The sequence below is a fragment of the Desulfobacter vibrioformis DSM 8776 genome, from assembly GCF_000745975.1.
Taxonomy (GTDB): Bacteria; Desulfobacterota; Desulfobacteria; order Desulfobacterales; family Desulfobacteraceae; genus Desulfobacter; species Desulfobacter vibrioformis.
On record NZ_JQKJ01000019.1, the window covers coordinates 57,672 to 103,721 of the forward strand.

General features: G+C 49.3%; 53 protein-coding genes and 1 riboswitch. Of the genes, 16 read left to right on the forward strand and 37 right to left on the reverse strand.

Annotated elements, in window-relative coordinates; genetic code table 11:
* Nucleotides 1–22: 22 nt before the first annotated feature.
* From Q366_RS12905 to Q366_RS12955, 12 genes are all read right to left on the reverse strand, one after another.
* On the reverse strand, nt 23–1,927 hold the full coding sequence (locus Q366_RS12905; RefSeq protein WP_035239582.1) for a GmrSD restriction endonuclease domain-containing protein: 1,905 nt from the start codon (nt 1,925–1,927) through the stop codon (nt 23–25).
* Between the two features lie 48 nt (nt 1,928–1,975).
* Complete coding sequence (locus Q366_RS12910; protein ID WP_051958036.1) at nt 1,976–2,968, reverse strand: alpha/beta hydrolase; 993 nt, start codon at nt 2,966–2,968, stop codon at nt 1,976–1,978.
* Between the two features lie 81 nt (nt 2,969–3,049).
* Entirely contained in the window at nt 3,050–3,313 is a 264-nt protein-coding gene (locus tag Q366_RS12915; RefSeq protein ID WP_035239584.1) for a Txe/YoeB family addiction module toxin, read from the reverse strand.
* The gene (locus Q366_RS12920; RefSeq protein WP_035239586.1) at nt 3,310–3,552 is read right to left on the reverse strand and encodes a type II toxin-antitoxin system Phd/YefM family antitoxin; all 243 of its coding nucleotides are present in this window, start codon (nt 3,550–3,552) and stop codon (nt 3,310–3,312) included. The genes Q366_RS12915 and Q366_RS12920 overlap by 4 nt, the downstream gene beginning before the upstream one ends.
* A 250-nt stretch (nt 3,553–3,802) precedes the next feature.
* Nucleotides 3,803–4,294 (reverse strand): type II toxin-antitoxin system RelE/ParE family toxin, encoded by a 492-nt coding sequence (locus Q366_RS20920; RefSeq protein ID WP_084691824.1) that lies wholly within the window; start codon nt 4,292–4,294, stop codon nt 3,803–3,805.
* 200 nt (nt 4,295–4,494) lie between these two features.
* Nucleotides 4,495–5,664 carry an aminotransferase class III-fold pyridoxal phosphate-dependent enzyme gene (locus Q366_RS12930; RefSeq protein ID WP_035239588.1) on the reverse strand — a complete coding sequence of 390 codons (1,170 nt, stop codon included), beginning with the start codon at nt 5,662–5,664 and terminating at the stop codon, nt 4,495–4,497.
* Entirely contained in the window at nt 5,633–5,887 is a 255-nt protein-coding gene (locus Q366_RS22380; RefSeq protein ID WP_084691825.1) for a hypothetical protein, read from the reverse strand. Before Q366_RS22380 ends, Q366_RS12930 begins: the two co-directional genes overlap by 32 nt.
* Nucleotides 5,888–6,003: 116 nt before the next feature.
* Nucleotides 6,004–7,113 carry a 2-aminoethylphosphonate--pyruvate transaminase gene (gene phnW, locus Q366_RS12935; protein ID WP_035239590.1) on the reverse strand — a complete coding sequence of 370 codons (1,110 nt, stop codon included), beginning with the start codon at nt 7,111–7,113 and terminating at the stop codon, nt 6,004–6,006.
* A gap of 4 nt (nt 7,114–7,117) precedes the next feature.
* The gene (phnX, locus tag Q366_RS12940) at nt 7,118–7,960 is read right to left on the reverse strand and encodes a phosphonoacetaldehyde hydrolase (protein WP_035239593.1); all 843 of its coding nucleotides are present in this window, start codon (nt 7,958–7,960) and stop codon (nt 7,118–7,120) included.
* A gap of 69 nt (nt 7,961–8,029) precedes the next feature.
* Nucleotides 8,030–9,868, reverse strand: coding sequence for a putative 2-aminoethylphosphonate ABC transporter permease subunit (locus Q366_RS12945; RefSeq protein ID WP_211251894.1), 1,839 nt, complete (start codon nt 9,866–9,868; stop codon nt 8,030–8,032).
* The gene (locus Q366_RS12950) at nt 9,810–10,955 is read right to left on the reverse strand and encodes an ABC transporter ATP-binding protein (RefSeq protein WP_084691826.1); all 1,146 of its coding nucleotides are present in this window, start codon (nt 10,953–10,955) and stop codon (nt 9,810–9,812) included. The genes Q366_RS12945 and Q366_RS12950 overlap by 59 nt, the downstream gene beginning before the upstream one ends.
* 13 nt (nt 10,956–10,968) lie before the next feature.
* Entirely contained in the window at nt 10,969–11,994 is a 1,026-nt protein-coding gene (locus Q366_RS12955) for a putative 2-aminoethylphosphonate ABC transporter substrate-binding protein (RefSeq protein WP_035239595.1), read from the reverse strand.
* A 213-nt stretch (nt 11,995–12,207) separates the two neighbouring features.
* Here Q366_RS12955 and Q366_RS12960 point away from each other — a divergent pair, with 213 nt between their 5' ends.
* A complete protein-coding gene (locus Q366_RS12960) occupies nt 12,208–12,411 on the forward strand; it encodes a type II toxin-antitoxin system HicA family toxin (RefSeq protein WP_035239705.1) in 204 nt (67 codons plus the stop codon).
* Nucleotides 12,412–12,420: 9 nt separating this feature from the next.
* Nucleotides 12,421–12,858, forward strand: coding sequence for a type II toxin-antitoxin system HicB family antitoxin (locus Q366_RS12965; protein ID WP_035239597.1), 438 nt, complete (start codon nt 12,421–12,423; stop codon nt 12,856–12,858).
* A 158-nt stretch (nt 12,859–13,016) separates the two neighbouring features.
* On the opposite strand, the gene Q366_RS12970 is transcribed toward Q366_RS12965, so the two are convergent.
* From Q366_RS12970 to Q366_RS13035, 14 genes are all read right to left on the reverse strand, one after another.
* Complete coding sequence (locus Q366_RS12970) at nt 13,017–13,787, reverse strand: tRNA threonylcarbamoyladenosine dehydratase (RefSeq protein WP_051958037.1); 771 nt, start codon at nt 13,785–13,787, stop codon at nt 13,017–13,019.
* The gene (locus tag Q366_RS12975; protein WP_035239599.1) at nt 13,784–14,596 is read right to left on the reverse strand and encodes a TatD family hydrolase; all 813 of its coding nucleotides are present in this window, start codon (nt 14,594–14,596) and stop codon (nt 13,784–13,786) included. Before Q366_RS12975 ends, Q366_RS12970 begins: the two co-directional genes overlap by 4 nt.
* 2 nt (nt 14,597–14,598) lie before the next feature.
* Nucleotides 14,599–15,060 carry a type II 3-dehydroquinate dehydratase gene (gene aroQ / locus Q366_RS12980; RefSeq protein WP_051958038.1) on the reverse strand — a complete coding sequence of 154 codons (462 nt, stop codon included), beginning with the start codon at nt 15,058–15,060 and terminating at the stop codon, nt 14,599–14,601.
* Between the two features lie 66 nt (nt 15,061–15,126).
* Complete coding sequence (locus Q366_RS12985) at nt 15,127–15,726, reverse strand: indolepyruvate oxidoreductase subunit beta (protein ID WP_035239601.1); 600 nt, start codon at nt 15,724–15,726, stop codon at nt 15,127–15,129.
* A gap of 19 nt (nt 15,727–15,745) precedes the next feature.
* The gene (gene iorA / locus Q366_RS12990) at nt 15,746–17,593 is read right to left on the reverse strand and encodes an indolepyruvate ferredoxin oxidoreductase subunit alpha (RefSeq protein ID WP_035239604.1); all 1,848 of its coding nucleotides are present in this window, start codon (nt 17,591–17,593) and stop codon (nt 15,746–15,748) included.
* Between the two features lie 86 nt (nt 17,594–17,679).
* Nucleotides 17,680–17,991 (reverse strand): hypothetical protein, encoded by a 312-nt coding sequence (locus Q366_RS12995; RefSeq protein WP_035239711.1) that lies wholly within the window; start codon nt 17,989–17,991, stop codon nt 17,680–17,682.
* Between the two features lie 166 nt (nt 17,992–18,157).
* The gene (locus Q366_RS13000; RefSeq protein WP_245619960.1) at nt 18,158–19,270 is read right to left on the reverse strand and encodes an AMP-binding protein; all 1,113 of its coding nucleotides are present in this window, start codon (nt 19,268–19,270) and stop codon (nt 18,158–18,160) included.
* Nucleotides 19,218–20,243 carry an o-succinylbenzoate synthase gene (locus Q366_RS13005; RefSeq protein WP_035239716.1) on the reverse strand — a complete coding sequence of 342 codons (1,026 nt, stop codon included), beginning with the start codon at nt 20,241–20,243 and terminating at the stop codon, nt 19,218–19,220. Before Q366_RS13005 ends, Q366_RS13000 begins: the two co-directional genes overlap by 53 nt.
* A 161-nt stretch (nt 20,244–20,404) precedes the next feature.
* A complete protein-coding gene (gene menB / locus Q366_RS13010; RefSeq protein WP_035239607.1) occupies nt 20,405–21,229 on the reverse strand; it encodes a 1,4-dihydroxy-2-naphthoyl-CoA synthase in 825 nt (274 codons plus the stop codon).
* Between the two features lie 13 nt (nt 21,230–21,242).
* Nucleotides 21,243–22,970, reverse strand: coding sequence for a 2-succinyl-5-enolpyruvyl-6-hydroxy-3-cyclohexene-1-carboxylic-acid synthase (gene menD / locus Q366_RS13015; RefSeq protein ID WP_035239609.1), 1,728 nt, complete (start codon nt 22,968–22,970; stop codon nt 21,243–21,245).
* Nucleotides 22,970–24,091, reverse strand: a complete 1,122-nt coding sequence (locus tag Q366_RS13020) for a chorismate-binding protein (RefSeq protein WP_035239610.1) — start codon at nt 24,089–24,091, stop codon at nt 22,970–22,972. The genes menD and Q366_RS13020 overlap by 1 nt, the downstream gene beginning before the upstream one ends.
* Nucleotides 24,092–24,252: 161 nt before the next feature.
* Nucleotides 24,253–24,999: a phosphorylase family protein gene (locus tag Q366_RS13025; RefSeq protein ID WP_035239612.1), complete on the reverse strand. Its 747-nt coding sequence runs from the start codon at nt 24,997–24,999 to the stop codon at nt 24,253–24,255.
* A 322-nt stretch (nt 25,000–25,321) separates the two neighbouring features.
* A riboswitch (TPP riboswitch) is annotated at nt 25,322–25,426 on the reverse strand.
* Nucleotides 25,427–25,543: 117 nt separating this feature from the next.
* Nucleotides 25,544–25,735 (reverse strand): hypothetical protein, encoded by a 192-nt coding sequence (locus tag Q366_RS13030; protein ID WP_035239614.1) that lies wholly within the window; start codon nt 25,733–25,735, stop codon nt 25,544–25,546.
* A 152-nt stretch (nt 25,736–25,887) separates the two neighbouring features.
* The gene (locus tag Q366_RS13035) at nt 25,888–26,439 is read right to left on the reverse strand and encodes an AAA family ATPase (protein WP_035239617.1); all 552 of its coding nucleotides are present in this window, start codon (nt 26,437–26,439) and stop codon (nt 25,888–25,890) included.
* Nucleotides 26,440–27,020: 581 nt separating this feature from the next.
* Between Q366_RS13035 and Q366_RS13040 the strand changes: the two genes are divergently transcribed.
* Nucleotides 27,021–27,455, forward strand: a complete 435-nt coding sequence (locus Q366_RS13040) for an arsenate reductase ArsC (protein WP_035239619.1) — start codon at nt 27,021–27,023, stop codon at nt 27,453–27,455.
* Between the two features lie 282 nt (nt 27,456–27,737).
* Here the strand turns inward: Q366_RS13040 and Q366_RS13050 are convergent, their stop codons facing one another.
* Entirely contained in the window at nt 27,738–28,139 is a 402-nt protein-coding gene (locus Q366_RS13050; protein WP_169742966.1) for a DUF4405 domain-containing protein, read from the reverse strand.
* Nucleotides 28,140–28,191: 52 nt separating this feature from the next.
* Complete coding sequence (ybaK, locus tag Q366_RS13055; RefSeq protein WP_035239624.1) at nt 28,192–28,671, reverse strand: Cys-tRNA(Pro) deacylase; 480 nt, start codon at nt 28,669–28,671, stop codon at nt 28,192–28,194.
* A 190-nt stretch (nt 28,672–28,861) separates the two neighbouring features.
* Between ybaK and Q366_RS13065 the strand changes: the two genes are divergently transcribed.
* The 6 genes from Q366_RS13065 to Q366_RS13090 all read left to right on the forward strand — a co-directional run bounded on the left by Q366_RS13065 (nt 28,862) and on the right by Q366_RS13090 (nt 33,921).
* Nucleotides 28,862–29,356: an asparaginase domain-containing protein gene (locus Q366_RS13065; RefSeq protein ID WP_035239628.1), complete on the forward strand. Its 495-nt coding sequence runs from the start codon at nt 28,862–28,864 to the stop codon at nt 29,354–29,356.
* A 202-nt stretch (nt 29,357–29,558) separates the two neighbouring features.
* Nucleotides 29,559–30,683 (forward strand): carboxynorspermidine decarboxylase, encoded by a 1,125-nt coding sequence (gene nspC / locus Q366_RS13070; RefSeq protein ID WP_035239630.1) that lies wholly within the window; start codon nt 29,559–29,561, stop codon nt 30,681–30,683.
* 70 nt (nt 30,684–30,753) lie between these two features.
* Entirely contained in the window at nt 30,754–31,998 is a 1,245-nt protein-coding gene (locus Q366_RS13075; protein WP_245619961.1) for a saccharopine dehydrogenase family protein, read from the forward strand.
* 80 nt (nt 31,999–32,078) lie between these two features.
* Nucleotides 32,079–32,915, forward strand: a complete 837-nt coding sequence (gene thiM, locus Q366_RS13080; RefSeq protein ID WP_035239635.1) for a hydroxyethylthiazole kinase — start codon at nt 32,079–32,081, stop codon at nt 32,913–32,915.
* A gap of 3 nt (nt 32,916–32,918) precedes the next feature.
* A complete protein-coding gene (locus tag Q366_RS13085; protein ID WP_035239637.1) occupies nt 32,919–33,236 on the forward strand; it encodes a thiamine-binding protein in 318 nt (105 codons plus the stop codon).
* Entirely contained in the window at nt 33,220–33,921 is a 702-nt protein-coding gene (locus Q366_RS13090) for a thiamine phosphate synthase (protein ID WP_035239638.1), read from the forward strand. The genes Q366_RS13085 and Q366_RS13090 overlap by 17 nt, the downstream gene beginning before the upstream one ends.
* On the opposite strand, the gene Q366_RS13095 is transcribed toward Q366_RS13090, so the two are convergent.
* Nucleotides 33,893–34,291, reverse strand: a complete 399-nt coding sequence (locus tag Q366_RS13095) for an ATP-binding protein (protein ID WP_035239640.1) — start codon at nt 34,289–34,291, stop codon at nt 33,893–33,895. The genes Q366_RS13090 and Q366_RS13095 overlap by 29 nt on opposite strands.
* Nucleotides 34,292–34,492: 201 nt before the next feature.
* On the opposite strand from Q366_RS13095, the gene Q366_RS13100 reads away from it, so the two are divergent.
* Together Q366_RS13100 and trxC are read left to right on the forward strand one after the other, a co-directional pair.
* A complete protein-coding gene (locus Q366_RS13100; protein ID WP_035239641.1) occupies nt 34,493–35,221 on the forward strand; it encodes a Rossmann-like domain-containing protein in 729 nt (242 codons plus the stop codon).
* A gap of 77 nt (nt 35,222–35,298) precedes the next feature.
* Nucleotides 35,299–35,745, forward strand: a complete 447-nt coding sequence (gene trxC, locus Q366_RS13105) for a thioredoxin TrxC (RefSeq protein WP_035239644.1) — start codon at nt 35,299–35,301, stop codon at nt 35,743–35,745.
* A gap of 37 nt (nt 35,746–35,782) precedes the next feature.
* Here the strand turns inward: trxC and Q366_RS13110 are convergent, their stop codons facing one another.
* The 4 genes from Q366_RS13110 to Q366_RS13125 all read right to left on the reverse strand — a co-directional run bounded on the left by Q366_RS13110 (nt 35,783) and on the right by Q366_RS13125 (nt 37,132).
* Complete coding sequence (locus Q366_RS13110) at nt 35,783–36,001, reverse strand: type II toxin-antitoxin system Phd/YefM family antitoxin (protein ID WP_035239646.1); 219 nt, start codon at nt 35,999–36,001, stop codon at nt 35,783–35,785.
* 1 nt (nt 36,002) lies between these two features.
* On the reverse strand, nt 36,003–36,227 hold the full coding sequence (locus Q366_RS21985) for a type II toxin-antitoxin system VapC family toxin (protein ID WP_156968174.1): 225 nt from the start codon (nt 36,225–36,227) through the stop codon (nt 36,003–36,005).
* Nucleotides 36,228–36,539: 312 nt separating this feature from the next.
* A complete protein-coding gene (locus Q366_RS13120) occupies nt 36,540–36,836 on the reverse strand; it encodes a HigA family addiction module antitoxin (protein WP_035239648.1) in 297 nt (98 codons plus the stop codon).
* Between the two features lie 14 nt (nt 36,837–36,850).
* Complete coding sequence (locus tag Q366_RS13125; RefSeq protein WP_035239650.1) at nt 36,851–37,132, reverse strand: type II toxin-antitoxin system RelE/ParE family toxin; 282 nt, start codon at nt 37,130–37,132, stop codon at nt 36,851–36,853.
* Nucleotides 37,133–37,679: 547 nt separating this feature from the next.
* On the opposite strand from Q366_RS13125, the gene Q366_RS21740 reads away from it, so the two are divergent.
* Complete coding sequence (locus Q366_RS21740; protein ID WP_245619962.1) at nt 37,680–37,811, forward strand: DUF2442 domain-containing protein; 132 nt, start codon at nt 37,680–37,682, stop codon at nt 37,809–37,811.
* A gap of 30 nt (nt 37,812–37,841) precedes the next feature.
* Here Q366_RS21740 and Q366_RS13135 read toward each other — a convergent pair whose 3' ends face one another.
* The 4 genes from Q366_RS13135 to Q366_RS13150 are packed head-to-tail and all read right to left on the reverse strand — an operon-like array spanning nt 37,842 to nt 40,873.
* A complete protein-coding gene (locus Q366_RS13135) occupies nt 37,842–38,321 on the reverse strand; it encodes a type II secretion system protein (RefSeq protein WP_035239652.1) in 480 nt (159 codons plus the stop codon).
* Entirely contained in the window at nt 38,311–39,927 is a 1,617-nt protein-coding gene (locus Q366_RS20395; RefSeq protein ID WP_051958039.1) for a polymer-forming cytoskeletal protein, read from the reverse strand. Before Q366_RS20395 ends, Q366_RS13135 begins: the two co-directional genes overlap by 11 nt.
* Nucleotides 39,924–40,382 (reverse strand): PulJ/GspJ family protein, encoded by a 459-nt coding sequence (locus tag Q366_RS13145; RefSeq protein ID WP_035239655.1) that lies wholly within the window; start codon nt 40,380–40,382, stop codon nt 39,924–39,926. The genes Q366_RS20395 and Q366_RS13145 overlap by 4 nt, the downstream gene beginning before the upstream one ends.
* Nucleotides 40,379–40,873, reverse strand: a complete 495-nt coding sequence (locus Q366_RS13150) for a pilus assembly FimT family protein (protein WP_156968175.1) — start codon at nt 40,871–40,873, stop codon at nt 40,379–40,381. Before Q366_RS13150 ends, Q366_RS13145 begins: the two co-directional genes overlap by 4 nt.
* 278 nt (nt 40,874–41,151) lie before the next feature.
* On the opposite strand from Q366_RS13150, the gene Q366_RS13155 reads away from it, so the two are divergent.
* The 4 genes from Q366_RS13155 to Q366_RS13170 all read left to right on the forward strand — a co-directional run bounded on the left by Q366_RS13155 (nt 41,152) and on the right by Q366_RS13170 (nt 45,800).
* A complete protein-coding gene (locus Q366_RS13155; RefSeq protein ID WP_035239660.1) occupies nt 41,152–41,391 on the forward strand; it encodes an addiction module protein in 240 nt (79 codons plus the stop codon).
* Between the two features lie 40 nt (nt 41,392–41,431).
* Nucleotides 41,432–43,333 (forward strand): cache domain-containing protein, encoded by a 1,902-nt coding sequence (locus Q366_RS13160; protein WP_035239661.1) that lies wholly within the window; start codon nt 41,432–41,434, stop codon nt 43,331–43,333.
* Nucleotides 43,330–43,995, forward strand: a complete 666-nt coding sequence (locus Q366_RS13165; protein ID WP_035239664.1) for a response regulator transcription factor — start codon at nt 43,330–43,332, stop codon at nt 43,993–43,995. The genes Q366_RS13160 and Q366_RS13165 overlap by 4 nt, the downstream gene beginning before the upstream one ends.
* A 194-nt stretch (nt 43,996–44,189) precedes the next feature.
* On the forward strand, nt 44,190–45,800 hold the full coding sequence (locus tag Q366_RS13170; RefSeq protein WP_035239666.1) for an acyl--CoA ligase family protein: 1,611 nt from the start codon (nt 44,190–44,192) through the stop codon (nt 45,798–45,800).
* Nucleotides 45,801–46,050: the final 250 nt, after the last annotated feature.

The following is a 46,050-nucleotide window of genomic DNA, read 5'->3' on the forward strand; positions in this document are numbered from 1 at the left end:
TTATTGCCGCTGTTTTCATGAATCACGTTGGGATCACCATCCCGGCCTCGACCATATCTGCATCGGCCTCAACATCCACGCCTTCTTCCTGCTCCCCGCCCACGTAGGTTGCCTTACCAGTGGCTTGCCCGATCAGGTCCAGCAGGCGTTTTTGCCGGTCAGCCATAAAGGCTTCAAATTCGTTGCGGCGCAAGATGTCCGGGTCAATCAGGTGCGAACGAAGATAGGAATTGAGCCTCTCCCGTTCAATGGCCGGCGTCTGCTTGTCGCCCTTTTCAAGTTTTGCCAGATATTCAGATGGCGCCACGCCACCGATGATCCGGTTGGTGCGGAATGACAACGGCGTCTTGTTGATGATCGAGTCATAAACGGCTGGCTTGATGCCCTGCTTCTTACACCAGTCCTGGGGGAAGATGTGGTGAATGTCTACGTTTTCACCAAAGAAAACCGTGTGATCGAATTTCTGGCCGGAGCGAAAATCTTGTGCCCCTTCTTTCATCAATAGCGCGTTCATGCCCTTGTAGGCCGCAGACAACCGCATGCGCATTGTCTTAAGCCGGTCGGCGCGGAAAGTGGTCTCACTCACCGTTGTTGGCTCCGGCCCTCCTTGCAGCCAAGCCGGTACTTCGGTAAAATCTTTGGCAATCCGCGATTCGACTGCCGAGCCATATAGCTCGCCGAACACACCGTTCCAGTACCATTGCACAAGCTTGGCCCGATTGGCCTGGTGCTCCCATGCCTCGCCGATGTCGGCGATGATGGCAGCCAGCGGCACGATCTGTGATTGGTAGGGCAAATCAAAAATGCGGTAGATGTGCAGCATGTGGAGAAACTTTGCGGCCTGCATAAAGCCATGCTCGACTTTTTTCTCATAGTGCTTGTAAGCGATTAGCGGCAGGCTCAACAAGGCCTGTCGGTTACCAGTAACGAATGGCAGTTCTTTGCCCTGTTTGCCGGTGCGTTCTGCCTCTCGGCGGCGCTCCCGCGTGTAGAATAGAGAAATAGCCTGCAGAAAATCAGTGTTGCTGACATTAGCGATGATTCCCGTTTCCGAATCAGCCGGTCGCAGCGTATCCACAAAGCGCCGATGCCGGCCTTTTTGCATTTCATCACCGTACCAGTCCTTGCGTAGCTCGTGGCCGTCGGCAGCATACATCGCCGTCACCAGCTCAAAGGCGTCCAGTGGCTTGCCACCGGTGTTGACCTTTTCGAACACCACGCAGACTGCCTCTTTCGATGTGGAGCGATCGAGTGAAATCACCGGCACCCGGTAATACTTGAAATTCTCCAGCACCTCACGCTTGAACTTGCGGAAGGTCTCACGCACGGTTTCATTAGCGTCACCCTTCCAGTATTGAGCGAAGCCGTCCTGCCAGCGGTCCCAGTCGAACACCTGGGTCACCGGGAACGTCAGCTCAGCATATTCCTGCTCGGGCGTGGACAGGTTGGTCACCACCTCGCGGCCGAAATTGGTTCGGATGATCCGATCCTCCGGCACGCCCAGGATTGCCTCTTCGCGGTCGATATTCGGGTCCAGCGCCTTCCGGATATCAATGTAGAACCAGCGTTTCACCTTCTTTTTTTTCGGCGTCACCGTCTCGACGACCTTCCTGCGCAGCGTCACCTGATACAGCGATGTCATGCGCTGCTGGCCATCCAGCAACAGCGAATGCGGTGAAACCTGATTTGCCGCCGCAGGCGCGCCCTCAACCGGTCGGGGTTTGAAATTCACCTCCCCGCCCGAATCCAGCGACATCAGCGCACCCACCGGAAAGGCACGCGACACTGAGGCAATCAGACTTTTGATCCGATCTTCGTCCCACACCCAGCTGCGCTGAAAATCCGGCAGTTGCAGTTCTCCGCGATGGCAGTCCTCCAGCAATTTATATAGATCGTAAGGATTAGTCTGAAAGGTTGATCCGGCCATGAATTTGTTCCTCTCTATATAGTGGTGGCATGATTATCTCTAACGTTGCTAATAAGCCGCGCGTTTTTTTTTCGGCGGCTGAATTAGCCGATTATGCTTATTATCTTTCATGATAAAATCAGTGATTGTTTCAGCCAGATCAGTGTTTATTGGTAGATCTGGTTGATTATAGGTTGCGATATTATGCATTCGATCTGATTCAGAGTTTTTGAAAATATGATTCATTCCTTTGATAAATTTCAATTGTGAGTTCGGATTTGCCTTGGCAAGTATTTTTGCATCATCTTCACATACTTGGATGTCGGTTGAACCTTGGATAATCAACACAGGCATTTTTAGATTGGCAATTTCCTCGGCTGGATCATATTTGAACCAAGAAATCATATATGGCTGCACACTGGGCCTTAACAGAGAATATAATAGCGGATTAACACCATCAACTGTCTCCCCTTGCCTAAGTTTATCAATAATGGGCAGTGCGATATTCAAGACCTCGGGTGGTTGGGACTTGAGCTGTTCAATTATGGTCTTATCTGCCGAAAGGCCAGGGCCTGCAATTGAGATGAATTTATCAATGCCGTTCTTTCGAGCTGAAATCATTCCAATTAATGAACCCTCGCTATGTCCGATTATTATTACCCTATTAAACCTCTCATCTTTCTTTAGTAATTCAGCCCAATCTTGCGCATCTGATATGTAATGCTCGAATCGCAATTCATCTTCTTTTTCACCGGCTTTCTGACTTTTTCCGATGCCTCTTTTGTCATATCTCAATGTTGCAATGCCGTTTTTTGACAAAGCCTCTGCCAGCATCTTTAAAGAATTATTCTTCATTGCAGGATTATTGCCGTCTCTGTCTGTCGGTCCCGATCCGGCGATAATCAACGCGACTGTAACTGAGTTCTTTTCATTGGGAACAATAAGAGAGCCTTCCAATGTCCCTGTTTCGGTTTCAAGTTTAATGATAGTTTCTGATTGGTCAGCAAATAAACCGCTTGTCATAAAAAGAGAGAGCAGCACAGTAAAGAAACATATTTTCATATTCTGTCCTTTTTAGAGCATAGTAAACGGTTCAGATTTTGGCTCGTTGCGCTCACACAATCTAACCTTATTGGTTATGTGTTACTCGTAATGGGTCCACATACGAAGAATTTTTACCGTATGCTCTTCATCAAGAACTTGGTAGACTAAACGATGTTGTATATTAATTCTTCGCGAATATGCCCCTGATAAATCTCCAATTAATTTTTCATATGGGGGGGGCACTTGAAAAGGGCTTTGTTTAAGGACTTCAATTAGCGTGATAGTTTTTTTCTTAAGACCAGAGGATGCTATTTTTTTAGCATCTTTTTGGGCCTGTTTAGTGAAAATAATTTTCCATTTCACCAGTCAAGTTCCTCGCTACAGTCTTCTATAGGCGTTTTGAGACCTTCAAGTATAGCCTCTCTCATACCGGGGATATTAACCAGAAACATTGTTTCTTGTATGGCTTTCCAATCACCTTCGGATATAAGAATAGCATTCCCTCTTTTTCCGGTTATTGTAATGGGCTCATGAGTTGATGCTGTTTCATCAATTAGCCTGTATAATTGTTGTCTTGCTTCTGTAGCAGTTAAAGTTGCCATGTTGCACCTCATTGTTTTGTTGCACTTCATTGTTTTTTACAAGGTACGTCATTGCGTACGCTTTGTCAAGTTGTAACACATCTCGCGGTAGGAACGCCAGTCACCCAGCGCCCCCCGCACAGTCCCGGACGTGCGGTTTTCCCGCATCCGGTTCTTCGGTTAGACTCGCTTCCGCGCGGACCTTCACAGTTACCCGTTACAAGATCCAATTGCTATTCCCCGCAGTGAGGTTGGCTCATGTTATCCAGCCCTACATGTCCGGCACGAGTTTCCTTTGTGGGCTGCGTCCTTCCGTCAGGTCCTTTCCCTTGCATGCATGGTTTACGCATACGTGTGGCCGGCTTTCCCGACCTCTGAGTACTATGCCTGATAAGACACCCCATTGGCATATACGGGAAATTGCAGATTTTTTTGTATTCAATAAATTAGCGACATCTTCTTGTGTCAAGCCAGCATCTAAACGAGCCTGTTTAAGAAGAACTCCGATTTTAAAATGCTCATATCCTTTATCAAAATTTTTGGCGAAAATGAGACTTTTCTTTTGAAATGAATTGGTCAAGATGATTAATTCTTGTCCGTCAAAAAATCCAAGGAGACGAAACGTATCTCTCCCGACATCAACCCTCACTTCCCAAATATCATTTGTATTGACCAGTTTCTTAAAGTATTTGGATGGAACCTGATCAATTTCTCGAATCAATTTCAAAACCCAAGCGACTTTTGTAGCCTGAACATCTGTCAAAGAGTCTAAATGCTTTCGAACAGGGCATCTTCCAGCTGTCGTATGGTAAAATGAAATTATTTTTATACCTATGAAGTATACAAATATGTAAACTTCTTCAAGGGTACAAAAATTGGATTGTTTTGGCAGCGAACACTGGTTTCATCTGCGTTGCCCAGAGTGAGGAACGAACAGCGGGTAACGTCAGGTGTAAACACTCGTTATGTGATTAATTTAATACATGATTTTGCTTCTTGTAACGCGTCGATAAATCTATCAATTTCTGTCTCGCTAATTATAAGTGGTGGATCAATCCTTAAAGATGAACCTCGATTTCCTACAATATATCCTCTCTCAATAAGCTTATTATAAAGAAATTTAGTAATTTCTTCGTTTTTGATATCAACAGTGAGCATCAAACCCCTACCCCGAACTTCCGTAATAATTTTTTTATCAACAAGTGCTTCAAGCTGTTTATGTAAAAGTAAACCACTACTCTCTGCTTTAGATATCAGATTTTTTTCTTCGATATACTGGATCACTCCATATACTACTGAAGCTCCCAAAGGATCATTTTGATGGGACTGTGAATAATGAAAAGGTTTTCGGTCTAGTTCCCTTGCCGCGGATTTGTTGATCAAAGCGATACTTACGGGATACCCGTTTCCAATTCCTTTACCGACAGCTATAAAATCGGGATCAATGTCATAATGCTGATAACCAAACCATTTTCCTGTGCGTCCAATACCGGTCGTTACCTCATTAGCGACAATTTTTCCCCCGTTGTTTCGAACAATCTTGGCGATATTACTTATTAACGCCTTTGGTGGAAAACGCACAAAACCAGAAGAGCTACCTGGTTCAAAAATAAATTCAGATATGTCTTTTGGTATTTTTTGAAGAACCTCACATGATTGATCGCACTTTTCTATATTAGGACAGCTTTTGCACCGCTCCCAATTTAATAAATGCCAGTTTTTTGATTTATCGACAATTGAAGAATACGCTCCAAGATATGAATCATGGAGTGTCATCGATACACGTTTTTCAGTCAGATGTTTAGCCATCTGACTTGATATCTCAATCGCCTCACTACCAGAACAAAGAAATACACTTTTCCCGTTTTTAAATCCAGCGGTGTTGAGAATTAACTTTGCTGACTTTTCAAGTATTTCATTTGAATAGCAAAAACCAGCGTGCGTCAATGAGTCAATTTGGTTTTTGATTATTCCGTTTATCTCAGTATTATTATGTCCAAGCGATGTACACCAAACACCTGACTCCATGTCCATATAGCTTTTGCCTTGTTCGTCATATATGTATAGGCCTTCGCTTTTAATAATATTGGGGATTTTAAGTTCATGACCTGTACAAAAAAATACATGTTCCATTTCTTATTCTCTTTCTTCGTTTTTCACATAACATTCGCTTAACCATTGCTGCTACAACAATATCTGCATTTCTTATTATTTCCTCGATATTTTTTGTTTTTGAGTGGCAGATGGTTACTGTAGCATTATCAATGAAAAGACTCTTACCACTATTCGAGATGATTGGTAAAGGGTTCCATTTGAAGTTTTTCGATATAATGCAGACTGTTGCTGATGATATCAATGAATACGTTTTCTGAAATTATCAGGCCTTCATCCCAAAACACCCGCTGCAGCCGACGGCAAAAACGCAGTCAGCCGCAGAAGGCATTAAGTTTCCCACAAACAAATTCTCTTACATTACCAGGTCATGGCATTTTTCACAGCCTTGACAAGTCGTTGCATATCGCCGGCAAACACATGGCCGATATTGCCGATGCGGAAGGTGTCAATTTCCGTCACCTTGCCCGGATAGATCACAAATCCCTGGGATTTGAGCCGTTCGTAGAAGCCTTTAAAATCGTAGCCCCGGGCTTGGGGGCTGTGAAAGGCCGTAATGACCGGGGACTGGAACGCCTCGGGCAGCAGGGGTTTGAACCCAAGGCCTGTCATGCCCTCCGCCAGAATTTTCTGGTTCTCTTTATATCGCTGCCAGCGGGCGGTCACCCCGCCCTCGGCTTCCAGTTCATCCAGGGCTGTTTTAAAGGCGCGCACCACATGGGTCGGGGAGGTAAACCGCCACTTGCCCTGCCCTTTTTCCATGGTTTCCCACTGGTCAAAAAGATCCAGGCTCAGCGAAAGGCTGCGGCCCTTTGTCTTTTCAATCTCGCTTGTTTTTGCAATGACGTAACCAAAGCCGGGCACTCCCTGGATGCACTTGTTGGCCGAGGAGACCAGAAAATCAGCCTTGATGGCCGCCATATCAATGGGGACACCCCCGAAGCTGCTCATGGCATCCACAATAAAGCATTTGCCGTGGCTGTGCACCACAGGACCGATCTTCTCCACCGGGTTAAGCATGCCCGTGGTGGTTTCACAATGGACCATGGCCACATGGGTAATGGCGGGATCATTTTTCAACGCCTGGTCCACCTGGCCGGGGCCGGGGGGGACAAGATCTTTGGTATCAATCATCCCAAAGGCCAGTCCCATGCGCCCGGCAATGGTGGCAATTCTTCGGCCATAGGCACCGTTGGCCAGGACCAGCAGCTTGCCGTTCCCGGGGACGGCGGTGCCGATGCACGCCTCCACGCAAAAAGTGCCGCTGCCCTGCATCAGTACGGCGGTGTACCCGGGAAGAGGGCTGGCCAGGCGGACCAGGCTGCTGCGGATCTTTTGGACAATGTCATTGTAATCCCGGTCCCAGGTGCACCAGTCCCTGAGCATGGCGGCTTTTACGGTGGCAGTGGTGCTTAAGGGTCCGGGGGTCAGCAGTAGATAAAGATTATCAGGCAGGGTGATCTGTGTCATTTAATCACCGCGTCATTGGCTGCTCACCCGCAGCCAGCCGGTCATTGATCTGACGAATCACCCGGGGAAGATCATGGGGCTGTTTTAATACATAATGGGCACCTGCCTGACCAAACGCTTGGGTAATGGCCGCGACCCTGCGCGCCCTTTCGCCGGCAGGCAGCGCTTCCAGGTCTTCGGGGGTCAGACCCATCTCGTTGCCGCTCTCCACAATGCCCACGGTCCACATGCCTGCATTAAGCCCCTCCTGGATATCCACAATGGTGTCCCCCACCTTGACCATGGCTTCCATGGGATAAACGCCTAAAGCAATGGCGTTTTTGTAGCACATCCAGGGGTATGGACGGCCGTTAGGCACATCTGATGAACAAAAAACAGCATCCGGGCTGTAGCCTTTTTTCCCGGCGCCGGGCACCAGCACATCCATCATCTCCCGGACATAACCCGTGCAGGAACCAATCTTAATACCGCTGCTTCGCAGGGTTTCCACGGCATCCATCATGGCGGGGATGGGATCGCAGTGGTTGACGATGGCGGCCACCATCATATCCGCGGTTCTGTTATACAGGGCGTTGATATCAGATTCACCGGGATGCGCCCCAAAGGCGTTTTGCCATGCGCTTTTCACCGTTTCCAGGGCACATATTTTCCGGATATGCTCTTTTTTTTCAATGCCCATGAACTGCCGGGCCTCCTGGACCGTAACATCAATGCCATGCTCCCTGAACACCTCCACAAACACGGCGGCAGGGGCCATGCAGCCGAAATCAACGGCAGTTCCGGCCCAGTCCAGGACAATGGCCTGGACCGGACCTGTATATGCTTCTTTTCTTATAAACAGATTCATACATCACTCCTTTTTAATCCCTGACAGGGAATTGGCGGGTTAAATAAGACCCGAAATCATATTCAGGCCCTACCCCTCTTTCCAGGCCTGGGTTCTTGCCTTGAGTTTTTTTGTACACAACAAAAAGAGCAGGCGCACCACAATATTGGTGAAAACGACCAGAACGGACATGGCACAGGCAGATGCAGTATCCCCGGCATCATCCATGTTGGCAATGGCCACCGAGGCCAGGGGGATATCTGCGGAATAGAGAAAAATCACCGCCGATACCGTGGCCATGGAATTGACAAAGTAGTAGGAAGCCACCTCCAGCACCGCCGGCAGCGACACCGGCAAGGTGATCCTGAACAGCGTTTTGTAAAACGGCACCCCCATGGCGTCCGAGACATGTTCGAATTCAATGTCCATCTGTTTGAGCGCCGTGGAGGCCGTTAAAAACCCCATGGTGTAGAAATGGACAATATTGGACAGCACTAAAATGGCCATGGTGCCGTACAGAAAATTAAAGGGATTGGGAACAAACATCCCGAAAAAATCCCAGCCCCGGGCATTGTAGAAAAAGATATAGGCCAGGCCGATGACAAGCCCGGGAAGCGCCAGGGGCAGAATGGACAGAAAATAAACGGTATGGCGGCAGCGGTCCCAGACCCTGACCTTTTCCACCAGAAAGGCGGTGAAAAAGGTGACCGCCGTTCCCAGAACCGCCGAATACAGGCCCATGCGCATGGAGTTGAAAAAGGCGGCATACCCGCCCCCGCCCATGCCGGTGAACCGGTAATGGGACAACCCCAGGGAAAGCTTATAAGGCCACACCTTAACCAGAGAGGCGTAAAGCGCTGTGCCGTAAAAGGCCAGGATTGAAAAGACCACAAGTCCGCAGCAGGCCAGGGCCAGATTATCCCGCAACGCATCGGGTTTGTTGACCAGGGGCACGGATTTGGCCGCAATCATGGCCACCTGGCGCTGCTGGATGATCCGGTCGATGATAAATGCCATGCAGGTGGGAATGAGCAGCACCATGGAGACCACAGCCCCCATGATAAAATTCTGCTGGCCGATTACCTGTTTATAAATATCAGTGGCAAGGATGTTGAAGTTGCCGCCCACCACTTTGGGCGCACCGAAATCAGTGAATGCCAGGATAAAACAGACAAAAAATGCAGACACCAGTCCGTATTTGATACCGGGCAGGGTCACGGTGAAAAAGGTGCGCACCCGGCCGGCCCCAAGGGAGGCCGCAGCCTCATAAAGCCTTGCGTCGGTCACGGCCAGGGCAATGGATAAAATCAGCATGGCCTGGGGAAAGGTGTAGATCACTTCCGAGACAATAATCCCGAAAGAGCCGTACAGCGGCAGCTTTATCCCGGGAATGGCTCCGAAAAAACCCGTGGTGATCAGCCCCTTGCGGCCAAACAGATAAATCAGTGCAATGCCGTTAAGCAGCGTGGGGGCAAACAGCGGCATCAGGGCCAGGGATTTAAACAGCCACTTGGCCGGCATGCAGGTCCGTGTCAGGCACCAGGAAAATGCAAACCCCAAAGGCACGGCAATGGCCGTGGTGGCAAAGGCCACCACCAGACTGTTGCCGATGGACCGGGACAGTGAAGGCGACTTGAAATAGGCCACAAAGTTGGCAAGGCCCACAAAATTACCCTGGTTGTCAGACAGGCTTTTGAGCAACAGCGTGCCAAGGGGCAACACCACCACCACAATAAGCCACACCAGGGCCAGCAGAATCAGCACCCGTTTGGCCGCTTCGCTTCCCAGAATCTGATCCAGTCTCTGATCCAGTCCCTGATTCAGAATCCGGCCCGGGCCGCCGCCAGGACCATCCATGACCCCGGCCCGGCTATCCATGGCACCGGACCGCCTGGGGCGGGTCTGTGTCAACCCAGTCAGAGGATTCAAGACCGGACCGGCCGTACACCATCACACGGTCCGGAGGGAAAACCAGATGAACCGGCCGGTCCACGGTGAGCCCCAGGGCTGCAACCGCCTCACCTGACACATCCACCTTTACCAGGGGCAATCCCCGGGTCTGGAGGGAAAACGCTAATCTAAAAATGTGACCCCGGTACTCCATGGTTTTCAGCACAGCGGGAAACGCGTTCTCCCCTGCCTTGTCCAGTTTTTTCACCTTGATATCCTCGGGCCGGATGGCCAGGGTCGCCGTGTCCGCATCCCCAAGGTCCAAAGCCTGGCTGCTGCCCGGGGCCTTGATTGTTTTTCCGGCCACCTCAAAAGAGTAGTCCCCTACCCTGGCAGCGCCTTTAAAAAAATTCATGGAACCGATGAATGAGGCCACAAACGGCGTGGCAGGGGTCTGGTAAATCTGTTCCGGGGTGCCGTCCTGGATCAGTTTCCCGCCGTTCATGACCAGGACCCGGTCAGCCATGGTCAACGCCTCTTCCTGGTCATGGGTGACCATGATGGTGGTGACACCCAGTTTTTGCTGAAGCATGCGGATCTCCCGGCGCAGACGGACCCGCACCCGGGCGTCCAGGGCAGACAGGGGCTCGTCCAGCAAGAGCAGATCCGGCGAAAGCGCCATGGCCCTGGCCAGGGCCACCCGCTGCTGCTGTCCGCCGGAGAGCTGGGAAGGAAACTTATGGCCCATACCGGTGAGACCGGTTAAGTCCATGAGGCCTGCCACCTTTTTGTTGATCTGATGTCTGGAAAACCGTCCCCGAAGGCCGTAGGCAATATTTTTCTCTGCATTCAGATTGGGAAACAGGGCATAGGATTGAAATACAATGCCCACATTCCGCTTGGAAACCGGCATGCCTGTGACATCTCGTCCATTGATCAGTACTTTCCCGTCACTCTGGTGTTCAAGGCCGGCAATGACGCGCAATGCCGTTGTTTTGCCGCATCCGCTGGGTCCCAGAATGGATAAAAACTCCCCTTTCCCGGCAGAAAACGACACCTGGTCCAGGGCCTTGACCGGGCCGAATGTCTTGGTCACCCCGTGAAGGGTCAGATATGCCTTTTCCATGGATGGTCCTTATTTATTTTTCGTCGCTTTTTCCGTCATACCGTTTGGTCCACTCTTTGAGAATTCGCATCCGGTTTTTGGCAGCCCAGTTAAAATCATTTTCAATGAGCTGTGCTTCGGGATTCCCGGGGAAACCGTCGGGAATGGGTGCGCCCACATTGTAGGCAGTCACAGGATAAACCTCGGCATACGCTTTCATAACCGGCTCGGAGATGGCCCAGTCCAGGAAAGTTCTGGCGTCAGGCTTGATATCAGCCTTTTTAATCAGGCAGTTGGCCTCCACATCCCATCCGGAACCCTCTTTGGGAAACACGGTGATCACAGGCTCACCCTTCTGTTTCTGCATAAATCCGCGGTAGGCAAAGGAAAGTCCGATGGGCAGTTCGCCGGTACCGGCAATTTTACACGGTTTGGAACCGGAATGGGTGTACCGGGCCATGTTTTTATCAAGTGCATCCAGGTAGGCCCAGCCGGCTTCTTCACCCTTGATCTGGAGAATGGCGGAAACCGTGAGGAATCCGGTGCCTGAGGAGGCAGGATTGGGCATGACTAGCTGGTGTTTATATACCGGGTTCAGCAGATCTTCAAAGCTTGAAGGAATGGGCAGGTTCAGATTCTTACACTCAATGGTGTTAACGCAGAACCCGGTCATCCAGGCTTTGATGCCCACCCAGTGGGGCACACTGTTTTTATCTTTCATTTTGGCACGGACTTTATCCACCCCCTTGGGCGCATAGGGTTCCACCATGCCAGCCTGGTCGCAGAGCATCAGGCTGGTGGCAGCCGTCCCCCAGACCACGTCTGCCTGGGGGTTATCCTTTTCCGCCAGCAGTTTGGCCGTAACAATACCTGTGGAATCCCTGACGATCTTGACATCAATCCCGGGGTGGCTTTGTTTAAGCAGCGCCAGATAGCGCGGCAGTTCGTCATCTTCCAGTGCTGTATACACCAGAAGGCTTTGGGCCTGGGCCTGGGCCAGAAGCGAGCCGGCCATCATGACGCCTGCGGCCAGGGTCATTGCCATTTTTTTGAAATTCATTGTTGTTCTCCTTTGTTCAGTTGTTTTAAGGGGATCAGTGCGCAATTCATCCGCCGGGGCGATGAGTCCTCGGACAAAATAGAGATAGAATAGATGAGAAAGATTAGAAGGGGGTTATTAGGATGTTATAAGTTTATGACTAAAATTTACGAATTTGCGACAAGGGCCTTTGCACTTTTGACAATAGGACAAAAATGGCCTACTATGAGAAGCATGAACGGAAACGAACTCATAAAAAAGTTAAAACAGGCAGGATACAATCCCAGGCTTGACTTAAAGAGAGGAAAAGGCAGTCATGCGACTCTTTATGCGAACAATGGACAGACCATCCTTAAAGACCGCAAAAAAGAGATCGGTCCGGGCCTGCTTAAGCGTATGCTTGCTGACCTGGGATTGACCCCGGAAGACATTAAATAAGAGGTGATTATGGAATTTATTTATCCAGCAAAAATAGAAGATGATGGGGCCGGTTTTTTTCTGGTGACTTTCCGGGATATTCCCTATGGTGCAACGGATGGAAAATCAATAGATGAGGCCCTTGCAGAGGCGGTTGATTGCCTTGATGAGGTTATAGCGGGATGTATTACAGATGGCCTGGATTTGCCCATTCCATCGTCCCAGGAAGCGGGGGAGTATCCTATCCGGCTTTCGGCCCAGATGGCAGCTAAAGCAGCACTCTATATTGCTTTCAAAAAAACGGGCATTACAAAATCGGAGCTGGCACGGCAGTTGAACACCGATCCCAGGGAAATCCGGCGCATGCTTGATCCGAAACACCCCACCAAACTGCCGCGTATCGAAGAGGCATTGGCTGTGATGGGATTCCGGTTAGGGGTTTCAATGATGGAAGTTGCGGCTGCGTGAGTTCAACTATGCAGACAATTGCTCCAGAATCAAAACGATCTTCAAAAGAAATGTTAGGCTATTGCTTGGTGAAAGTGAACGTATATAAACAACATCAATCTGTCAATGCCCAAATATGGCCTGGTTTGGGGTGGTTAAATGCCGTGATTGCAGTTTGCTCATGATTTGAGCTTTTTTGCAACAAGGCCTGCGATGGTCAGCCCGAAACACCCCGGCACCCAGGCGGCAGACCCGATGGGCGGCCTTTGGCGGCCGTGGCCGCCGTCCACATGGTCCCCTTCCAGGGGGTCCACGATGTCTTTATCCTCAAAGGGTTCCTTGTTCAGTGGCGGCTCTATGGAGTAGACACAGGGCACCCCACTCTCCAGTCCCCTGCGGCGCAGCCGTCTTCGCACCATCCGGGCCAGGGGACATACCTGGGTGTCAAAAAGATCTCCTGTCCGGATCATGGAGACATCGATTCTGCCTGCAGCCCCCATGGAGGATATGAGATTAAGACCCATCTGTTTTGCTTCCAGGATCAGACTGACCTTTGCGTTGAGCCCGTCAATGGCATCCACCACCATGTCCAGATCCGGGCTTAAAAACCGGGACAGGCTGTCGGCATTGACAAAGGACGTGTGCAGATCCACCTCACAATCAGGATTGATATCCAGGACCCGGCTCCTTGCCACGGCAGCCTTTTCCAGCCCCAGGGTGGAGTGCAGCGCAAAAATCTGACGGTTGATATTGGAGGCGTCCACCCGGTCAAAATCCACAAGCCGCAAATAGCCGATGCCGGACCGGGCCAAAGCCTCCACCACAAAAGAGCCCACAGCTCCCAGGCCGAAGACGGCCACCCGGGAGTTCTTAAACCGGTCAACCGTCTCCTTTCCCAGCAGTTGCCCAAGCCGGGCAAAGGGGCTGATCTGGCTTAAATCCCGGGTCATCTGTTTTTCTCCTTTGGATTCAAAACAGGCCCAAACAAATCCAGGCTGTTCTCATATCCGTGCCGGGCCAGGGTTTCAAATGCAATGCCGCTTCGTTCTGCCGCCACCCTGACAATATCCGGAACATTGGCTGGCTGATTTAACGGTGTTTCCCCGGGATGGGCATCCAGGATAAACTGGGGCACAATATCCGGGGTGTCGGTCTCAAATACTATCCGGTCAAGACTGACCGCCCCCAGGGCCTGGACCACCTTTCTGGCATTGGGCCGGGTGAGGGAGCCGGAAAAGGAGATATGCAGATTGAATTTCTCAAGAAGCGGAACAAGGTCGGCAGACCCGGAATAGGAGTGGATGACACCGCCCGCAGCCAGCGGTCCATGGTGCTTTAAAATTTTCAGTATGGCGTCCCAGGCTTTGCGGATATGGATGTTAATGGGACGATTCAAATCACAGGCCAGGGCCAGATGGGTTTTAAAAACCTGAACCTGCAGGTCCCGGTCAGCGCCTTTATCCATGAAATCAAGCCCGGTCTCCCCTACCCCGGCGGGTATTTTTTCCAGCCATTGGCCCAGATTCCGGGCCCAGTCCGGGCTTAGGGTATCCAGAAACCAGGGGTGAATCCCCAAACAGGGCAAAACGCAGGAAAACTTTTCCGACAATTCGGCTGTAATCCCAAAATTTTCTTCCATGGTGGCGCAGGTGGCTATTTTCACCACCCCGGCTGCCTGGGCACGCAAAACAATATCCGGGGCATTGTCAACTATCCTTGGATCATGGAGATGGGTATGAACGTCAACAAACCCGGTCATGTTTAGCTGGACAGGGAGTGAAGAAAATCAAGGGCCATGCGGTAGCCATAGTGACCAAACCCGGTGAGCTGGCCTGTGGCAATATCGGCAATCATGGAGGTGTGACGAAAGGTTTCGCGCTTGTGGATGTTGGACAGATGCACCTCCACAATGGGGCACGACAGCATGGACAGTGCATCGCGCAGAGCCACGGAGGTATGGGTCAGCGCACCCGGATTGATGATCACACCGGCAGGTTCCCGTTCAAACGTGAGATGGATGTAATCCAGAATCATGCCTTCGTGATTGGATTGAAAGAAATTCAGGGAAAGTCCCAATGTCTCTGCGCGGGCTTTGAGTTCCCCGTTGATCTGATCAAGGGTAAGCGCCCCGTAAATATCGGGCTCCCTTTTTCCCAGCATGTCCAAATTGGGACCATTGATGACATGAATCATGCCGGATGTTGTCTGTTTCCGTGTTTTCATTCTTTTCTCCCTGACCGCCTTTGGGTCCGGGATAGAAGACCCATCCCGGGCAAAGGCCGTTTTCAGTTATGCAATGCTGCTGGCGGCAGCCTCAAATCCCAGATCAAAGGCATTCAGGTTCATCTCCAGAAGCCCCGGTTTAATCCTGCGCTTGATCGCTTCTTTGACGTTTTCCTTTGAAAATCCCAGGGCACCAGTCTGGATCAAGGCGCCCAACAGCACAATATTCACACTCATGGGAGAGCCTGCTTTACGGGCCAGGGCCATGGCGTCTATGGCCACGAGGCCTGCGGTCTTCGCCTTGAGCACCCGTTTGATTTCATCCACCCCGGGGTAAGCCCCTTTGCCGATGCCCACGGTAAAAGGCGGCAGGGTGGCAGTATTGGTAATCACTTTTGTATGGGCAGAACACCGGCCAATGGCGCGCAGGGTTTCAGCCGGTTCAAATCCCAGCAGGATGTCGGCTTCCCCGTCGGAAATAATGGAGGACGAGGCATCGCCGAAAACAATGGCAGACTCCACCACACCGCCGCGCTGGGCCATGCCGTGGATCTCGCTCATTCTTACCTCCACCCCTTCAATGAGGGCCGCCTCGCCCAGGACCTTGGATGCCAGAAGGTTACCCTGTCCGCCAACTGCAACGATGACCATTCTTAATGTTTTCATATCCAATTTGTCTCCTTGTCTATTTCAATGGGCGGATGGCGTTTTCAGGACAGATCTGGGCGCACAACGCACAGCCCACACAGGTATCTGCATCAATTTTCACCCGGCCCGCTTCAATGTAAAAGGATGGACAGGCGATCCCGTTGATGCAATCCTTGTGGTCTTTGCATTTGTCTGTCACCTCAAAAGCTCTGGGTTTTTTCAGTTTAATGCTCTTTGCCCAGAGGATACAGGGTTCTTTGGAGATGACAACGGAAACACCGTCAAAGGCCATGGCCTCTTTAAGGGTCTCAATGCTCTTTTTCACCTTAAAGGGTTTGATCACGGAAACATGCGCCACACCCAGGGCCTTGACCAGATTTTCAATATCCACCCGGCCGTACCCGGACATGCCCATCAGTTCCATGTCCACGCCCGGATGGGGCTGATGGCCGGTCATGGCGGTAATCCCGTTTTCAAGGATCACCAAAGTGAAGTTGTGGCGGTTGAACACGGCATTGACAAGACCTGTAATGCCAGAATGGAAAAAAGTGGAGTCGCCGATCACGCTGACCACCTTCTGGTCCGTGCTCTTGCTGAAACCGCAGGAGGTACTCACCGACCCGCCCATGCAGACCACAAAATCCCCAACGGACAACGGCGGCATAAAGCCTAACGTATAGCAGCCGATGTCACTGGGGTGAATGACATCCAGCCCTTCAGCAGCTTTCTTAATGGCGTAGAAGGTGGCCCTGTGGGAGCACCCGGAGCAAAGATTGGGGGGACGGTTGGCAATGTCCGGCACATCAGAGGTCTCCATCTTGGGGGCCGGGGTATAATCTATACCGAAAAAGGCCGCGATCTTCTCCCGGACCATGGCGGGATGAAATTCCCCCAGGGGTGTAAACAGCCCCTCTGCCTTTCCCTGGATGGGGATGACAAGGCCCGCTTCCTGGGCAAAGGCCTTGACAGCCTCTTCCATGAACGGTTCTCCCTCTTCAATGACCAGCACCTTTTCGCAGCTGCCTAAAAAGGCTTTTATCTTATCCTTGGGCAGGGGATTGGAAAATCCCGGCCGAAGAATCCTGACCTTTGATTCAATACCCAGGTCTTTTACGGCATCCAGGGCATAATGATAGCTCACCCCGTTGGCCACAACCCCCCAGGCCCCCTGCCCCGTGACAAAGTTGAACTCTGAAGATTCAGACATCCCAGCAGCCTTGTCCATACGTTCGACAAGCTTGACATGCAGTCCCCGGGCCACGGCAGGCACGGTGACGCAGCGCATGGGGTCTCTTTCAAACCGGCCCTTTGTCTTTCTTTCTTTGATGTCGCCAAAAGTGACAAAGGCATTGGAGTGGTTGATCCGGGTGGTGGTGCGCAGGAGTACCGGCTGTTTCAGGGTCTCGGACAGTTCAAACGCCGCTTTGATCATCTCCTTAGCCTCGGCCACACAAGAGGGTTCGAACATGGGCAGATGGCCGAACTTGGCATAGTAGCGGTTGTCCTGCTCGTTCTGGCTGGAAAACATGGCCGGGTCGTCTGCCGTTAAAATCACCATGCCGGCGGTTACGCCGATATAGGCAAGGGTCATCAAAGGATCGGCAGCCACGTTGAGCCCTACATGCTTCATCATGCAAAAGGTGCGAAGCCCTGAGTTGGCCGCAGCCGCAGCCACTTCCAAGGCGACCTTTTCATTGGTGGAATATTCAAAATACAGATCCGATTCTCTGGACATCTGGAACAGATTCAAAGAGACTTCCGAGGACGGGGTCCCCGGATATGTGGTGGCAAAGGCGACGCCAGCTTCAACAGCGCCCCTTGCAATGGCTTCGTTGCCCAGGAGCATGATTTTCTCTCCGGGGCTGTCTTTTAACAGTTTATGCATGCGCACAACTCCTTAAACAAAAAATTCTGACGGGGCGTATCTCCCGTCAGATGGCTGGATGGTAATTATAAACTCAGGTTTTGGTTTCAAGCATACAGTTTTTCAGCGTGTGCCAGGGAAGAGGCATACCCCTTGAACCCTTGGATATCCTCGCAGGAATTGATGGCACTGGAGGCGAAAAAACCTTCCACCATGGTCTTTCCCCCATGGCGGATCAGCCCCATGAACAGCACCGGAACAAGACTGATGCCATTTTTGCCGGTTTCAACACTGAAATCCAGAGGATCTTTTGTCTGATAAACGGCAAACAGACTGTTCTGGACAGGCATCAGCTGAACAATCTCCGGATGTTCATGGTGGTGATGATCGTGATTATGATCACTACAATGCTGGCACATGATCTTCAGGCCTTTCATTATTACAGGTTAAGGACAGCCTAACCGCGAAGCAGCCAAGCGCGCCCGTAAACAATTAACCTTTTAGTATTACCGGAATTTAGTATAGAATTAAAGAGGTTTGCAAAAAATTTCGTTCTTATTCCCACAATGGCGGAAGGGCCGCCAATTAAATCCGCCGTATAATTTTCCCGGTTTCAGTCCGCTCAAATCTTTCCTTAAACACAATATCCTTTGGTCTCTCGTAGCGGTCCAGGCGCCGGGCAAAAAAGGCTTCCAGCTTTTTTTCAAGTTGTTCATCTGCCCGGGCCTCAATGGCCAGAACAATCCTGTGCCCCAGGATTTCATCGGGCAGGGCTCCGATAAAAAACGGATATTCAATACTGTCTTCCAGTTTTTTTTCCAGGGTTTCGGGAAAATACTTTATGCCGCCGGAGATGATCACATGATCGGCCCGGCCCAGGATCCGGAAGGTTTTATTGTCGTCAAGCTCAGCCAGGTCGTTGGTGAAAAGACGCGGCCCATCCAGGCCCGGCATGTCAATGGTCAGGCAGCCCTTTTGTGACAGTCCCACCCCAATGCCCTGAAGAGAGTGAAAACGGTCAGATGCGTCCTGGCCGTTTATCCGCCGAAGGGCAATGTGCGTGGCGGTTTCCGTCATGCCGTAGCTTGCAAAACAGGCTGTGGGCACATTCCCAAGTCCGGTTTCAAGCGGTGCCGGAAGGGCTGAACCGCCGATAAGTAGTGCGTTAAGGCCTTCAAACCGTTTGGGGTTATCCAGTAGTTTTGTCACCTGGTTGGGCACCATGGCGGCAAACACGAAGGGATTATCCCGGCATTGGGCCAGAAAGGAAAAGTCGTCGCTTGGCTCGGCAGTGCAAAGGTCAAGCTGCCCTAAAAGCGCCCGGATCACCATCAGCTTTCCGGCAATATACCTTAAAGGCAGGCACAAAAGGATGCGCTGCCCGGGTTCCAGCCGGAAAAAACGGATGGTGCGCACGGCACTTTGGGCCACAAACGGCTTGTCCAGAAAGATGGGTTTGGGAGGCCCTGTGCTGCCCGAGGTATGGACGGTGATGGCGTGTTCCGGCCCATACCATTGGGACAGAAAATCAATAACATCGGACTCAATGCCCGGGGGGCAGGCCCGGCGTCCCTCTTGCACAAGCGTTTTCACCCGGTGCACGGTACCGTTGATGCACAAGGTATCCGGAAAAATATCCACAGCCCTAAGAAATCCCCGGAAAGATAAACCGTTTGCCCGGGTCAAAAAAGAGTTCATCCCCACGGATTTCCAGGGGAGAGACCATATTATTGGTAAATAACTGCCCCGTACCAAGGCCCTGGTGCAGATGGGGGTGCTTTAAAAAAGTCCACTGGGCAATGGCATTTAACCCAAGGTTGGATTCAAGGTAGGAGGTGACCCACCAGCCGATGCCCCTGGCATCGGCCAGTTCAATCCATTGGTCACACCCTTGCATCCCGCCGTGCAGGCTGGGTTTGAGCACCAGGTAATGGGGGGCAAGGGTGTCCAGAAGACGGATTTTTTCTTCACGTTCGGTAATCCCGATGAGTTCCTCGTCAAGGGCGATGTCCAGGGGAGACTGCCTGCACACCCCGGCCATGTGCTGCCACTGTCCTTTGGCGATGGGCTGCTCAATGGAATGGATATTCAGTTCTGCCAGTTGATCAAGCCGGTCGAAAACCTCGTCCGGGGAAAAGCCGCCATTGGCATCCACCCGTAAAATCACGTCGTCGGCACTGTATTCCGCCCTGATCCCTTTAAGGATGGCAAGCTCCTCAGCAAACTGAAGCGCCCCGATTTTAAGTTTAATGCACCGCCACCCCGAATCCAGTTTCTGCCGGACCTGTTCTTTCATGAACGGCAACTCTCCCATCCAGATCAGTCCGTTGATGGGGATGCCCTTGTCACCCCGGGTGAAGGCGGAAGGAAAAAGAATCTGCGTACCAGCCTGTTCCAGATCCCTAAGGGCGGTTTCCACGGCAAACCATACCGAAGCGGGTATACGCTGCCGGTCTGCCCGGGCACAAAACCCATCCGGGTCTGCGGCAAGGGCGGCAAGGGCCTGCTCCACCTCGGGGATGGTTTCGGCGCTCAACCCCGGCAAGGGCGCGCACTCCCCCACCCCGGTCCGGCCCTCTTTTTCCAGTACAAGATACCAGACCCGGCGGTGGTTCAGCACCCCCCGGGACGTCCCTGCCGGACGCTTAAACTGTAATTTATGTTTAATCACACGCGCTTTCATAATATTGGGCCTAACATACAGGTTTGGGCAATGTTATAAACTTAAGCACTGAAGATTTTATTTTACCATGAAGGACATGAAGAGCATGAAGATTAATTTTCGGTGTACATTCTTCATGCTCTTCATGTCCTTCATGGTTTTAACTGGAATCAGGGGAACTTGGGGAACTGAGAAAAATCCGGTTTCCGCTTTTCCAGGAATGCATTCTTGCCTTCCTGGGCCTCCTGGGTAAGGTAATACAAAAGCGTGGCATTACCGGCAAACTCCTGGAGTCCCACCTGGCCGTCAAGCTCGGCATTGAGCCCCAGCTTGATCATACGAAGGGCCAAAGGACTGTGTTCCTGCATTTTCATGGCCCAGGCCACGGTCTCATCCTCGAGCTGGTCCAGGGGCACCACCTTGTTGACCAGGCCCATTTCCAGGGCTTGGGCCGCCGTATACTGCCGGCACATGAACCAGATCTCCCGGGCCTTTTTCTGTCCGATGGTGCTGGCAAGATAGGATGAGCCAAGACCGGCATCAAAACTGCCCACCTTGGGGCCGGTCTGGCCAAAGATGGCGTTTTCGCTGGCTATGGTGATGTCGCACACCACATGCAGAACATGGCCGCCGCCGATGGCAAAGCCGTTCACCATGGCAATCACGGGCTTGGGCATGGACCGGATCTGTTTCTGGACTTCCAGGATATTCAGCCTTGGGGTGCCGTCCTTGTCAATGTAACCGCCCGCCCCTTTCACGGTCTGGTCGCCGCCGGCGCAAAAGGCCGTGTCCCCTGCCCCGGTCAGGACAATCACATTGATACGCTTGTCCTCCCGGCAGAGGCGCAAAGATTCGCTGATCTCATGGACGGTGGTGGGACGAAAGGCGTTGCGGTAGCGTTCACGGTTAATGGTGATCTTTCCGATGCCCTCGTAATATTCAAAAAAAATATCTTCAAATTCTTTGATGGTTTCCCACTGGCGTTTTTCTGTCATGCGTCACTCTCCATTATTTAGTCAGTGCTTTTTTAATTTCTGTAAACAACCCCTTAAATACGTTTGTGTTGGTCCGGGCATCCGTAAACACCTCTAAAAGGGCGGGGACAATCCGGCCAGGATTATAGAGGTCGCCAAGGGCCTTGTCCAACCCGGAATCCGAGTCAGCCTGCAGGTAGTCAAGGCCGAATGCCGATGCAAGGCCTTGGGCCTTTGCCCGGTGGCCTGCAAAAAAATATTTTTGAAACACCGCTTGATTCTCTTCCCCGGTGCGGCCGGCAAGGTCTTCCACAAAACTGAAAATATTGCCGCCGCCGTTGTTGAGCACAATAATCCTTAGATTTTTTCCCAGGTATTTATTCCACAATCCATTGGAATCGTAAAAAAACGAGAGATCCCCCAGAATCAGCGTATTGATCTGCTCACTGCATGAGGCATACCCCACCGCCGTTGAAACAGAGCCGTCAATTCCGCTGGTTCCCCGGTTGCCAAACCAGGTAAAGCCCTTGAATCGGGTACCGGGGGTTAACACGGCATATCTTGCGGCGGAGCTGTTGCCGAGGTGTATGACTGAATCTTGCGGTACTGCCTTCAATGCATTGGCGCATGCCGTGAAATCACAAAAAGGGGCCTGGTCCAGATAATGCTCATAAATTGGCAGGGCCTCCTGCTCCCGGTCTTTCCAGGCCCCGGCATAATCTTCCGGTGACGTTTGGATCTGCATTCCGGCCATTTGCCCAAAAAACCGTTCCGGGGCCATGGTACAAACCCGGGTCAATGCCTGATAGGTATCCATATGCCCGCCGCCGGCATCCACATGAATGTGCCTGTCCGGTTTATACGCCCTCAAAAATTGCCGGATACGTTTGGAGACAAAATGCCTGCCAAAGGTGATCAGCAGATCAGGCTGAAAAACGGCTGCATCACCCTGGGATATGGATCCAAGCACCAGTTCCGGACAGGTACAGCGGCAGTCAGAAGCCATCTGCATATTGGCCAGGTGCTCGGCGGCAACCACGGCACCGGTTTTCTTCACAAACAGGGCCAGTGCATTGTCAAGTTCTACATTGCCCGGGGACTGGCCTGCCAGTACAAGAATTTTATCTGCCCGGCCGATCTCTTCGGCCACGGCGGCCAAAGCGTTTTCGCCAAGCTGTGTCTGTGTATCCGCAGCCTCAATCACTTTAATGTCAGGCAGTTGCGCATCCACGGTCCGGTGCAAAGGCTCTTCAAGGGGAATGTTGATATGTACAGGTCCCGGCCCGTCAAACACGGCCGTATTCAGTATATCGTTGATCAGACGTGCACCAGCCCATAATTGGCTGTCCGATTCCTCCAGGGGCAGTGAACACGATTGCTTGATAAAATTGCGGTACAGCCCCTTTTGATGGATGCACTGGTTTTCCAGCTGGTCAATCCAGTAGTCGGGCCGGTCCGCAGTCACCACGATCAGAGGAATCTTCTGGTAAAAGGCCTCGGCCACAGCCGGGGCAAAATTAACAGCAGCCGTGCCGGAACTGCACACCAAACCCACGGGTTTCTTCTTTGCCTGGGCCATCCCCAGGGCAAAATAACCGGCACTGCGTTCATCCACAATCACCCTGCAGTCAAACTCTCCGCAGCCGGCCAGGGTATGGATTAAGGGACCGTTCCTGGATCCGGGGCACAGCACAATATCTAAAATCTCTTTGCTTAAAAATAAAGAGGCAAGCTGCTGCACATGGCGCTTTGTTGAAATCATCACTCCTGTTCCTGCAACGTTTCTATGGCGTTTAAAAGCGTTCTGGACTTTTGCGTGGTCTCCTCCCACTCCTGTTCCGGGTTGGACCGGGCCGTGATTCCCCCGCCGGTGTAAAGGACATACTGGGCGTCTTCAACTTCCATGCTGCGCAGGTTCACATAAACGTCGGTGCCGCTTTGTTCAAGGCGCCAGGGACCCAGAAACCCGGTATAATACCGCCTGTCATGGGGTTCAAAGGTGTGGATAAATTGATCTGCCTCGGCCTTGGGCAGACCGCACACCGCAGGCGTCGGGAAAAGCTGTTCAACAAATTCTCCAAGCCGGTCTTCAATGTGGTCCCCGGAAAAAAAGAACGAAGTTTTCAAGTGGGCCACGGTGGCTGTTTCAAGATCCTGGGGCCCCTTTGTCTGGTAGGATGAAAAACCAAACCGGTGGAGTACATCCACCGTATACCTGGAGACAAAGGCCTGTTCTTCAATTTCCTTTGTAAACCAGCAGTATTGGCCATCAGGACGCCGGGGCTGGGTGGCGGCCAGGGACACGGTCTGGGCATGCCGCCCATCCGAGCGAAACAACAGTTCAGGGGTGGCCCCCATCCAAAGCCCGGCCCTGGGCAGGTTCACCACAAAGACAAACACACCCGGGTTTATGTCATGGAGCCCAAGAAACAGCGATCCTAAGGATTCATTTGTCCTCTCTTTACAAATGCGCCTGGAAACAATGACCTTGGAAAATTTTGCGGCGTTGATCTGTTCAATGGCATGGTTGACGCACACCAGGTAGTCATGAAACTCCGTTGAGAGGCAAGGGGCTTTTGTTTCCCGGTGCATCGGCACCGAAGTCAAGAGATCCGGGTCAAGCGCCCGGATCTGACTATACCCTTTCAGGTGTATGGCCGGCTGCAAAACAATGGCAGGGACATTATCCGACATTTTAAACGGGGCAAACACAAACCCCCGGACCCGGCTCAACTGCTGTATACTTTCCGGGAATATAATATCATCCTCGGCCCCCGCAATCAGTTGCGGACTATCACTGGACGGTTGGAACCAGCAGGCAAATGCGGCATTTTTTTCTATCAGATCATCAATAAGACAATCAAACTGTGTAACGCTGTTCATCCTTTCCCTAATTTCTTGCCGGCAGCCACGGCAGACGCGGCAATTATATAAATCTTAACATTTTTATTTGGGTACAGTATTTTAACCTGAGCGGTTTCTTTAACATCCCTGACCTGTGAATAACAGTTTTTTTTACCCCTCTTATTAAATCCCGGATCTGTCTAATCCCGGTTCGGGCCGCTGCTGTCCAGATAATCGAGAACACGGGTCAACTGGCAGCTTAAATTTTTCGTGGCTTTTGCCAGATTTCTGGTAAACTGCATTTCCGATTTTTCGGAAGAATCGATAAAATCAGAAACGGTTTTAAGTGCCATAAACGGTTTTTCCATGGTCCAGGCCACCCAGGCCACGGCAGCCGCTTCCATCTCTTTGATGGCTGCATGGTTTTTTTCAATCATTTCCAAATCCGTGCGGGTTATGTCCAGGGAATTACCCGTTGATATCCCTGTTGTTTTCAACCCGAGTGCTTCCGCCATCGGCACCATGTCCGCACAGGGGTAGCTGCCGGTGCCGTATGCGTCAAATCCGGCCAATGGGATACGCCGGTCATGGAATTTGAGGCTGTCACGGCTGATCACGGTCTCCCCGATTTCAAGTCCGGCCCGTTTGAATCCGCCGGCTGTGCCCGCGTTGATCACCAAATCCGGGTTAAACCGCTGAATGGCGGCATAAGCAGACACGGCAGCCGGCTGGGTTGCGACTTGGTCCACGCCGAACCGGGGATCCATACCGTTGGTGGCCAGCATCAGCCGGATTCCGCCCCTTTGGCCGCAATAGGCCTTCATGGGCAGGCGCCGGTCAAACACATGTTCCTCCGGTTTCAGACCCAGCAGTTCAATACATGGAGCTGCTTCGGCTGCCATGGCAATGATCACCAACACGGTGTTTGGTTTATTTTCCTGCGTCATTATATTCTCCGTTATATCCCCCTTAAAGAACCGCGTTTCCGGCCACCCTCCATTTCCCACTGGCCCCCGTAGGAATCACGCCAGTAAAAAAAAGCCATTGGTATTTTTAACCGTTGCTGCCGCTTGATGGCTGCCTGAACCTGGTTTTCCACATAGATGAGTAAGGCACTAAAATATCTTAACCATGTCTCCAATATTTAGGGGCAGGATCATTCCACAAGGTTACCGTTTAATTTGATTTGCAATGCAGCTCCGGTAATTAAATTATCACCGGGGATGACCTTTATGGGAATACATGCAGAACTTCAAAGAAGAGATGTTTGTGTAAGGTTTTCCACTTCCCTACGCCGGTATTAACAGTATCAGGTTCCAAGGGTTGAAGCGATCATGCTTCTCTCAGCTTTTTCAAGCACCTCCAATGAACGAGAAAGAATGTTATCCAACCCCCGGACGGTCTGTCAATCCATAATTAACCAGCCTGGCGGAGGCCGGACATAGAAACCCCCTGCCGATTCGCCATTTAGAAGGGCAGGGGGGATAAAGATCAGACGTGGCCGCCCAGAAAGCCCGGGGCTTCATTGCGGGACTTTGCGTGGGATACGCTGGGGCTTGAGGAGCCAATGCTGTACTCGACAGAGTTAATCTCTGACTGTCTTCTGACTTCGCCTTCGTGGACCAGGTTTCTGCATTCGCCTTCGCAGCTTCCTGTGATATCTCTTGACGGTATATGTGCCATGATTCACCTCATTTGATTTGGTTTCATGTTGGTGCCAGTCTAAACTGACCTGTGAAAGAATATAACCACCCACACAAGTTAGTCAAGACTCGTTTTAATTTTTTGTCATAACTTGATATTAAAAGACAGACTACCCTGCCGGCAAATTTATCTCAGGCGGGAAATTCGGTCTTCTTGGCCTCAATAAGTTGCAAAATGAACAATATCCGTTCATCAATATTGCCACGCGGTACTTCTACTGTTTCATAATCCCATTGTAAATACCACTTTTTCATACCTTCAAAAACCGCTACGGATTCCCCAAAACTTTGATCTCTCTCTGAGTCTGTTACGTAAATTTCCTTCCATGGGGGAATAAGAAAAACAATACCGTTATAGGGAAATTGTTGGACGTACTTCTCGATTTCATCACTTGTTAACGCACCTACTGCATCAAGCATGTACAACGCGTCCAGCACACCACGATCAAAGAATACAGCATGTTTACATAAAGTTGTATTCCGGTACTTTTCGATATCTGAACTGAGAATTTCCTGGCCGAAAGAAGCCGGATCTGGTCGAGGTGATAATCCAGCCGCTAATCGTTTTTTGATGATTTCACGGGCAGTTTCTGGCACGACGTGATATCCACGCTCCGCTATAGCATTAAGGATTGTAGTCTTGCCGCCTCCTGGCCCACCGGTGAATACGAATTGATGGTTCATTTCACCCCTAATCAAGTTGATCGGTCGTTTTGTTTTTTATGCCCATTTATCTAACGCGGGAAACCCGCAACCCAATTTTCCCTCCTCATTTTCTTGTTTTTTTGACAGAAACTGAGGAGTAAGGCACTAACGTATAACATCCGAAAAGTAAGAATGACCAGAGTTGCATGATATCAAAAAGACCTTGATAAACAAAATTAGTAACATCATCTGGAAAGGCCTGCAAATTTTTTTCTTCGATTTGCCACATAATTGACCAAGCACTTATGGTATGATTGAACACTTTTTATGAAATTATCCGGCCACCGGATATTGTGTCTGCCCGGAAACGCCACCAGTAAATTTTATATATTATAAAATTGATTTTCTAAAAGTCTGACAAATCAAGATTGTTGGCGATTAACTTAATCGGGCTTCCGGTTATTGGCTTATCCCTTTTCAAAATCCTGCCGGACAAGATAATTGTCGCAGAATAATTAATTCTCTCATACAGGCCTAACAGTTATTTGCTATGTCTATATGCATAATATTATTTTAAATTTTTCCGGTTAAAAACTTTTTAAGAGCGGAGTAACGTAACCATGTCAAAAAAAAATGTACTTTTTGTTTGTGAAATGAATACTTGTCGCAGTCAAATGGCTGAAGGTTGGGCCCATTACCTCTATCCGGATAAAATCAACGCGTTTTCAGCAGGAATCAGCACTGGACCGCTTGACCCCCTCGCCGTCAAGGTAATGAAAGAGGCTGGCGTTGACATATCTGGCCATGAAACCCATGCAGTTAAAGATTTTCTGGAAAAAGATATTGATTGTGTCATCACTGTATGTGATACAGCAGCCCAGAAATGCCCCAGCTTTTCAGCTGAGGTAAATGTTATTTGCCAAACTTTTGACAACCCACCGGAGTTAATTAAAAATCTAACTACAGAAGATGAAAAGCTGGCTGTTTACAAACGTGTCCGGGATGAAATCAGACTTTTTGTTGAAGGGTTGCCGGAAAAATTATCAGAGTATTAAACTTCGTGGTCTTCGTGAACTTCGTGGTTTTGATCTGAAAATTTCTTAACTTTATGACATTGGCTATATGGAGACTGTTTTTATGACGAAACAAAAGCAACTCACGATAGTTAACCCATTGCTATTCATTTTTCTGTTAATGCAAGCCATATCCGGAGCGCTTCATGATCTCCTGCCGCGTTTGATATTTGAATTGCTTCACAAATGCGGATGGGTCGTTGTTATTCTTGCAATCTACCATGTATATCTTAACTGGAATTGGGTTAAAAAGAATCTTTTGCACTATCTGAATAAATGATCGGCCTGCTGTCCGCGGTGGTAATTTCTATTATCTCCATATCCGTTTTGTCCCTGGAATACAGGAAACATAAGAAAAAACACCACGATCAGGATTCCAATGCCGAACAGGGTTGCGGCCTTCCGGCTTGACTTCCCTGCAATGATCATTTTGATGGTACTCAAATTTAAATAGAGATGAAAACTTAACGCTGCAGTGAAAAGGCAGGCAGCCCAGAAATGAATATTTCCCCATCCATGGCGGGATATCCCAAAAAAATTGGTGCCGGAACCGCCCTGAAAGCCCGGCACAAGCCTGTAATGAATCATCAGCCCGGTGCCCAGAATAAAACAGAATAAAAACCATAATGCTAAATCAACAATTCTTTTCAACTCTATTTTCTTCATTAAGTTTTCCAATATTTTTGTCATTAACGTTGAAGTGAATAACATTGGGCTGTTATTCGCAAATGCGGTCAAATTTTCCTTTGGTCAGTTTAACCAGATCGTCCGGTGTCAGTTCTATGTCAAGCCCTCGTTTTCCGGCACTGACAAAAATTGTCTTGAAATCCTTTGCCGTTTCATGAACCACCGTTGACAATTTTTTCTTTTGTCCGATAGGACTGACACCGCCCAGAACATAGCCGGTTGTCTTTTCCACCCGCTTTTTATCTGCCATGGCAGCTTTTTTCACCCCCATGGCCCTGGCAAATAATTTTAAATTCAATTGGCATGAAACAGGCAGAATGGCAACACCGAGATCCTTGCTGCCGCCACTGCCATCCATAGACACGACCAGGGTTTTAAAGACCTGGTCCGGGTCGGCCCCTAATTTTTCAGCAGCCTCCTGCCCATAGGAGTCTGCCCTGGGGTCATGGCTGTATTCATGGATTTTAAAATCAATTTTTGCTTTTCTGGCTGTGTTAATGGCTGGTGTCATTGATCTGTTTTCCCTGATCTGCTGTTTATCATGTTTATTTACCTTTTTTAAGGGATTTGAAGAAAATAAATGGCACATTTTACGAACGGTTAACATGCCGATTATTGATTTTATATCGAAATATTCATACAAAACAGATAAACTTTCAGGTTTTCTCCCCAAAAAATAATGGGCTTTACGAGGGACACACATGGACACAATTTCAATTATTGCTACCGGCGGAACCATTGATAAAATTTATTTTGATGCAAAAAGTGAATATGAAGTAGGGCCTCCCAACGCCATTGAGGTGTTGCGCCAGTTCAACCTGCAACTTCCCTACACCATTACATCACTCATGCGTAAAGACAGCCTTGATTTAACAGATGGGGACAGGGAACGTATCGCCCAAACCGTTGCGGCAGACCCCTGCAGGATGATTATTATCACCCACGGAACAGATACCATGCCCGAAACAGCCAGACATATCATCGCCCATGGCGGCGCAAAGGGTAAAACCGTTGTGCTCACGGGCGCTCTTCTTCCTGCCGTGTTCAGTGCCACGGACGCGGTTTTTAATATCGGCTGTGCCCTGGGCGCAGTTCAAAAGGCTTGCCCCGGTGTTTACATTGCCATGAACGGAAAAATATTCATGGGGGGAACGGTTCGGAAAAACAGAGAATTAGGCAGGTTTGAAGAAAGTTGAAAGCCATACCCGGCAAAAGAGACAGACATTGGAACAAACCCCTTTTAATTTTTCAGGGGCGGCCTGATTTATTATGCTTTATAAACAAAAACTAATGTAAAAAAAAAGAGGAAACATGTATATTCTATTTTCTTTTTTTGCAGCCCCTCAAAAGGCTGCGTTTTTTTTAACAGAGCACCTGCGGTTGTAAAGGATCGGCCCATTGAAAAAACTGTCAACGCCCTATTATCTTATTGACGAAAAAAAGCTGCTTGGAAATATGGAGAAGCTGGCAGCGATTAAAAAGCATAGCGGTGCCAAGCTTCTCCTGGCACTGAAATGTTTTGCAACATGGGGGGTTTTCGATCTCATGAAGCCAGACATGGATGGCACGACAAGCTCGTCATACTATGAAGCCAGACTCGGATATGAAACCTTTGGCAAGGAGACACATGCGTACAGCGTGGCTTACAGTGACGAAGAGCTGAAAAAAGTCTCCTTATTTTCAGATAAAATCATTTTTAATTCCCTTTCGCAGCTCCAGCGGTTTTACCCGGAATGCAGCGACGTGGCCTGCGGCATCAGAATCAACCCCGGTGTGAGCCACAGCGATTTTGATCTGGCTGATCCGGCCCGGAAATTCTCCCGGCTGGGCATTACGTCTGTAACAGATATTGAAACGGCTATGCCGATGATTTCCGGGGCCATGTTTCATTTCAACTGCGAAAATGAGGATGTTGGGGCGTTTGAAACACTGCTTTCCCATATCAGCTGTAAATACGGGACGTTTCTAGATCAGCTTGACTGGGTGAGCCTGGGCGGCGGCATATCCTATACAGAGCGCAATTTCGACCGCCTGGGTTTTTCCGGAATCATAAAAGCATTTTCTGAAAAATACGGTTTGCAGGTGTACCTGGAACCCGGGGAAGCCGCGGTTGCCCATACCACCAGCCTGGTAACCACAGTGCTCGATATCGTTGAAAACGACAAAATGATCGCTGTTGTGGATGCGTCGATTGAAGCGCATATGCCGGATCTGCTCGTATACCGTGAATCCGCCTCTTTTGAAGGAACGATTGCGGCCGGAGGATATCCATATCAAATTGCAGGCAGATCGTGTCTTGCCGCAGATATTTTCGGAGACGGATATTTCAAAAAAGAACTTCAGGTTGGCGACACAATTGTGATCAAAGATGCCGCCGGCTATACAATGGTGAAGAAAAACTGGTTTAACGGTGTAAAAATGCCGTCAGTGGCAGTGATGCGTGCTGACGGACAAATGGAAGTGATACAGGAGTCCTTTTATTCAGATTATAAAAAAGGGCTCTCAAAAGAATTAAGGATTTAACAGTGCTTTATGGCATACGTTTTATTTAGGTGGGGGTGAGAACCATCCTCTTGGTTAAGGAAAGGAAATAATGATGAAAAAAAACGTGATGATTATCGGTGCAGGTGGCGTGTCCAATGTTGTTGCCCATAAGTGCGCACAAAATAATGATGTTCTTGGAAATATTGTCATTGCATCAAGAACAAAGTCAAAATGTGATAAAATCATAAACAGTATTGAGCGCAAGGGCAGCAGAAAGAGTCCGGCGTATTCCATCACAGGGTATCACCTGGATGCCATGGATGTTCCGGCCACGGAAAAACTGATTAAACAGACCGCAACCGCCATTGTCATCAATGTCGGCACTGCATTTATAAACATGAGCGTATTGCAGGCCTGCATCAATACAGGTGCGGCCTACATGGATACAGCCATTCATGAAGAGCCGGATAAAATCTGCGAAACCCCGCCCTGGTATGCCAATTATGAATGGAAACGCCTTGAAGAGTGTCAAAAAAAAGGGATAACAGCCATTCTGGGGGTGGGGTTTGATCCAGGGGTTGTCAATGCCTATGCCGCCTATGCGGACAGATATATTTTCGACACCATTGACACCATTGATATTATGGATGTAAACGCGGGGCACCACGGGGAATATTTTGCGACCAATTTCGACCCTGAGATCAACTTCCGGGAGTTTACCGGCGGGGTATGGACCTATATCGACCGGCAATGGGTAAAAAAGCAGATGTTTGAAGTAAAGCAGGTCTACAATTTCCCGGTTGTCGGGGAAATGCCCATATATCTGAACGGCCACGATGAGATTCACTCTCTTTCCAAAAATATTGATGCAAATTCCATCCGGTTCTGGATGGGATTCGGGAATCATTATATTAATGTGTTCACCGTGCTGAAGAATATCGGCCTGCTCTCGGAGCAACCTGTTACCACGGCAGAAGGCCTGTCAGTTGTCCCGTTGAAAGTGGTCAAGGCATGTTTACCGGATCCGGTATCCCTTGCGCCCAAATATACCGGCAAAACCTGTATCGCAGACTGGATACAAGGCTGTGTCAATGGTCATAATGAAGAAGTGCTGCTTTATAATATCTGTGATCATGAAGCCTGTTATAAAGAAGTCGAAAGCCAGGCCATTGCATATACTGCCGGGGTTCCTCCTGCGGCGGCCGCAATGCTGATTGCCACCGGAGAATGGGATTGTAAAGAGATGAAAAATGTTGAGGAGCTGGACCCGGCGCCATTTCTGAAGATATTGAACAAAATAGGACTTCCAACCAGAATGATAAAGGGCGGGGAAGATCAACCGCTCTCTTTGTAGAATTAGCTCATACTCGATGTTCAAGTTTTTTTAATAGAGTGAACTTAATCTGGAGAATACCAGCGGAAGAAGTAATATAAATGAGTATAAAAAAAAAGATTCAAACCCAAATAATTCATGCCGTTGAAACCGTAAAACAGACCAATCCCATGGCAGGATCTGTCACCAACACGGTGACCATCAATTTTGTCGCCAATGCCCAGCTTGCCGTGGGCGGTTCGGCAGCCATGGTCTATATGCCTGATGAAGCCCAATTTTTGGCCCGGGCAGGTGGTGCCGCATACATAAACCTGGGCACCATTGAACCGGTCTATGAAAAGACCTTGCCCGGCATGGCAAAGATTCTGCACAACAGCGGGAAACCATGGGTTCTGGACCCTGTGGCCATCGGCATCGGCGACCTTCGCACCCGGATTTTGCTGACATTTAAAGACTATAAACCAAGTATAATCCGTGGGAATGCCTCGGAAATTATGGCCCTGGCCGGGTTATGGGGGCTGGATGGCGGCACAGAAACGTCCAATGTCCGGGGGGTGGATTCCCAGGATCCGGTAAGCGCGGCCAGGGATGCGGCTGTGGCCCTGGCCAGATGGACCGGCGGGGCTGTGGCAGTATCGGGCAGACAGGATTTAATTACCAATGGGTCTATCACAGCCTTTTCCCATGGCGGCTCGCACTTTATGGAAAAAATCACCGGATCAGGCTGCTCTCTGGGCGGCGTCATGGCTGTCTATGCCACTGCGGCATCCGGGTTTATCGCCGCATTGACAGGCACGGCAATTTATAATCTGGCCGGTCGCCGCGCCGCTGAAAAAACAGATGGCCCGGCAAGCTTTCAGGTTCACTTTCTTGACGAATTGTATAAAGCAAAACCAACGGAAATTGCAGATAACCCGTTTGACATTGAGGAGGTTTAAGAGATGAATACATTGGTTTCAGTTGCCATATCACCCAGCGGCACCGGAGATGAACTGAGCCGGGAGGTTGCACAGGTCATAAAAATCATCAGGGCGTCAGGCCTTAAAAATCGTACGAATTCCATGTTCACGGAGATCGAAGGCCCGTGGGATGAGGTAATGAAGGTTGTAAAGGACGCAGCATTTGTACTGGCCGGCAAAGGCATCCGTACGGGCGTTGTTTTGAAAGCCGATATCCGGCCCGGATTTACAGACATGATGACGTCCAAGGTTGATAAAGTGAATGGCATTTTGGGAGGCCCGGATGAGCATACGGCATAAACTGGATATTTCAGCATATTTTGTGGTGGGACCGGAGAATACCAAGGGCCGTCCTGTTGGGCCCATGATCCGGGATGCAGTGGACGCCGGCTTCACATGCGTGCAAATCCGGTCAAAAACAGCGTCGGCCAGACAATTGATCGAATTAACCGGCCAGGCAGCCGAGGTCATCGCCCAGGCCGGCAAATCCGGCATTGTGGCCCTGTTGGTAAATGACCGCCTTGACGTGGTCCTGGCGGCAAAAAAACAAGGCATACACGTTGACGGCATCCATGTGGGCCAGTCTGATATCCCCGTGGACGTCTGCCGGGAATATCTAGGTCCTGATGCCATTGTCGGCTTATCCGCCAGGACCCATGAATTGTTCGAGTACATAAAAAATGCAGATGTCAGCCTGATTGACTATTTTGGCGCAGGCCCCCTGCATGAAACAAAAACCAAACCCGACTCCGGGCTGGATGTGGACGGAAAAAGAATTACAAGAAGTATTGCCGATATTACAACCCTTGCCCAACTCAGTTCAATTCCTGTTGTGGTTGGCGGCGGCGTCAAACTTGCTGACATACCGGGGCTTGCCCAAACAGGGGTTGACGGTTTTTTCGTTGTATCTGCGATATCCCAGGCCGATGATCCCGGGCATGAAGCCGCAAACCTGGTTAAAACCTGGAACCGCCATAAGCGGTAACAAGCCGTTCAAACACGAAGAAACAGGTCTTAAATAATTTGCCCATTTTGCTATATCCGGGAGCGCCGGCGTCCCGCCCGCGCTCCCAGGTTAAGTTATTGGGCAGGTGTCCGGGATTGATCAGCTCAATCCGATCTGAAAAGATAAATACCCGGACAGGGGCTGAAATAAAATAATCCCTATGGACCAGGGCATTCACCAGCAGTTCTTCGAAGACAATGCGGAAAATTTCCGGTACCCCCGGACTATTGACACCCTGTTCACCCTGAAGGTATTTTATGTTGGCCAGAATAAAACCCATGGTCTGCTGGAAAATGTCAGACATCTTTCCGGTTATGTCCCGGCTGTCGATATAGGTTTGGGTTGTCATTGTTTTCCCGGGAAACGCCCCGGCTTTGACAATAAATGGCTACCGCATTCGTAATCATAAGAGATACAAACAGGTCCCGGCAATGTCAAAGAAAAGGTCATTATAGCGGACATTTGGTTGTTTTCAATATGGGTTTAAGGCAGTATAGTTGAAAGTCGGATTTTTTGAAGGGCCGGAAAACGAAAATAAAGGAAATAACATATGAATATCAACGACATTTACATTCAACTGAAAGACGCCCTGAAATCGGAAATTGTCGCCCACAACCTGGCAGACAAAAGAGTTGACATCAAATGCAAGCCCCTGACCGTCAAAGAGGCCATCGGCACCCCGGATCATGATGACTACCCCATTGTCAAAGGCAGAGAGGTGATGATGGAAGCAACGTTTGACGGGGCTTCGGGCCAGTCTTTCACGGACGAATATACGGATATCTCTTTATCCGTGGGCGGACTGCTTGACACAGATCACACAAAAACCAGTGAACGGGCCATTTTCATTGCAGGGCTCAATGCGGTGTACAGATCGTTACAGCTTTGTGAAAAAACAGTGCATTGCAAGGACAAGGAGCCTGTAGAGTGCGCCCAAAACCTGATTAAGCAGCCGCAGTTTTCAGGGGAAAAAATTCTTCTGGTTGGGCTTCAGCCAAGATTTCTGGAATATCTTGCCGGGCAGAACACGGTGCGGGTCCTGGATCTTGACCCGGACAACGTGGGCACGGAAAAGTTTGGTGTGCGCATAGAATCAGGGGAAGAGTTCAAGGAAGGCATTGACTGGTGCGACATGGTATTTGCCACCGGGTCCACCATTGTGAACGGCAGCATAACCCATTTTTTAAACTGCGGAAAACCTGCCGTATTTTTCGGGGTAACCATCAGCGCCCCGGCCAAAATTCTGGGGCTTTCAAGCTATTGCCATTGCGGGCGGTGAGGCTGTATGTCCGGAGGACCGGTCTGATGTTCTCATTTTTTACAGGATAAAACCATCAAAAACAGGGGATAAAAAATATGGATGAGAATCAATTGATTATTCGGTGTACAAAATGCGGGGCAAAAAACCGGGTGCCTGAAAACAGGATTTCCGAACGCCCCAAATGCGGCAAGTGCGGAACAACCCTGGGCCTTGAAATTTTTGATGCGCCCGTGAATGTCACGGATAACGACTTTCACCGGGAGGTCATGCAGTCATCCCTTCCGGTGCTGGTGGACTGCTGGGCCCCCTGGTGCGGACCCTGCCGGGCCGTAGCCCCTGTTCTGGACGACCTGGCAAAAACGTACAAAGGGCGTCTTAAAATTGCCAAGGTCAATGTGGACGAAAACCCGGGTACCGGCTCAAAATACCGGATTCAGAGCATTCCCACCATGCTTTTTGTAAAAAACGGAACCCTGGTTGACCAGGTCACAGGGGCATTGCCCAAAGAGGCGTTAGAGGCCCGGATAAGATCATTCATTTGATCCACGCCCTGCCGGAATTTATCCGGCAGGCGCGTTTTTATCTTTCCCTGCCTTCACGAATGATATCGACTATCTCTTTGGATGTAATTTTTGCATTGATAGAAGGGACATTCAAAGGGGATGCGGTTATTTTTTCAGGTGTAAGGGCAAAAGTTTTGCCGTCCTTTCTTCGAATCAGAACTTTACCTGTATTTTCAGCCTGTGCAAGAACAACGGCAAGTTTTTGCCGTGCTTCTGAGTATGTATATACTTGCATTTTAAACCTCTATTATTTTTACGTTTAAACTTTTCGCGGCCAGAATCAGCTCGCGATCCAATGTTAACAAAGGTGCTTTCTGTCTGATGGCGCAATCTAAAAAATAAGCATCATAGGCATACATATTTGTTTGCTTTGAAATTGAAACAGCATTAACAAAATCAGGTTTGATATATCTCAAAGGGATGGTTTCGAATATCAACAACCCTTTTTGTGCTTCGTCCATGGTAAGCCGCTGGCGTTTGAACATCGCCGAAAAAGCGTTGCCTATTTCCCATGGAATAGTGAGTGCGGACCGATTAAAGCGTTTCCCGTTGTCAGATCAATGATTTTATTCCGTTCTGGTTCATCTACAATTACCGCTATTAATGCCGATGTGTCGATTACAATATCCACAGATTAACCTCTTTGTTAATATTATAGACAATAGTATCAATGTGCTGTCAAATTATGGGATAAGGCGGACAGAAATTGTAAATTTGGTAAGCGGCTAAAAAGTTTAGCGCTGCCGCAGCTTATACCACTTGATTTCAAACCATTAGGCATTGACCGGGACAATTCTATCTATGATTGCTGCAAGTGTATCATTGTCCATGGCCATGTCGGTATCATATTCAATCTGAAGCATTACCCAGTATGAAGGGGACAAGCCAAAGTATTTTGAAAGCCGCAGGGATGTGTCTGTGGTAATACTTCTTTTCCCATTGACAATTTCAGATATCCTCATCTGGGAAACGCCGATATCTTTTGCTAATTTATATTGAGTCAGCCCGTAAGGTTTAATGAACTCTTCAAGCAGTATCTCCCCCGGGTGGACGGCAGGTATTTTTTTCATAAGTACCCCCATGTTTAATGATAATCTGTGATTTCGACGTCATACGCATTCTCCTGCTTCCAGGTGAAGCAAATGCGCCATTGCTTATTTATCCTAATACTGTATTGACCCTGTCTATCTCCTGATAGCTTTTCAAGATGATTAGACGGCGGGCTTCTCAAATCATTCAAAGATTCAGACACCTTCAGCATCTTCAATTTTCTGAATGCTGCACGCTGCAGGTCATTTGACCATTTTTTTGAATAGATTCGGTCAAAAACTTTTTGGGTCTCCTTATCCCTAAATGATTTAATCATGCTCAAATTATATAACTTGCAATAGTATTGTCAACCGATAACCAGCAATCCTACATTTGATATACGCTTTAAAACAGGTTGAAATTTATTCCCTCTGATCTCAAACGCAGATTAAGTTAATCTCCAATAATCTTTATTGGTTAATTCACCATGAAGCACATGAAGAATGGACTTCTTCATGTCCTTCATGGTAAAAAATCAAGCCCAGCCGGTAGTTGGAGGATATGAGGATATGAGGATATGAGGATATGGTGGGTACCGCACAATTGTGTGCTGGTCAAAATTATAATTGCTGCATCAAAGCACTGCGCCTTGATATTTTGACGGGGCGAGGATATCTTAAAGCAACTTCAGCATTAATATAAACGGTGAACAACGTGCCGATTATTCTTTTACGCAAATTTCCAGCAAAGGCGGTAACGATAAAAAAATCACACGAAATTAAAAATATAAAGTTTAAGGGTGGCTCTCTGGTTATTACCATTGACGGAGAAATAAATGTTTTGAACTCAAAGCCATATCCCCAGCGCTTGAAAAGGCATCAGCAATGGAGCAATCCTGCTTTGAAATCTCTCCATCCGGCTACGGGATATACTGGCCCCTGATAGACGAAGACCTTTCCATAGATGGCCTGCTTGGGATTGTTCATGCGCCGCAGTGGCGCAAAAAGACTGCATAGCCATGACTATTTCAAAATCTCATTCTAATTTTATCTAGGATAAATTTTTGTACTGAATCTTTTGAAAACGCCGTTGATATCAACATTAAAGCCGATTTCGATACTGGAGATATTGTCATTATTGCCGTCATTATCGAGATCATCCCAGGTAAGTGAAAGCGTGGGGGAACTGATATTATCGAGCAGGGTATAATCGCTGCCATCAACGGAGAGAATAATTGTATCTCCCGAACCAAAGGAAAGGATTCGGGGACCGGGCAGGCTTGTACTATTATTATTGTAGGTAATGTAAACATTGGTTTGGGACTGGAGATAATTTATTTGTCTGAGTTCCAGGCCGATTCGATTCAATGCAATGCTGGTTTTTAATGCTGTTTGGGAATTTGTACGGCTGAAAAGGAAGTTTTTAACCCCTGAATTTAAAAACATAGAAGAAAACAGGCCAATGATCCCCATTAAAACGATTGTCGCTATGATCTCCACAAGGGTAAACCCTGCTTTATTCTTCATACCAGTTGTTCTTTATATAGTTTGAAGGCACCAGAACGACCTTAACATCACTACCAATTGTTAAGTTATTCAAATCTCTTAGATAAAAGGAACCGATGTAACTGCTGTTTCCACTGGAGACGGTCAACTCCTCCCAGGCGTATACGGCGCCGAACCACTGTCCGACCGACCCCATATTGAAGTTACCCATGGTTTCAAGATAGATATGGGCGGAAAGGGATTTGTCTACTGCTGTAGATAATTGGTAATTAATGCCGTCCGTGGATACCCACACCTCAAAACTTGATTGAAAAACCGCATCTCCCACAACAAAAATCTCAATGCCCTCTTCCTCGGTGGCCTCGGAGAGATCAAGATACAGCTTAGTGTTCCAGGACGCATCAATTTCCTTGAAATAGTATTGACCGGGCGACAGGTAGATATCCTTGCAAGCATATTTAGTTTTTAAAACTCCGTATTTACCCGGGGCAAGTGGGGTTCCTGTACCGCAGATGTCTGTTTCACCTGCGGTGAACGGGGTATCCGGTAATTGTAAGGTAGATTCGTAATATTCTTCGGGGTCTTCCGGAACAAGCAGTGGAGGAGATGCGGCATTCTCCAGTATGGAACCCTCAATATCATCTGCCTCCTTGCTGCTGACACTGCCTGCGGCGGTTGCGTTTCCCTTGATGGAGCCCCCCCAGCCAACACTTATATCCCCCCCGGAGTCCACGTTTCCATTGGCGGTTCCACTACTTGTGATTGTTACATTACCGCCTGCGATAATATCTCCACCGACGCTTCCAGTGCCTTCGATGGTGACGCTTCCTCCTGCATTGATCGTTCCAATGACCTTACAGCTGCCAGAGATCACAACATTCCCTGTGGTTGTGATATTCCCGGCGACAATAACATTCCCTGTGAGGATGACATCTCCCTGGGCATCAATGTTCCCGGTAACGTCCGCGGTCCCATCTCCTTTACCTCCTTTGACTTCAACAGCTCCTCCTGAAACAATGTTTCCTTCCACCGTTCCGGCCCCTTCTACCGTTACATTTCCGCCGGCATTCACATCTCCCTTCAGTTTTCCGCTTCCGTTGATTGAAAAGTCATTTGCGGTACTGATGCTTCCCTCCACCTTCGCACTCCCGGAGATGGACATACCAGCCCCTCCGTAAAGCACGTTTGCGGAATCTATTGTCCAGGGATCGGCCCCGGAGTTCCCCGGCAATGGCAAGGTGCTGTCGGAAAGTTTTATGTATGAGCGGGCTGTACCGGTGCCCGAAAAACCTGTGGAGGTGATTGTGTAGGATGAAGTTCCCTGTGTTATATCCAAAGAAAAACCGTTTTCATCCTCCAGCGCATAATCCAAACCACCACCATTGTCTGTAAGTTCGTTGACCGCAGTCGCCTGATCATCTGCACTTCTTATCTTTCCTTTTGCATACCGGATTCCCGCTTCTGCCATGTAGCGAGCCTTGAGGGAATAATTCGGCGTGAAGACCGAAATCGTGGAAGAGGTAAACAAGGAGAACATTCCAGCACCGAGAACCCCTAAAACAACTATGGAGATGATAATGAAAAGCAATGAACTCCCTGTTTCATTTTTAAGATTGTTAATGATCAAAATTTTTCCTTGGGATCTGACGCAGTTCGTGTTTTTGCAAAAATGGTGGTAAGTGTATGGCCGCCGGAATTCACCGTCACCTTCATATAATCGGATTCTGACGGGTTCGTAATGATATTCCCTGCTGCATCAAAATCCACATACTGTGGTTCTTCCACCGCCACGTGAGTTCCTGTACCGTATTCGCCGTTATTGATGCGGTTCTCAATGAGTGCAAGGGCGGTATCCGGATCTGCATTGATCTTTTTTACATAATCGGCAACAATCTCCTCCATCACCGCCTGCCCTGCAACTTCATCCCTGGCGTTTAGCACAGTGCTGCTGCTTTTAGTCAGGGCCGTTCCCCCGAGTTGAACCAGAATCGTTCCAAGAATGGCGCTCAAGACCAGGGTTATGATGATCTCCACAAGGGTGAATCCCCTCTGCCCGATGGAATAAAAGCCGTTTGTTTTCATTGAATAAATCCCGTCTCGGGAATCAGGGTCATGGTTTCGCTTCCCACCGTTATCTGGAGAGGGTTAACAAGCTTGGCATTTGTGTTCTCATCGGTGAAGGCGGTGTAGGGAATGCCATAGATGTCGAAAAGAATTTTAAACGGGGTAATTGTTACATCTGAAACCGTTATTTTTACATCCTTTTCACCCGGAAAGGTAAACTGATTGTCTGCATCCTCGGGATCGCTTTTAGCAAAAAACCAGTAAGTGCTGTTTTGGTCGCATGTTATTCCCCAACACTTTTCTCCTTCAACACCATCTCCCCAACTGCTGTTTTTCATTGCCTGGGACTGGACAAAACGAATGCGGTTTTTAAGGGTGTCCGCCGCTGCCATTGAACGTATTGACTGCATATCAGCAAACCGGCTTACTGCAATTGCCGCCAAAATACCGATAATAAAAAGAATGGCAATGACTTCAATTAGAGTAAAACCGCATATATCATTTTTCATAACTGTCTTTCGGAAATAAATCCCGGCCGGATAATAATGCCCGCCCATTTTCATATTGACCAAAAATATTCGATTCAATTGACAATTGCAACCCAAATCCACCGCATCTTTTTCATGATCCGCCACCATACTGCATTTTCACCAAAATCTGTGAAAGGAAATTTTCCTTATTTTAATATCAAAACAGGCCTTCTAATAACGGCCATGGGCTTGTCTCGTTTTTCAATAACGTGTAAATTTGAATATAACCAAGTTAAATTAAATAAGGAAACCTGAATATGCCTACAATATTAGAAGAATTTGAAAATAAGGCCAAAAGTCTGCCGCTAAAAGATCGTGCAGCGTTAATCGAAAGTCTAATTTCCAGCCTTGACGAACTGGATGAAACTGAATGTGAAGAACTCTGGGCCCAAGAAGCGGATAAACGCTATCAAGCGTACAAAGCGGGAACGATAACAAGCAGACCGGCCAAGGCCGTTTTCAGTGATGCTAGAGAGATGTTAAAAGAACTCCGGTGAAAAGAATCCGATTATTGAGGGCGGCGTCCGGGACCATGGCGTGACGCAACTTAAAACAACGCATTTAACAAAAGAGACTAAACAGGGGACATTTTCCAGGATTCGGCTTTTTTTAAGCTCACTTCAAATCCGGTATAAATTTCTCATCAGTTTTGCCTTGATTTTTTTTCTGTCCATGCTTTTGTGCAACCTGTTCATCTATGCTTATGTGCGCAGCAATATTGAGGACCGTATTGAAAGCGAGCTGACCAATACCACGGCCATGATTTACAATATGGTCAATACCTCTGTGAATGTCTCCATTAAAAATCATCTGCGGGCCGTGGCGGAAAAGAATCTGGACATACTGACCGGCCTGTACCGACAAAGCTTGGCCGGTGCCATTTCCCTGGAACAAGCCCGCAAAAGGGCGGCTCAAGTGATTTTAAGCCAGACCATAGGGGCCACGGGCTATCTTTACTGCCTGGACAGCCGCGGGGATGTGGCCGTACACCCGAGAGCCGAACTCATCGGCACCAACGTGGCTGAACACGCCTTTATCCGGCAGATGATGGAAAAAAAGCAGGGATACCTGGAGTATGAATGGAAAAATCCGAATGAAAAACATCCCCGGCCTAAAGCCCTTTACATGGTCCATTTTAAACCCTGGGGCTGGATCATTGCCGCCTCGGCCTACCGGTCTGAATTCATCAGGCTGGTGAATGTCCAGGATTTCAGGCAGAGTATTCTCTCCTTAAAGTTCGGGCAAAGCGGTTATGCCTTTGTCATTGACAAGGACGGCCGGGCCATCATCCATCCGGTTCTGGAGGATATTAATATTTTGCAGACCCCTGAACTGCCCAATCAATATCTCACTGACATGATGCAGCGCAAAAAAGGCCGGTCTGTTTACTACTGGAAAAACCCCGGGGAGACCCGGGCACGCAAAAAACTGGTAATGTTCAATTATATTCCCGAATACCAGTGGATTGTGGCGTCATCATCCTACCTGGATGAGCTTTACCAGCCCCTGAAAACCATCCGCAATGTGTTTTTAGGCATCTCCCTGCTGTTTTTCAGCATCATGCTGGCCGTGACCTTTGGCATCAGCCGGACCATTACCACACCGCTTCGCCAGCTCATGACCCGGTTCAGCACGGCCACGGCAGGAGATTACTCCGCCAGGATGGAGAGCCAGTCCCGGGACGAGGTGGGACAGCTTGCCCGGTATTTTAACCGGTTCATGGACCAGCTTGAAACCACCCACCAGGAGTTAAAGAGGAATATTACCCGGTCCAAAAATCTTGAAAAACAGGTGATGCAGGCCGGGGACCGGGAACGCATGAATATTGGCCAGGAACTTCACGACGATCTTTGTCCCCATCTCATCGGCATTTCAGGGCTGACAGCCGTGATCCGGGAAGATCTTAAATCCAGGCACGACCCCGCCGCAGACCTTGCCCGGAAAATGGGGGAACTCATGGAAGACGCCGTGGAAAAAACCCGGCAGCTTGCCAGGGGCCTTTGCCCGGTCCATCTGGTCAGCCATGGATTCCAGTCTGCCCTGGAAGAGATTGCCGATCAGTTCGCCTATTATTCCGGTATCCGGTTTGAGTGCCATATGGACGAGGGCGTGGATATCCTGCAAGACTCCTGCGCCATTCATCTCTACCATATTGCAAAAGAAGCGGTGAACAACGCGGTTAAACACTCAAACTGCAACCGGATTCATATTGCGTTAACCCGGGATGCGGCTGACAGCCTGATCCATCTGAAGGTGACGGACAACGGTTCCGGTATAAATCCTGATCCTTTTGGCCGGGGCATTGGGTTGCAGATTATGGACTACCGGGCTAAAATTATTGATGCGCAGTTTAACATTGAGACAGGATCCAAAGGAACACAGATCCATGTCATTTTGAATTCGCCGGTTCCGGAAAAAAAGGAGCGTGCCCCGGCATGATGAAGACCCGTCAAAAATCCCGCATAGTCATTGTGGATGACCACCCCATTTTCTGTCTGGGCATGAGCGAACTGATCAACCGGGAACCGGATTTGACGGTGGTAGCCTGTCCGGATACGGCGGACAGGGCCCGGCAGATCATTGAACAGGATATGCCTGATCTGATGATTGTGGATATTTCCCTGGCCCAAAGCAACGGCATTGAGCTGGTAGCTGAACTGCGCGGCAAATGCCCGGATCTGCCCATTCTGGTGTTGTCCATGTATGATGATTCAATGTATGCGGAACGGGCGTTGATGGCCGGTGCCAGGGGGTATGTGATGAAACAGCGGGCCATTGCCCAGGTGGTGGAGGCGGTGCGACAGGTCCTGGCCGGGCACATCTATGCCAGTGATAAAACCAAGGAAAAACTGCTCAACCGGATGATTTCCAGAAAGCCTTCTGCCGTGGGTTTCAGTTTGGAAACCCTCACCAACCGGGAATTTGAGGTGTTCCGCCTCATGGGCGAGGGCATGGACTCAAAGGAAATTGCGGCAAGACTGAATCTGAGCATGAAAACCGTGGGGACCCACCGGGAAAATATCAAGGAAAAGCTTCAGCTCAAACATTATACGGAACTTGTCAAGGCTGCCGTACACTGGGTTTATGAAATGAAAAAATAGCGTTAAATCCTCTGCCGGCCGGGCTGTCCGGTGATTGTAAAACCCAGGCAAAAAAACCTGTAGGTTTTAAACCTAGTTGGCTTCAGATCACCGGCCATAAAAATATGAGGCCATTACCGATTGAACCATTAAAAGATTCGTTGTTAATGACACATGGAAACATTTATCATATTAATAACAAGGAGAACCCTGTCATGTCGGAAAGAAGCGTGAATTACGAAATTTTAAGCCCCACCAATTTTCTTGATAGAAGCGTAAAAGTCTATCCGGAAAAAACCGCAGTCATCTATGGGGACAAAACCTTTACCTGGGCAGGATTCCAGGAACGGGTATTTCGACTGGCCAATGGCCTGAAAGCCTGTGGTGTTGGCCGGGGTGACAAGGTCGCCTTTGTCTGCCCCAATACCCCGCCCATGCTGGAAGCCCATTATGCCGTACCGTTGCTGGGGGCGGCTCTTGTTTCCATCAATATCCGGCTGTCTGCCAATGAAATGTCCTATATCATCAATCATTCCGACGCCAAAGTTGTGGTGGCGGACAATGAATTCGGCAAGGTGCTGTCCAAGGTCGTGCCCGAACTCACCGCAGTGAAGACCTTTGTCAATATCTGCGACATTGACGATTCCATGCCCCTGGACGGACCGGAATATGAACGTTTTCTGGCGGACAGCCCGGATGATCCGGTTTCCCTTGCCATTGAAGATGAACGGGAAATCCTTGCCTTGAATTATACCTCCGGCACCACAGGCCTGCCAAAGGGCGTGATGTACCACCACCGGGGCGCTTATCTCAATTCGCTGGGCGAGCTTCTGGAGTTTAAAATCGACCGGGACAGCAAATATCTATGGACCCTGCCCATGTTCCATTGCAACGGGTGGTGTTTTACCTGGGCCATCACCGCCATGGGGGCCACCCATGTCTGCCTGAGAAAGGTGGACCCCGTTGAAATCTACCGGATTATCGCCGATGTGGGTGTCACCCATCTGTGTGCAGCGCCCACTATCCTCATCGGCATGTCTGTTTTTGCCAAGGAAAACGCTGTCCAACTCTCCCGCCGCCTGGAAATCATGACTGCCGGCGCCCCGCCTGCCCCCATGGTGATCCAGAACATGGAACATATCGGGGCCAACATCACCCAGACCTATGGCTTGACCGAAGTGTTTGGTCCGCACTCCGTATGCCAGTGGCAGGACAAATGGGATGACCTTTCACCCATGGCCAGGGCCGGCATCAAAGCCCGCCAGGGCGTACCCTATATTGTGGCCGAGCACATGGATGTGGTGGACGCCGTGACCATGGAACCGGTGCCAAGGGACGGTACCACCATGGGGGAAATTGTCATGCGGGGAAACAACGTCATGCTGGGGTATTATAAGGATGCGGAGGCCAGTACCGAGGCCTTCAGGGGCGGATGGTTCCACTCCGGAGACCTGGCGGTTATGCACCCGGACAACTATGTGCAGATCATGGACCGCAAAAAAGACATCATTATCTCAGGCGGTGAAAATATCTCCACCGTTGAAATCGAAAATGTGCTGTACGCCCATCCGGATGTGCTGGAAGTGGCAGTAATCTCGGTACCCGACGAAAAGTGGGGAGAGGTGCCCAAGGCTTTTATTTTACCACGGGCCGGAGCCAATCCGGATCCAGCCCAGATTATTGCGTACTGCAAGGAAAAGCTGGCCCGGTTCAAGGCACCCAAGTATATTGAATTCGGTCCTTTGCCCAAAACCGCCACAGGCAAGTTGCAGAAGTTCAAACTGCGGGAAAAGGAATGGGCGGGCCACGACCGCATGGTTAACTAATATTTGAGCGAAAAGCCACCCATCTGCGCCTTGCATCCAGGCACCTTTGTAGACATTCGCCCCTCTAACGAGCTCCCATGGCAGCAACGTCAGGTGACGTAAAAATAAAAAAGCCCTGATCAAGAAAATTCTTGATCAGGGCTTTCAAAAAAGACCCGGCAGCGTTCTACTCTCCCACACAGTCTCCCATGCAGTACCAGCGACGCTAAAGACCAGAAACATATAATCAGGACTTCCGTGTTCGAGATGG

What these genes read in the sequence shown, in the direction of transcription:
- Q366_RS13040 (WP_035239619.1), top strand. Translation starts at nt 27,021, where the DNA reads ATGTCAAAAAAAAATGTACTTTTTGTTTGTGAAATGAATACTTGTCGC.
- Q366_RS12910 (WP_051958036.1), bottom strand. Translation starts at nt 2,968, where the DNA reads ATGAAAATATGTTTCTTTACTGTGCTGCTCTCTCTTTTTATGACAAGC.
- Q366_RS12975 (WP_035239599.1), bottom strand. Translation starts at nt 14,596, where the DNA reads ATGACCGGGTTTGTTGACGTTCATACCCATCTCCATGATCCAAGGATA.
- Q366_RS13145 (WP_035239655.1), bottom strand. Translation starts at nt 40,382, where the DNA reads ATGAAAACAAACGGCTTTTATTCCATCGGGCAGAGGGGATTCACCCTT.
- Q366_RS13125 (WP_035239650.1), bottom strand. Translation starts at nt 37,132, where the DNA reads ATGATTAAATCATTTAGGGATAAGGAGACCCAAAAAGTTTTTGACCGA.
- Q366_RS12970 (WP_051958037.1), bottom strand. Translation starts at nt 13,787, where the DNA reads ATGACCCGGGATTTAAGCCAGATCAGCCCCTTTGCCCGGCTTGGGCAA.
- iorA (WP_035239604.1), bottom strand. Translation starts at nt 17,593, where the DNA reads ATGCATAAACTGTTAAAAGACAGCCCCGGAGAGAAAATCATGCTCCTG.
- Q366_RS12985 (WP_035239601.1), bottom strand. Translation starts at nt 15,726, where the DNA reads ATGAAAACATTAAGAATGGTCATCGTTGCAGTTGGCGGACAGGGTAAC.
- ybaK (WP_035239624.1), bottom strand. Translation starts at nt 28,671, where the DNA reads ATGACACCAGCCATTAACACAGCCAGAAAAGCAAAAATTGATTTTAAA.
- Q366_RS13135 (WP_035239652.1), bottom strand. Translation starts at nt 38,321, where the DNA reads ATGAAGAATAAAGCAGGGTTTACCCTTGTGGAGATCATAGCGACAATC.
- Q366_RS13095 (WP_035239640.1), bottom strand. Translation starts at nt 34,291, where the DNA reads ATGACAACCCAAACCTATATCGACAGCCGGGACATAACCGGAAAGATG.
- Q366_RS12930 (WP_035239588.1), bottom strand. Translation starts at nt 5,664, where the DNA reads ATGGAACATGTATTTTTTTGTACAGGTCATGAACTTAAAATCCCCAAT.
- Q366_RS13025 (WP_035239612.1), bottom strand. Translation starts at nt 24,999, where the DNA reads ATGACGCAGGAAAATAAACCAAACACCGTGTTGGTGATCATTGCCATG.
- Q366_RS13085 (WP_035239637.1), top strand. Translation starts at nt 32,919, where the DNA reads ATGAATACATTGGTTTCAGTTGCCATATCACCCAGCGGCACCGGAGAT.
- Q366_RS12960 (WP_035239705.1), top strand. Translation starts at nt 12,208, where the DNA reads ATGAACGGAAACGAACTCATAAAAAAGTTAAAACAGGCAGGATACAAT.
- Q366_RS21985 (WP_156968174.1), bottom strand. Translation starts at nt 36,227, where the DNA reads ATGGACGAAGCACAAAAAGGGTTGTTGATATTCGAAACCATCCCTTTG.
- Q366_RS13170 (WP_035239666.1), top strand. Translation starts at nt 44,190, where the DNA reads ATGTCGGAAAGAAGCGTGAATTACGAAATTTTAAGCCCCACCAATTTT.
- Q366_RS13100 (WP_035239641.1), top strand. Translation starts at nt 34,493, where the DNA reads ATGAATATCAACGACATTTACATTCAACTGAAAGACGCCCTGAAATCG.
- thiM (WP_035239635.1), top strand. Translation starts at nt 32,079, where the DNA reads ATGAGTATAAAAAAAAAGATTCAAACCCAAATAATTCATGCCGTTGAA.
- Q366_RS13110 (WP_035239646.1), bottom strand. Translation starts at nt 36,001, where the DNA reads ATGCAAGTATATACATACTCAGAAGCACGGCAAAAACTTGCCGTTGTT.
- Q366_RS12905 (WP_035239582.1), bottom strand. Translation starts at nt 1,927, where the DNA reads ATGGCCGGATCAACCTTTCAGACTAATCCTTACGATCTATATAAATTG.
- Q366_RS12955 (WP_035239595.1), bottom strand. Translation starts at nt 11,994, where the DNA reads ATGAATTTCAAAAAAATGGCAATGACCCTGGCCGCAGGCGTCATGATG.
- Q366_RS12920 (WP_035239586.1), bottom strand. Translation starts at nt 3,552, where the DNA reads ATGGCAACTTTAACTGCTACAGAAGCAAGACAACAATTATACAGGCTA.
- menD (WP_035239609.1), bottom strand. Translation starts at nt 22,970, where the DNA reads ATGATTTCAACAAAGCGCCATGTGCAGCAGCTTGCCTCTTTATTTTTA.
- Q366_RS13050 (WP_169742966.1), bottom strand. Translation starts at nt 28,139, where the DNA reads ATGAAGAAAATAGAGTTGAAAAGAATTGTTGATTTAGCATTATGGTTT.
- Q366_RS12995 (WP_035239711.1), bottom strand. Translation starts at nt 17,991, where the DNA reads ATGTGCCAGCATTGTAGTGATCATAATCACGATCATCACCACCATGAA.
- Q366_RS13030 (WP_035239614.1), bottom strand. Translation starts at nt 25,735, where the DNA reads ATGGCACATATACCGTCAAGAGATATCACAGGAAGCTGCGAAGGCGAA.
- Q366_RS13150 (WP_156968175.1), bottom strand. Translation starts at nt 40,873, where the DNA reads ATGAAAAATGATATATGCGGTTTTACTCTAATTGAAGTCATTGCCATT.
- phnX (WP_035239593.1), bottom strand. Translation starts at nt 7,960, where the DNA reads ATGAATCTGTTTATAAGAAAAGAAGCATATACAGGTCCGGTCCAGGCC.
- Q366_RS13035 (WP_035239617.1), bottom strand. Translation starts at nt 26,439, where the DNA reads ATGAACCATCAATTCGTATTCACCGGTGGGCCAGGAGGCGGCAAGACT.
- menB (WP_035239607.1), bottom strand. Translation starts at nt 21,229, where the DNA reads ATGACAGAAAAACGCCAGTGGGAAACCATCAAAGAATTTGAAGATATT.
- trxC (WP_035239644.1), top strand. Translation starts at nt 35,299, where the DNA reads ATGGATGAGAATCAATTGATTATTCGGTGTACAAAATGCGGGGCAAAA.
- Q366_RS13000 (WP_245619960.1), bottom strand. Translation starts at nt 19,270, where the DNA reads ATGAACTCTTTTTTGACCCGGGCAAACGGTTTATCTTTCCGGGGATTT.
- Q366_RS12965 (WP_035239597.1), top strand. Translation starts at nt 12,421, where the DNA reads ATGGAATTTATTTATCCAGCAAAAATAGAAGATGATGGGGCCGGTTTT.
- Q366_RS13075 (WP_245619961.1), top strand. Translation starts at nt 30,754, where the DNA reads ATGATGAAAAAAAACGTGATGATTATCGGTGCAGGTGGCGTGTCCAAT.
- Q366_RS21740 (WP_245619962.1), top strand. Translation starts at nt 37,680, where the DNA reads ATGGAGCAATCCTGCTTTGAAATCTCTCCATCCGGCTACGGGATATAC.
- Q366_RS13120 (WP_035239648.1), bottom strand. Translation starts at nt 36,836, where the DNA reads ATGAAAAAAATACCTGCCGTCCACCCGGGGGAGATACTGCTTGAAGAG.
- Q366_RS13065 (WP_035239628.1), top strand. Translation starts at nt 28,862, where the DNA reads ATGGACACAATTTCAATTATTGCTACCGGCGGAACCATTGATAAAATT.
- Q366_RS13020 (WP_035239610.1), bottom strand. Translation starts at nt 24,091, where the DNA reads ATGAACAGCGTTACACAGTTTGATTGTCTTATTGATGATCTGATAGAA.
- Q366_RS13155 (WP_035239660.1), top strand. Translation starts at nt 41,152, where the DNA reads ATGCCTACAATATTAGAAGAATTTGAAAATAAGGCCAAAAGTCTGCCG.
- Q366_RS13090 (WP_035239638.1), top strand. Translation starts at nt 33,220, where the DNA reads ATGAGCATACGGCATAAACTGGATATTTCAGCATATTTTGTGGTGGGA.
- Q366_RS13165 (WP_035239664.1), top strand. Translation starts at nt 43,330, where the DNA reads ATGATGAAGACCCGTCAAAAATCCCGCATAGTCATTGTGGATGACCAC.
- phnW (WP_035239590.1), bottom strand. Translation starts at nt 7,113, where the DNA reads ATGACACAGATCACCCTGCCTGATAATCTTTATCTACTGCTGACCCCC.
- aroQ (WP_051958038.1), bottom strand. Translation starts at nt 15,060, where the DNA reads ATGAAAACACGGAAACAGACAACATCCGGCATGATTCATGTCATCAAT.
- Q366_RS12950 (WP_084691826.1), bottom strand. Translation starts at nt 10,955, where the DNA reads ATGGAAAAGGCATATCTGACCCTTCACGGGGTGACCAAGACATTCGGC.